We start from the raw sequence: 55454 nt of genomic DNA on the forward strand, positions 1-55454 counted from the left end.
AGGACGCCGAGGCCGCCGCCGCCCAGGTGCAGGCCGAGGCGGACCGCGTCGCGGCCGAGGCGGCCGCGGCGGCCGCCGCCGAGGCGGCCCGGCCCAAGGCCGTGCTGCCCGTGCAGGGGCGGCTCACCAGCCAGTTCGGTTCGCGCTGGGGCACGCTGCACGCGGGCATCGACTTCGCCGCGCCGTTGGGCACCCCCGAGTACGCGGTGATGGACGGCGTCGTCCTCCGCGCCGGCGCGGCCAGTGGCTTCGGGCTGGCGGTCTACGTCCAGCACGCGAACGGCGACGTCTCTGTCTACGGCCACATGCAGGAGATCCTGGTCGAGGAGGGGCAGACCGTGCGGGCGGGCGACACCATCGCGCTGCTCGGCAACGAGGGGCAGTCCACCGGTCCGCACCTGCACTTCGAGGTGCACGCCGGCGGCCTCGACGGGCCCCGGATCGACCCCCTCCCGTGGCTGCGCGAGCGCGGCGTCGCGCTCTGATCGAGGACCTCGTCGTCCTCCCGCCCCTGCGAGGGGGCCGGCCTGGCGTTCCTGGCTGACATGCGGCATCGTGCATGTCAGAACGCGAGGCGACGGAGGGGACGGCGATGGGTCACGACCACGGTGCGGGGCACGGCTCCGGCACCACGGCCGCCGGGCACCGCGGCCGGCTGGCCGTCGTCCTGGTCCTCACCGGCTCGGTCTTCGTCCTGGAGCTGGTCGGCGCGCTGATCTCGGGCTCACTGGCCCTCCTCGCCGACGCCGCCCACATGGCCACCGACGCGCTCGGCATCGGCATGGCCCTCGGTGCGGTCACCCTCGCCCAGCGCCCCGCCCGTGGTCGGCGGACCTTCGGCTGGCAGCGCATGGAGGTCCTCGCCGCCGTCGGCAACGGTCTGCTCCTGCTCGTCGTCGGCGGGTACGTGCTGGTCGAGGCGATCCGCCGGATCGGCGACCCACCCGACATCGACTCCGGCTGGATGCTCGGCGTCGCCCTGGTCGGGCTGGCGGTCAACGTCGGCTCGCTCGCCCTGCTCCGCTCCGGCCAGCGCGAGTCGCTGAACACCCGGGGCGCCTACCTCGAGGTGGTCGGTGACGCGCTGGGCTCCGTCGCCGTGATCGTCGCCGCCGTCGTCATCGCCACGACCGGCTGGACCGGGGCCGACGTCGTCGCCTCCCTCGCGGTCGGCGCGCTGGTCCTGCCCCGCGCCTGGTCGCTGCTGCGGGAGGCGCTGGACGTGCTGCTCGAGGCGGCCCCCAAGGGAGTCGACCTGGAGCAGGTGCGCGACCACGTGCTCGGCGTCCACGGCGTCCTGGGCGTGCACGACCTGCACGCCTGGACCATCACCTCGGGTCTGCCGGTGCTCTCCGCGCACGTCGTCGTCAGTGACGAGGCGCTGGCCGACGGGCACGGCGGCCGCGTGCTCGATGCACTCTGCAGCTGCCTGGGCGACCACTTCGACCTGGAGCACTGCACCTTCCAGCTCGAGTCGCCCGGGCACCGGAACCACGAAGCGCCCGTCCACGACTGAGGGAGCGGGGCGGGCTGGGACGATGCCCCCGTGTCCGTCTCCCTGGTGATCACCGCCGACACCCACGTGCCCAAGCGGGCCCGTGACCTGCCCGAACCGCTGTGGCAGCAGATCGAGGCGGCCGACGTCGTCGTCCACGCCGGCGACTGGGTGGACGTGGCCCTGCTCGACGAGCTGGAGCGGCGGTCGCGGCGGCTGGTGGGGGTGTACGGCAACAACGACCACGGGGTGCTGCGGGACCGGCTCCCGGAGGTGGTCCGGGTCGAGTTCGACGGCGTCCGGTTCGCGGTGGTGCACGAGACCGGGGACGCCAAGGGCCGGGAGCAGCGCTGCGCGGCCGCCTTCCCGGACGTCGACGTCCTGGTGTTCGGGCACAGCCACATCCCCTGGGACACGACCGCACCCACCGGGCTGCGGCTGCTCAACCCCGGGTCGCCCACCGACCGGCGCCGCCAGCCGTTCGCCACGTTCCTCACGGCCACGGCCGATGCCGGGCAGCTGCGGGACGTGGTGCTGCACCGGCTGCCCGTGCGACCGCCGCGCCGGTGAGCCCGCCCCCGCTCCCACCGGCCGCGGTCGCCCTGCTCGCGTGCCCGGTCTGCGGCCAGCAGCTCGCCGCTGACCGGGATGGTCTCCGGTGCACCGCCGGGCACGCCTTCGACCGGGCGCGGCAGGGCCACGTCACGCTCCTCCCACCGGGCGGCAGCCCGCACGAGGGTGACTCCGCGGCCATGGTGGGGGACCGGGCGGACTTCCTGGCCGCCGGCCACTACGCCGGCATCACCGCGGCGCTGGCCGACGCCGCCCTCGCCGGGCCGCCGCCGCGGACGCTGCTCGACTCGGGCGGCGGCACCGGAGCGCACCTCGCCGGCGTGCTGGACCGGGCGCCCGCCGCCGTCGGGGTGGTGCTCGACGCCTCCCGCTACGCCGCCCGCCGGGCCGCCCGTGCCCACCCCCGCGCGATGGCCGTGGTGGCCGACTCCTGGGCGCGCTGGCCGGTCCGGGCCGGGTCCGTCGACCGGGTGCTCGTCGTGTTCGCCCCGCGCAACGGCGCGGAGACCGCCCGGGTGCTGACCCCGGACGGCCGGTTGGTCGTCGTCACCCCGGCCGCGGACCACCTGGCCGAGCTCGTCGGCCCGCTGGGGCTGCTGCACGTCGACCCGGCCAAGGCCGACCGGCTGGCCGCCACGCTCGAGCCGCACCTGTGCCCGGCCGGGACGGCGGGCCATCGATCGGTGCTGGAGCTGGACCACCTCGCGGTGCGCACGCTCGTCGGGATGGGCCCGCACGCCCGGCACCTCGCGGCGGGGGAGCTGGCCGCCCGGGTGGCCACGCTGCCGGAGCCGGTCGCGGTCACGGTGGCGGTCGACGTCGGCAGCTGGACACGCGCCTGAGCGCACGCCCGGACGCGCCCAGGGCCCGGACGCGCCGGGGGCCCGGACGTGCGGCCGGGCCCTCGGGGAGCCTGCTGGTGACCGCTGCGGGGCGGGCGGGTCAGCGGGTGACGCGACGCTGCTTGCCGGTGGCGGCGACGTAGACCGCCAGGACGAGGATCGCGCCCAGGATCGACGCCCACCAGCCGCCGAGGTCGAACTCCAGGCCGTCGCCCTGGACGAGGCTGAACACAAGGTTGCCCACCACCGAGCCGATGAGGCCCAGCACGAGGGTGGCGATGAGGCCGAGGTCCTGCTTGCCCGGGACCACGGCACGGGCGATCAGACCGGCGACGAAGCCGATCAGGACGGTCAAGAGGATCCCACCGATGTCCACGGGCGACCTCCGGTGCACGACGGTCGAGCCGTCTCGCGCTGGTCCGTCCAGCGCAAGATCAACGATTCCCCGGCCCGGACGTGACCAAACTCCCGAGCCGCTGCATCGCCCGTCGGTCGTGCGCCCGGGCATGGCCCGACAGCCCCTCGTACCGCGTCCATATGCACTTCCGCCGGCGCCCGGCCAGGCCCCCGGGGGAGCGGGTCGGGACGCGCCGCACCGACTCCTGCTCCCGCCGCGTCGGCCGTGACGTGACGGTCTAAGCTCCGACCGTGACGATCGCACCCGCCCCGATCGTGAGCCGGCCGAGCCCGGCCCACGAGGCCGAGAAGGGATCGCGGCTCCTCGGTCTGCTGCGCACCACCGACCACAAGACCATCGGCCTGATGTACACGACGGTGTCGTTCATCTGGTTCTTCGTCGGTGGCTTCATGGCGCTGCTGATGCGCGGTGAGCTGGCCCGCCCCGAGCTCCAGTTCCTCTCGCCCGAGCAGTACAACCAGCTGGTCACCATGCACGGCACGGTGATGCTGCTGTTCTTCGCGACACCGATGTTCTTCGCCTTCGCGAACCTGATCATGCCGCTGCAGCTGGGCGCGCCCGACGTCGCCTTCCCGCGACTGAACGCCTTCTCCTTCTGGCTGTTCTTCTTCGGGTCCTCGATCGCCGTCTCCGGCTTCCTCACCCCGGGTGGCGCCGCCGACTTCGGCTGGTACGCCTACGTGCCGCTGTCGACCGGCGTGCACAGCCCCGGCGCCGGTGCCGACCTGTGGATCGCGGGCCTGGCGGTCAGTGGTCTCGGCACGATCCTCGGTGGCGTCAACTTCATCGCCACGATCGTCTGCCTCAGGGCGCCGGGCCTGACGATGTTCCGGATGTCCATCTTCACCTGGGCGTCGCTGGTCACCAGCATCCTGATCCTGCTCGCCTTCCCGATCCTGACCGCCGCGCTGTTCGCGCTGCTGGCCGACCGGCACCTCGGTGCGCAGGTCTACTCGCCGGAGAACGGCGGGCCGTTGCTGTGGCAGCACCTGTTCTGGTTCTTCGGGCATCCAGAGGTCTACATCATCGCGTTGCCGTTCTTCGGCATCATCAGCGAGGTCATCCCGGTCTTCAGCCGCAAGCCGCTGTTCGGCTACAAGGGCATGGTCTTCGCGCTCATCGCGATCACCGCCTTGTCGCTGGCGGTCTGGGCGCACCACATGTTCGCCACCGGCGCGGTGCTGCTGCCGTTCTTCGCCTTCCTGACGTACCTGATCGCAGTTCCGACCGGGATCAAGTTCTTCAACTGGATCGGCACGATGTGGCGCGGCCAGATCACCTTCGAGACGCCGATGCTGTTCTCGATCGGCTTCCTGATCACCTTCCTGCTCGGTGGTCTGACCGGTGTCCTGCTGGCCAGCCCGCCGCTGGACTGGCACGTCAACGACAGCTACTTCGTCGTGGCCCACTTCCACTACGTCGTCTTCGGCACCGTGGTGTTCGCCGCCTACGCCGGTCTGTACTTCTGGTTCCCGAAGATGTGCGGCCGGATGATGGACGAGAAGATCGGCAAGCTGCACTTCTGGCTGACCTTCATCGGCTTCCACGCCACGTTCCTCATCCAGCACTGGCTGGGCAACGCCGGCATGCCGCGCCGGTACGTCGACTACCTCGCGACCGACGGCGGTGGCTCCTTCACCACGATGCACACGATCTCCACCATCGGGTCGTTCATCCTCGGCGCCTCGGTGATCCCCTTCGTCTACAACGTCGTGAAGTCGTGGAAGCACGGCCGACTGGCGCTGCGCGACGACCCCTGGGGTCACGGCAACTCGCTGGAGTGGGCGACCTCGTCGCCTCCGCCGCGGCACAACTTCGTCGAGATCCCCCGGATCCGGTCGGAGCGCCCCGCGTTCGAGCTGCACTACCCGCACCTGCGGGACCGCCTGGAGATGGAGGCGCACGCCGGCAAGGGGCACCAGCCCTACGCCAGCGAGGCCGGTCTCACCGGCGGCGCCCGCCAGGGAGCCGACGACAAGGACCCGACCTGAGCAAGGCCTCCTGAGAGGGACGCGCAGACGCCCCGTCAGCCGATCGGCTGACGGGGCGTCCGTGCGTCCGGGGCCGGCGACCGTCGGGCAGGGCGCGGTCGGAGGGCGATCACCGGTCCGGCACGATGACCGCGTGACCGACCGCGCCGCCGCCCCAGCGCCGACCGACCCGACCGCTGCACCGCCGACGTCCGACGGTGCCCTGCTGACCGTGACCGGCAGCGACCGGCCGGGGGTGACCGCGGCGCTGTTCGCCGCGCTCGCCCAGGTCGGCCCGCACCCGGTCGAGGTCCTCGACGTCGAACAGGTCGTGGTGCACGGCCAGCTGGTGCTGGGCGTCGTCGTCGGGAGCCCGGAGAGCGGGTCCGTCGGGTCCCTGGCCGACCGCCTGCGCGCCGCCGTCGCCGAGGTGGCGTCCCGGACCGGCGTCGCGGTGAGCGTCCAGCCCACCGCGGCCGGCAGCGCCCGGCAGGAGCGCACCGCCCGCCACCACGTCATCGTGCTCGGCCGCCCCGTCCCGCCTGCTGCGGTCGCCGGCGCCGCACGCGCCATCGCCGGGGTGGGCGGCAACATCGAGGCGATCCGCCGGCTGTCGGACTACCCGGTCACCAGCTTCGAGCTGACCGTCTCCGGTGCCGCGTCCACCGAGCTGCGCACGGCGCTGGCCACGGTCGCCGCCGAGACCGGCACCGACATCGCCGTGGAGCAGGTCGGGCTGGCCCGGCGCGGCAAGCGGCTGATCGTGCTGGACGTCGACTCCACCCTGGTGCGCGGCGAGGTGATCGACGAGCTGGCCGCCCGGGCCGGCCGGGCCGCCGAGGTCGCCCGGATCACCGCGGCGGCGATGAACGGCGAACTCGACTTCGAGGAGTCCCTCCGGGCGCGGGTGGCGGTGCTGGCCGGGCTGCCGGTGGACGTGCTGGACGAGGTCCGCGCGCACCTGGTCCTCACCCCGGGCGCCCGCACCCTGATCCGCACGCTGCAGCGGCTGGGGTTCCGTTGCGGCATCGTCAGCGGCGGGTTCACCCAGATCACCGACCCGCTCGCCGCGGAGCTCGGGCTGGACTTCGCCGCCGCGAACACCCTCGAGGTGGCCGACGGCCGGCTCACCGGTGGGCTCGTCGGCGAGGTCGTCGACCGGGCGGGCAAGGCGCGGGCGCTGGCCCGCTTCGCGGCGCAGCACGGCGTCCCGCTGGACCAGACCGTCGCGGTGGGCGACGGCGCCAACGACCTCGACATGCTCAACGCCGCCGGGCTGGGCATCGCCTTCAACGCCAAGCCGTTCGTGCGCGACCAGGCGCACGCCGCGTTGAACCAGCCCTACCTCGACGCCGTCCTCCAGGTCCTCGGCTTCACCCGCGACGAGGTGCTGGACGCCAGCTGAACGGAAGGCAGCTCAGCGGCTCCGCGCGAGTCGGGCACGGCTGCTGACCGCGGTGTCGTCCGTCAGGACGACGATGTGCTGAGCTCCACGCCGGCGGTGCGGAGCTGCTCCAGGGCCGCCTCGGTGGTGGCCGGTGAGACGCCGGCGGTGAGGTGCAGCAGCACCCGGGTGGCGAACCCGGCGCCGACCCCGTCCAGCGCGGTGGCCCGGACGCAGTGGTCGGTGGCGATGCCGACGACGTCGATCGCGTCGACACCGTGGGCCCGCAGCCAGTCGGCCAGCGGCTGCCCGTCGAAGGAGCCCTCGAAGCCGGAGTAGGCGGCTTCGTACTCGCCCTTGTCGAAGACCGCCTCGATCGGCCGCCGGTCCAGGTCGGAGTGCAGCTCGACCCCGGACGTGCCGACGACGCAGTGCGCGGGCCAGGTCTCCAGGTAGTCGGGCTGCTCGGCGAAGTGACCGCCCGGGTCGACGTGGTGGTCCCGGGTGGCGACGACGTGCGCGTAGTCGGTCGCGGCGGCGTGGGCGCTGATCGCCCGGGCGACGGCGGTGCCGCCGTCGACGGCGAGGCTCCCGCCCTCGCAGAAGTCGTTCTGCACGTCCACGATCACCAGGGCACGGGTCATGACCCCATCCTGCCCCGGCGACGACCTCCGCCGGGGCGGGGCCCTCGGCTACCCGGTGACGGTGTCGATCGCCGGCTCGCCCCGGGACAGCGACCACGCCTCGGTCGGCAGGGCGCCGCGCGCCTGGACGTGCAGGTCCCGGGCAGCGGCCAGCGAGCCGGCGGGGGATCGGGGATCGACGAGCTCGCCGCCGCGGACCAGCGGCCGGATCAGGTCGCGGTCGTGCTCCTGGGCGGGGACCGGTGCCGCGCTGACCACCTCGGCGGTCGCCGTCCCGGCGGCGTCGTGCCGCCGGACGGCGTGCTTGCGGCCGCCCACCGAGCGCTTGCCCACGGAGTTCTTGGCCACCGGCACCCCGTCCCGGGCCACGAGCTTGTAGACCATCCCGACGGTGGGCGAGCCGGAGCCGGTCACCAGTGAGGTGCCCACCCCGTAGCCGTCGACCGGGGCGGCCGCCAGGGCGGCGATCGCGTACTCGTCGAGGTCGCTGGTGACGATGACCCGGGTGGCCGTCGCGCCCAGGGAGTCCAGCAGCTCGCGGGCGCGGGTCGCCTCGATGGCGAGGTCACCGGAGTCCAGGCGGACGGCGCCGAGCTCCGGGCCGGCCACCTCGACCGCCGTCCGGATGCCCTGCTCGGTGTCGTAGGTGTCGACCAGCAGCGTCGTCCCGACGCCCAGGGTGTCCAGCTGCGCGCGGAACGCCGCCGCCTCGTCGTCGTGCAGCAGGGTGAACGCGTGGGCGCTGGTGCCGGTCGTGGGGATGCCGTAGCGGGCGCCGGCGGCCAGGTTCGACGTGGCCGAGAAGCCGACCAGGGCCGCGGCCCGCGCCGCGGCGACGGCGGCCTCCTCGTGTGTGCGCCGGGAGCCCATCTCGATGCACGGGCGGCCACAGGCGGCGCCGACCATCCGAGCACCGGCGGCGGCGATGGCGCTGTCGTGGTTGAGCATCGACAGGACCAGGGTCTCCAGCAGCACGGCCTGGCCGAACGGGGCCCGCACGGTGAGCACCGGCGAGCCGGGGAAGTAGAGGTCGCCCTCGGCGTAGCCGTCGACGTCCCCGGTGAACCGGAAGCCGGCCAGGTGCTCCAGCAGTCGTGGGTCGTCCACGCCCTGCTGCCGGAGCGCGTCCAGCTCGGCGTCCCCGAAGCGGAAGTCGGTCAGCGCCTCCAGGAACCGGCCGGTCCCGGCGAGCACCCCGTACCGCCGGCCGTGCGGCAGCCGGCGGGCGAAGACCTCGAAGACGCAGTCCCGGTCGGCGGTGCCGTCGGCCAGGGCGGCGGCCAGCATGGTCAGCTCGTAGCGGTCGGTGAGCATCGCGGGGCTGAGCGGCGGGCTCTGCGGCATGGAGCAGCACGATAGGTGCCCACCGACTGCGTCGCTGGAGGCGGTCGTCCTAGAGTGCTCACGTGGCCGGACCGCTCGCGCCCGAACGGGTGTCGGAGACGTCGACGGGGGAGGAGTCCGCCCTCGACCGCCCCTGGGTCACCGTCGTCTGGGACGACCCGGTCAACCTGATGACCTACGTGACGTTCGTGCTCCAGGAGCTGTTCGGGTACGACGAGGCGACCGCGACGGAGCTCATGCTGCAGGTGCACAACGAGGGCAAGGCGATCGTCAGCTCCGGTCCGCGGGAGCGGATGGAGCACGACACCAACCGGCTGCACGCCTACGGGCTGTGGGCCACGTACCAGCGGGACGCATGAAGCCGTTCCGCCGCAAGGGCGACGAGCTGGTGGCACGGCTGGTCGACGCCGAGGCCGACATCGTGGGCCTGCTGCTGGACCAGCTGGAGCAGCTGCTGTCCGCCGACCCGGCCGACTCCGGTGGCGACCCGGTGCTGGAGCGCCTGCTGCCCAGCGGTCACGCCAGCGACCCGCAGCTGGCCGCCGAGTACCGCGACCTGACCGAGGCCGGGCTGCGCAGCGGCAAGGCCGACGACCTGGCGATGGTCCGGGCCACCGTGCCGCCCGGCGGTGGCGAGGTGCGGCTGGACGCCGAGCAGGCGCGCGCCTGGCTGCGCACGACCAACGACCTCCGGCTGGCGATGGGCACCCGGCTGGGCATCACCGCGGAGACCGAGCCCCCGGAGATCGACGCCACGGGCGAGGGGGCCGACGACGAGAACTCGCAGCTGGCCGTCTACTACTGGCTCACCGCCGTGCAGGGGTCGTTGATCGACGCCTTGGCCGCTGGTCGAGGCGACCGACGGTGAGCAGCACCAGGATGGCGACGAGCAGGTCGGCGACGAAGAACACGTAGACCAGGCTGTGCACGTCGACGTCCTGCACGAGCGCCCCGATGCAGGACAGCAGGGTGATGCCGGACAGGGCGGCCAGCAGCACCAGCCCGATGAGCCGGCCGAGCACCACGAGCACCAGCTCCACCCGGTCGGTCCGCTGGTCGGTGGCGCGGCCACTGCGGTGGAGCAGCCGGGCCGAGCCGATGGCCAGGGCCGGCAGCGCGACCAGGACGACGCCGATCACCATGAGAACCTCGATCACCACGGTCGGCGACGTTATCGGTCGGACACGTCCGCGACGCAATCCGTTCCCGCGGCGGTCACCCGTTCCGGCGCCCGTCCGGGGCGGGGAGGACGCCGGCCGGTGGCGCTGCCTAGACTGGCCCTGTGCTGCGCATCGACCGCGCGACCTACGACGCCATCGTGGCCCACGCCCGGGAAGACCACCCGGACGAGGCCTGTGGCGTCGTCGCCGGCCCCGAGGACAGTGACCGGCCCGAGCGCTTCATCCCGATGCTCAACGCGGCCCGCTCGCCGACGTTCTACGAGTTCGACAGCGCCGACCTGCTGAAGCTGTACCGCGACATGGACGACCGGGACGAGGTGCCCGTGGTCATCTACCACTCGCACACCGCCACCGAGGCCCGCCCCTCGCGCACCGACATCAGCTACGCCTCCGAGCCCGAGGCGCACTACGTGCTGGTCTCCACCCGCGAGCACGGTGCCCGCACCGGCCTGGCCGGTGACGAGGTCGAGTTCCGCAGCTTCCGGATCGTCGACGGCGAGGTGCGCGAGGAGGACGTCGAGGTCGTCGAGTCCTACCTGTTCGGCCACTCGCCGACCACCGTCGTCTACGACTGAGCCGCAGCTCACCCCGCGGCCGGCGGAATCGCCGGCCGCACACCGGCGTTCCCCCGAGCAGTCGTTCCTGCGCGCCCTGCGCGACCCCTGTCACCCCGCGAGAAGGAGTTCCCCCATGGCCATCGAGGTCCGCATCCCGACCATCCTGCGCACCCACACCGGCGGCAACAAGACCGTCCAGGGCAACGGGGACACGCTCGGCGCGCTGGTCGACGACATCGACAGCCAGCACCCCGGCATCAAGGGCCGTCTGGTCACCGACGAGGGCAAGCTGCACCGCTTCGTGAACGTCTACGTCAACGACGAGGACGTGCGCTTCACCGGTGCGCTCGACACCTCCGTCAAGGACGGCGACTCGGTCACGATCCTCCCCGCCGTCGCCGGCGGCTGCTGACCCGGAGCCTCCCCGCCCGGTACCGCCACTCCAGGAGACCCGCCATGGCCCGCTTCGCCTCCCTCGTCGACTCGCTCGGCAACACCCCGCTGGTGGGGCTGCCGGCGCTGTCGCCCACCCCGGACGTCCGGCTGTGGGCAAAGCTCGAGGACCACAACCCCACCGGTTCGATCAAGGACCGGGCCGCCATCGCCATGATCGAGGCGGCGGAGAAGGAGGGCCGGCTGCAGCCGGGCAGCACGATCTTGGAGCCCACCAGCGGCAACACCGGCATCTCGCTGGCCATGGTCGCCCGGCAGCGCGGCTACCAGCTGATCTGCGTGATGCCGGAGAACACCTCGATCGAGCGGCGTCAGCTGCTGGAGATGTACGGCGCGCGGATCATCAGCTCCCCGGCCGCCGGGGGCAGCAACCAGGCCGTCGCCGTGGCCAAGGGGCTGGCCGCCGAGCACGACGACTGGGTGATGCTCTACCAGTACGGCAACCCGGCCAACGCCGAGGCGCACTACACCGGCACCGGTCCGGAGATCCTGGCCGACATGCCCTCGATCACCCACTTCGTGGCGGGGCTGGGCACCACCGGCACGCTGATGGGCGTCTCCCGGTACCTGCGGGAGAAGAAGCCCGACGTCCAGGTGATCGCCGCCGAGCCGCGCTACGGCGAGCTGGTCTACGGCCTGCGCAACATCGACGAGGGGTTCATCCCCGAGCTCTACGACGCCGACCTGCTGGACTCCCGGTTCTCCGTCGGGCCGGACGACGCGATCCACCGCACCCGGCAGCTCGTCGAGCGCGAGGGCATCTTCGCCGGCATCTCGACCGGGGCGATCCTGCACGCAGCACTCGGGGTCGCCGACAAGGAGGTCGCGGCCGGTCGCAAGGCCGACATCGTCTTCATCGTCTGCGACGGCGGGTGGAAGTACCTGTCGACCGGGGCCTACGCCGGCACGCTCGAGGAGGCCAGCGCCGCGCTCGAAGGGCAGCTCTGGGCATGAGCGGGCTGCTGCTCCCGGCGCGGGGGCTGTTGTTCGACAACGACGGGGTGCTGGTCGACTCCGAGCCCAGCGTGGTGCGCTCCTGGTCCCGCTGGGCGGTCGACTCCGGGCTGGACACGGCCGAGGTGCTGGCCGCGGTGCCCGGCCGGCGGGCTGCCGACACGGTGGCGGTGTTCGTCAAGCCCGAGGACGTCGAGCGGTCGACCGCCCTGATCACCCGCTACGAGCTGGAGGACGTCGCCGGCACGCTCGCCGTCCCCGGCGTCGTGGACCTCATCGCGCAGCTCGACGACGTCCCCTGGGCCGTGGTGACCTCCGGCGTGCGTGAGCTGGCCACCGCGCGGCTGCGGGCCGCCGGTGTCCCGGTGCCCGAGGTCGTGGTGACCGCCGAGGACGTCGTGGCGGGCAAGCCCCACCCCGAGCCGTACCTGACCGGGGCGAGCCGGCTCGGCGTCCCCCCGGGCGAGGTGATCGTGCTCGAGGACAGCCCGAGCGGGGTCAGCGCGGGGCTGGCGGCCGGCGCCACCGTGCTGGGCATCGGTCGGACGGCGCTGGCCAGCGATGCGCCCGCCGTCGTCGGGGACCTGACCGGCGCCCGCTGGACCGGGGACGGGCTGCTGGTCCCGGACGCGGCGCTGCTGCGTCGACGCTGACCGGGGCCCGGGTCGTGACCGCCGTCTCGGCCCGGCCGCGAGGGGATGTCCGACCGGGCCGTTAGCCTGGCTGCCGACATGAGCACTGCGACATCGGGAGCCGACGCCCCCATCGGGATCTTCGACTCCGGGGTCGGTGGGCTCACCGTGGCCCGCGCCGTCCTCGACCAGCTGCCGCACGAGGCGATCCGCTACCTCGGCGACACCGCGCACAGCCCGTACGGCCCCCGGCCGATCGCCGACGTCCGACGGCACTCGCTCGCGGCCATGGACCAGCTGGTCGCCGACGGCGTCAAGATGCTCGTCATCGCCTGCAACTCCGCCAGCGCCGCCTGCCTGGGCGACGCACGGGAGCGCTACGACGTCCCGGTGGTGGAGGTGGTGCTCCCTGCGGTCCGCCGGGCGACCGCCGCGACGCGGAACGGGCGGGTGGGCGTCATCGCCACCCAGGCCACCGTCCGGAGCGGCGCGTACGAGGACGCCTTCGCCGCCGCCCCCCAGCTGAGCGTCACCAGCGCCGCCTGCCCCAGCTTCGTCGACTTCGTCGAGCGCGGGATCACCAGCGGCCGGCAGCTCGTCGGGCTGGCGCAGTCCTACCTGGACCCGCTGCTGGGGGCCGGGGTCGACACCGTCGTGCTCGGCTGCACGCACTATCCGTTGCTCACCGGCGTGCTGTCGCTGGTGCTGGGCGAGGAGGTCACGCTGGTGTCCAGCGCGGAGGAGACGGCCAAGGACGTGTACCGGGTGCTGACCCGGACCGACCTGCTGCGCGACCCCGAGGGCCCGCCGCCGGTGCACCGGTTCCTCGCCACCGGCGACCCCGAGCCCTTCGCCCGGCTCGGCCGACGGTTCCTGGGCCCCGAGGTCGACGCCGTCCTGCGTGCGGGTGCGGAGGCCGGGGCATGAGGCTGACCGTCGTCGGCTGCTCCGGCAGCGCACCGGGCCCGTCCTCGCCCGCCTCGTGCTACCTGGTGGAGCACGAGGAGTTCGCGTTGCTGCTGGACCTGGGCAACGGGTCCTTCGGCGCCCTGCAGGGGCTCATCGACCCCGGTCGGGTCGACGCCGTCTACCTCAGCCATCTGCACGCCGACCACTGCCTGGACGCGGCGCCCTTCATCGTGTGGCACCGCTACTCGGGCCGCTCCGACGGCCGTGCCGTGCCGCTGTACGCACCGGTCGGCGCCGACCGCCGGCTCGCGGCCGCCTACGACGCCGACGGCGGGCCGATCGACGACGTCTTCGACGTCACCCCGGTCGGCCCGGGCAGCTGGTCGATCGGGCCGTTCCAGGTGCGGACGGTGCGGACGGCCCACCCGGTCGAGTGCTACGCCGTGCGGTTGACCGCCGGTGGCCGGTCGCTGGTCTACACCGGTGACACCGGCCCGTCGGACGCCGTCGTCGAGCTGGCCCGGGGGGCGGACGTGCTGCTGGCCGAGGCCGCCTACCCCGACGTCCCCGACCTGCCTCCCGGGCTGCACCTGACCGGCCGGCAGGCCGGCGAGCACGCCGCCGCCGCCGGGGTCGGCCGGCTGCTCGTCACGCACGTGCCCGCCTGGGTGGACGCCGAGGCGCAGTTGGCCGACGCGCGATCGGTCTTCCCGGCCGCCGAGCTCGCCCGGCACGCCGCCGTCCACGACATCTAAGCGGGGGGTCCGTCCTCCGTTCGCGTCGTGCCCGGAACGGGGACCAGCTCCAGGACCGGGTCAGGAGAGCGCGGCGCCGTCGCGGGACTGCACCAGGGCCACGACCTCGGCGGCGGTCATGCCGCTGGGCAGCAGCGACCCGGTCATCGCATGGGCGCCCATCGCGCTGACCCGGGCGAGCACGTCCAGCGAGGTGACGTCGGCGACGATCGTGTGCACCCGCACCTCCTGGGTTGCACGGGCGATGCCAGCGAGCACCTGCAGTGCCCGGTCCAGGCCCGTCGTGGCGGCGAGCGAGCCGAGCGACACGACGACGGCGTCGAGCGGCACCCGCGCCAGCAGCCCCCACAGGGACGAGCCCATGCCGTAGTCGGTCAGCGCGAGCCGCACACCCGTGTCGTGCACGGCACGCAGGGCCGGCAACACGTCGGCGGAGGCGCTCTGCAGCAGTTCCTCGGTGAAGGTCAGCGTCAGCCGGTGCGCCGGCAGTCCGGCCGCGGTGAGGGCGTCGGCGACGTCCTCGCCGAGTGTGGACGCGTCCCCGATGTCCGCGGTCAGGGGGATGCCGACGTTCAGGTCCACCCCGGTCGCCGCCACCCGGCAGCCCTGTTCGAGCACCCACCGACGCAGCGGGCGCTGGGCACCCTGCCGTCCGGCGGCGGCCAACACCTCGGCCGCGGCCAGCGTGCCGAGTGCGGGGTGCTCCCAGCGCAGCTGCGCCTGCACACCGAGGGGCCGACCGCTGACGACGTGGCTGAGGGCGTCGAAGCGCACCTGCACCTGCCCCTCGGCCACGCCCTGCAGCACGTCGCCGGGGCCCGTCGCCGGTCCGTCGGCACTGGCGGACCGCCAGCAGCCCTTGCCCGCGGCCTTGGCGGCCCGAAGGGCGTCGTCCGCCTCGCGCAGCGCGATCGGCCCGGAGCCCGGGGTCAGCCGGGCGATCCCGACGCTGGTGCCCAGCAGCAGGGTCTGCTGGCCGACCCGGTAGGGCTGGGACAGTGCCGTGACGAGCCGCTGTGCCGTCTCCGCACCGGCGTGCAGGTCGCCGGTGAGGACGAGGGCGAACTCGTCGCCACCGAGTCGGGCTGCCAGGTCGCCGGCCCGGACCAGGCGTTGCAGTCGGCGGGCGACCTCGACGAGCACGAGGTCACCCGCCTCGTGGCCGGAGCCGTCGTTGACCGCCTTGAAGCCGTCGAGGTCCAGCAGGAGCAGGCAACGCGCGCCGTCCGCACCGGCGTCCAGGGCACTGGCCAGCTGCGCGCGGTTGGGCAGGCCGGTGAGGTGGTCGGTGAACGCCAGCCGCTCGAGCTCACGCTCCCGGACGTGGTGGTCGGTCGCGTCACGCAGGTGCAGGACCTGGCGGTCTGCCTGCGGGCGGCGCAGCACGGTGGCCTCCACCTGTGCCGTGGGCCGTTCGGGGACCGGGCGCAGGGCGAACCGGATGACCCGCGGTGCGTCGTCGCCGTCCCGGAGCAGCGTCTCGACCCGCGGCCGGTCGGCCGGGTCGACCAGCTCCAGCAGGTCGACGTCGTCGTCACTGCCGGTCGGCAGGCCGAGCAGCGCACGTGCGGCGCGGGAGGCCACGACCAGTCGCAGGTCGGCGTCGAGGATGGCCACCTCGTCGGAGACCACGGACACGAGCTCGCGGACGTCGGCGTCGCGTCGGATGAGGTCGGCGTCGAGGTTCTCGCGCTCCTGGTAGCGCCAGATGGTGCGCGCCAGCATCAGCAGGACGACCACCGCCGTCGCCCCGATCGACCAGGTGGTGGGTGCCCGGCCCAGGAGGAGGCCGACCAGCAGGGACACCGGCAGCGCGGTCAGCGCGGCCACCGTGAGCACCGCGCCGGGCAGGAACACCTGAGGCGTGCGGTCGCGGGGATGGACCAGCGGTCCGTCCGGGGACCTGGTGGTCGTCAGGACGGCCACCAGCACGGCTGCCAGCGTGGCGGCGTCGGCGACGAGCTCCCACCACCGGGTCCGGGACACCAGGGCGAGGGCGAGCGAGCTCGCGCTGAGTGCGAACAGCGACGTGGTCAGCAACTGGGCCGCGACCGCCCGGCGCAGTGCGGTCGCCGCGACGGTGCACAGACCTGCAGCCCCGCCCACGGCGAGGGCGGCGTAGAAGGCGAAGCCGGCGATCACGTCGGGCACGACTCCGGTGAGCGAGGTGCTCTCCTGCGCCGGCCGGCTGACGAACTCGGCGGCGGGCACGGACAGGCTCAGCGCGGCCGCAGCGGCGGTCACCAGGCTCATCGACCAACGTGTGCGGCTGGCTTGACTGGCCAGCAGGGCGCACACGACGAGCGGCACCCCGGCAGCCAGTGCGACCAGCAGGTCGGCCGCGCCCCGACGGCCGTAGCCCTCTCCCACGGACAGGCCGGTGAGCAGGTTGGCCACGAGGAGGAGGAGACCGCCGAGGCCGGCGATCCGGGCGGTCAGCAGTGCTCGACCGGACTTGGCGTGGGCTGCGGGCGTGCCGCACCACAGCGCCAGGCCGGTGACCAGGGCGAGCACCAGGTTGTCCCACTGACGGCCGGTGCCCTCCATGCCGGAGAGCGGCACGGTGACGGCGAGCCCGACGAGACCGACGGCGCCGATGGCGACCAGCTGTCGGCGCACGGCAGTCGGGGCGCGACGGCCGTCGAGCGACCGGTCGACGGAGTCGTGCAGAGGGGAGCCCACCAGGAGGACGTCGGCACGGGTGCGGTGCGGGGCGAGGTCGGGAACGTGCGAGCTCATCCGGTCGAGGCAGACGGCGCGACCGCTTGCCCGCGCGGCCGGGGACGGGCACGGTGACCCGGTGGCCAGCAGCGACGAGGAACGGGACGGCGTCCGGCTGAGCAGCCTGGACTCCCCGCTGGGCGACGGGCTCGAGGTGACCAAGCGCGACCTGGTCGACCACCTCGACGCCTTCGCCGACCGGCTCGTCCCGCTGCTCGCCGGGCGGCCGCTGACCGTCAAGCGGGTGCGGCCCGGAGCAGCTCCGTTCATCCAGCGGGACGTGCCCAAGGGCGCGCCGGAGTGGGTGCGGACGGTGGCCACCTGGTCCGACCGCGCTCACCGCGAGGTGCACCAGGTGCTGGTCGAGGACCGCCGCACCCTGCTGTGGCTGGCCAACCAGCGCGCCGTGGAGTACCACGTGCCGTTCAGCCGGGTGGGGGAGGAGCAGCCGACCGGGCTGGTGCTCGACCTCGACCCGCCCGACGGCGCGCCGTTCGACGTGGTCGTGCGCACGGCCCGGCTGTGCCGCCGCGCGCTCGCCGAGGCCGGCCTGACGGCGGCGGTGAAGACGAGCGGGTCGACGGGGGTGCACGTCGTCGTCCCGGTGCACGGCTCACCGGCCGAGGACGTCGCCGCTGCCACCCGCGCCCTGGCGGCCCGGGCCGAGCGCCTCGACCCCGAGCTGGCGACCACCGCCTACGTGGTGGCCGAGCGGGGTGGCCGGGTGTTCGTCGACTCGACCCGCTCGGGCCGGGGCACGGTGGCGGCGGCCTACAGCCCGCGGGTGCGGCCCGGTCTGCCGGTCTCGGCGCCGGTGGGCTGGGACGAGCTGGACGACGTCCGGCCGGGGGACGTCACCGTGCGCACCGCGCGGGAGCGGGTCGGGGACGGCGACCCGTGGGCGGCGGCGCTGCCGGAGCCGCAGCAGTTGCCCGCCGACCTGGTCGCCGAGGGGCACACCATCCCGGTCGCCCGGGTGGCCGCGATGCACGAGGGCAAGCGGCGCGCCCGCGCGAAGGCGGCCGAGGCCGAGCAGTGAACGCCGGGCTCGCGGGGCAGGTGCCGGGCTCGCCCTGCAGGACGAGCCCGGCGACCGGGGCGCGAGCCCGGCGGTCATGCGCGGATCAGCTGGTCTGCACCTCGCGGCCGTCCTCGCCCCACATGGTGTGGAAGTTGCCCTCGCGGTCGGTGCGCCGGTAGGTGTGGGCGCCGAAGAGGTCGCGCAGGCCCTGGATCAGCGCGGCGGGCAGCCGCTCGGCGCGCAGCCCGTCGTAGTAGGCCAGCGCGCTGGCGAAGCCGGGCACCGGCACCCCGTGCCGGGCCGCCCCCGCCACGATCTGCCGCCAGCTCTCCTGACCCTCGCTGACCGCGCCGCGGAAGTAGTCGTTGGTCAGCAGCGTGGTGACGTCGGGCTCGTCGGTGAAGACCTGGCTGATCCGGTCCAGGAAGCGCGCCCGGATGATGCAGCCCCCGCGCCAGATCTTGGCCAGTGCGGCCCGGTCGATGTCCCAGCCGTGCTGGTCGGCGCCCTGGGTGATCTGGTCGAACCCCTGGGCGTAGGCCACCACCTTCGAGGCGTACAGCGCCTGGCGCACCGACTCGATGAAGGCGTCCTTGTCGGCGACCTGCTCGTCCCACTCGCGGTCGGGCCCCGGCAGCACCCGCTGCGCGGCCTGCCGCTGCTCGCGGTGCCCGGACAGCGCCCGGGCGAAGACCGCCTCCGCGATGCCGCTGACCGGCACCCCCAGGTCCAGCGCCGACTGCACCGTCCAGCGACCGGTGCCCTTCTGCTCGGCCTCGTCCAGCACGATGTCGACGAACGGCCCACCGGTCTCGGCGTCGGTGTGCCGCAGCACCTGCGCGGTGATCTCGATCAGGTAGCTCTCGAGGTCGCCCTCGTTCCAGCTGGCGAAGACGTCACCGATCTCGGCCGGCGTCAGCTCCAGCCCCTGGCGCAGCAGGTCGTAGGCCTCGGCGATGAGCTGCATGTCGGCGTACTCGATGCCGTTGTGCACCATCTTCACGAAGTGGCCGGCGCCGCTGGCCCCGATGTGCGTGCAGCACGGCTCGCCGTCGACGACGGCGGCGATCGACTCCAGCAGCGGGCCGACCAGCGCGTAGGCCTCCTTCGAGCCGCCGGGCATGATGCTCGGCCCGTTGAGCGCACCCTCCTCACCACCGCTGATGCCGGTGCCCATGAAGTGCAGGCCCCGGGCGGTGAGCGCCTCGGTGCGGCGGATCGTGTCGGTGAACAGGGCGTTGCCGCCGTCCATCAGCACGTCGCCCTCGTCCAGCAGCGGGGCGATCTCCTCGATGACGCCGTCGGTGGCCGCGCCCGCCTGCACCATGACGATGATCTTGCGCGGGCGCTGCAGCGCGCCGACGAACTCCGCCATCGACCCGGTCGGCACGAAGTCGCCCTCGCTGCCGTACTGCTCGACGAGGGCGTCGGTGCGCCCCCTGCTGCGGTTGTGCAGCACCACCTGGTGGCCGTGCCGGGCGAGGTTGCGGGCGAGGTTGGCGCCCATGACCGCGAGCCCGGTGACGCCGATCTGATCACTCATGCCACGACCCTGCCCGAGCGGAGCCCGGCTGACCAGCGCCGTCCCAGCCCCTGGACAACCGACCCGGAGCAGGTGAGGCGGGCTCAGGCGATGCCGAGGTCCCGCATCAGCTTCGCCACGTGCCCGGTGGCCTTCACGTTGTAGGCGGCCTTCTCGATCCGGCCGTCCGCGTCGACGACGAAGGTCGACCGGATGACCCCGACGACCTCCTTGCCGTACAGCTTCTTCGGGCCGTAGGCGCCGTAGGCCGTCAGCACCTGCTTCTCCGGGTCGGAGACCAGCGTGATCGACAGCTCCTCCTGCTCCCGGAACCGGCTCAGCTTCTCCGGGACGTCGGGGGAGACGCCGATGATGTCGAGCCCGGCCTCGGCCAGGTCCCCGGCCGCGGCGGTGAAGTCGACGGCCTGGGTGGTGCAGCCCGGGGTGAGGGCGGCCGGGTAGCAGTACACGATGACCCGCCGACCCCGGAAGGACGACAGCGCGACGGGTGTGCCGTCGGCGTCCGGGAGGGTGAACTCCGGCGCCGGGTCACCGGGCGCGAGGCGGACGGGGGCCGTGTCGATGCCGGGCTCGGTCATGGGGGGATCGTGCCGCACCCGACCGGCGGTGCCCAACCCGGCTTGCCCTCAGCCGGCCAGGAAGCTGAACCGCACGTGCCGTGAGGGGTTGTCGACGTTGGTGTCGACGAAGCAGATGCGCTGCCAGGTGCCCAAGGTCATCCGCCCCTCGAGCACCGGCACGGTGGCGTGCGGGGGGACGAATGCCGGCAGCACGTGGTCACGGCCGTGCCCGGGAGCGCCGTGCCGGTGCCGCCAGCGGTCGTCGCGGGGGAGCAGCTCGTCGAGCTGGGCGAGCAGGTCGTCGTCGCTGCCGGCGCCGGTCTCGATGATCGCGATCCCCGCCGTGGCGTGCGGCACGAAGACCTGCAGCAGGCCGTCGCCCTCGCCGCGGACGAACTCGGCGCACTCGTCGGTGAGGTCGACGACGGACGGGACACCTCCGGTGCGCACCGCGCGCAGCTCTGATCGCATGCGCACACGATGACATCGGCCGGCTCGGCCCGGCGACCGGGCGCCGGGCCGAGCCGGGACGCTCAGTCCGCGTCGACCTCGCGGAAGAAGTCCAGCAGCACGGTGGCCAGCGGGTCCGGCGCCTCCAGGGCCACGTGGTGGCCGACGCCGTCCAGCACGACGGAGCGGACGTCGCCGGCGACGACCTGGGCCAGGGTGGTCGCGGTGAACTCGCCCGCCCCGGCGCCCACGGCGAGAGCGGGGACGTCGAGCGGGTGGGCGGCGGCCAGCGCGGCGATCTCCGCGCCCTCACGCAGCATCGACCGGTAGAGGCCGCTGGCACCGCGGAAGCCGCCGGGCTGGGCGTAGGTGCGCACGAACTCGTCGAGGTCGGCGTCGGTGACCGCGCCCGGCGTCGCGGTCAGCGCCGCGAAGAACCCGCCGATGACCTCGCGTTCCCGGCCGGTCAGCAGCAGCTCGGGCACCCCGGGTGCGGCCAGGACGCCGATGTGCCAGCTGCCCCCGCGCGTCACGTCGGCGAACGCCTCCAGGCCGAAGCCCGGCAGCCCCATCTCGATGGCGGTGAGGCTGCGCACGTCCGCCGGGTGGGTGGCCGCGAGCCGGAGGACGGTCGCCCCGCTGATGTCCTGCCCCACCAGGTGCACCGGCCCGACGCCGAGCTGGGCGATGAGCTGGTGCAGGTCCTCGGCGGCGGTGGCGCTGTCGGGCTCGCCCGGCCCGTGGGCGGACTCACCGAAGCCGCGCAGGTCGACCGCGAGCACGCGGTGCCCGGCCGCCAGCGGAGGGATGACCCGGGAGAAGGCCCACCAGCTCTCGGGGAAGCCGTGGACCAGCAGGACGGGGGACCCGTCGGCGCCGGCCTGGACGTGGTGCAGCCGGGTGCCGTTGACGGCCGAGTGGTGGTGGGTGACGCCGGGAGGGTGGCGGGCGCTGTGGTCATGACGGGCTCCTTGATGGCCAACCAGGTTGTCGGTCAGCGTAGACAACATGGTTGTCCATGTCCACCGGCTGGCTACCATCGCCGGGTGTCCCGATCCGGTGCCGACCTGGCGCTCCTGCTGCTGGGTGGCTTCCGTGCGCTGGTCGACGAGGCGCAGGCCGAGCTGGGCCGGCGCGGCTACGAGGACGTGCGACCGGTGCACGACTTCGCCATCCGGGCCATCGCCGCAGGCGCGGACAGCGCGTCCGAGCTGGGCCGGCGCCTGTCGGTGTCGAAGCAGGCGGCGGCGAAGACGATCGCGGTGCTGCAGGAGCGCGGGTACGTCGGCCGGGACGTCGACCCCGACGACGCGCGCCGCAAACGGCTGCAGGTGACCGAGCGCGGGTTCACGATGCTGCGCGAGGGCGAGGAGGTCTTCGACGAGCTCCGGGACCGCTGGGCTCGGCAGATCGGCGCCGAGCAGCTCGCCGAGCTCGAGCGCCGGCTGACCGACCTGGTCGGGCCCGCTCCGGTGCGGCTGGACGCCCCGGGCTGGATCGCCACCCAGGACCTGGCGGAGCCGGACCGCGGGTAGGTCGCGCCGCCGCCCTCACTACCCTCGGTGCCCGTGACCCGCCCCGACGGCCGCGCGGCCGACCAGCTCCGCCCGGTGACCATCACCCGCAACTGGCTCGACCACGCCGAGGGCTCGGTGCTCGTCGAGTTCGGGCGCACGCGCGTGCTCTGCGCGGCCAGCGTCACCGAGGGCGTGCCCCGCTGGCGCCGCGGCTCGGGGCTGGGCTGGGTCACCGCCGAGTACTCGATGCTCCCGCGGGCCACCCACACCCGCAGCGACCGCGAGTCGGTCAAGGGCAAGGTCGGCGGCCGCACCCACGAGATCAGCCGGCTCATCGGCCGCTCCCTGCGGGCCAGCATCGACCTGGCCGCGCTGGGGGAGAACAGCATCGCGCTGGACTGCGACGTCCTGCAGGCCGACGGCGGCACCCGCACCGCAGCGATCACCGGCGCCTACGTGGCCCTCGCCGACGCGGTGAGCTGGCTCGGGGAGCGCGGCAAGCTGGCCAGCGCGACCCCGCTGCCGAACTCGGTGGCCGCGGTCAGCGTGGGCGTCATCGACGGCGAGCCGCGGCTCGACCTCGCCTACGAGGAGGACGTCACCGCCGGCACCGACATGAACGTCGTGTGCACCGGCACCGGCGGCTTCGTCGAGGTGCAGGGGACGGCGGAGGGCGCCGTCTTCGACCGGGCCACCCTCGACGAGCTGCTCGACCTGGCCGTCGCCGGCTGCGCGGAGCTGACCCTGGCCCAGCGGGTGGCGTTGTCGGCGTGACCCAGCTGCTGCTCGCCACCCGCAACGCCGGCAAGCTCGCCGAGCTGCAGCGGCTGCTGGCCACCGCCGTCCCCGGGGTCGAGGTGCTCGGCCTGCGCGACGTCGAGGAGTACCCCGAGGCGCCGGAGACCGGGGCGACGTTCGAGGAGAACGCGCTGCTCAAGGCGCGGGAGGCGGTCCGGTACACCGGGCTGCCCGCGGTCGCCGACGACTCCGGGCTGACCGTCGACGCGCTCAACGGGATGCCGGGGATCCTGTCCGCCCGGTGGTCCGGCCGGCACGGGGACGACCCGGCCAACACCGCCCTGCTCCTCGGGCAGCTGGCCGACGTGCCGGACGAGCGGCGCGGCGCGGCGTTCGTCTGCGCCGCCGCGCTGGTCACGCCCGACGGCGGCGAGCACGTGCTGGAGCGGCGCTGGCGGGGCACGGTCGTCCGGGAGCCGCGGGGCGGCAACGGGTTCGGCTACGACCCGGTGTTCGTGCCGGCGGGCCTGACGGTCACGTCGGCGGAGCTGGAGCCGGCGGAGAAGGACGCGATCAGCCACCGGGGGCAGGCGTTCGCCGCGCTGCTGCCGGTCATCGGCGAGGTGCTCGGCGGCCGCTGACCGGTCAGCGGCGCTGCATCCAGTCGATGAACCACAGCGAGAACGCCGCCAGCAGCGGGTGGAACGCCAGCACCAGGAACGCTGCGAGCACCCGGTCGGTGCGCCAGTAGTTGCGCAGCCGCACGCCACGGCTCCAGCCGCGGCTGCGGTCGACGCTCAGCGCCCGCTGGGCGACCGCGGCCTCCTCCTCCGCGGTGAGCGGGCGGGAGTGTGCCGCCTGCCAGGCCTCGACCCGGGCCCAGCCGGGGGCGACCCCGCACCCCAGGGCCAGCAGGGCTGCGCCGCCGAGCAGTGGCAGCAGGGCGTCCGGTTCCAGCACGACCAGGCCGGCGGCGGCCGCTCCGGCGGCGAAGCCGGCGACGGTGACGGCGCCGAGGCAGAAGACCAGCCCGAACGCGACGATCAGGACCAGGTAGCCGGGCAGCAGCACGTCGTGCAGTGACCGGTCGGTGGCGAGCAGGACGACCGCCTCGACCCCGAGCACGAGCGCGCAGGTCAGCAGCACCCGGCGCATCGGCACCCGGGGCGGTCCGGCTGCGGTGGCCAGCCGCATCCGCGACTCGGCGTGGCTCTCCGCCTCGGCGGGTGAGGCGTCCGGGCGCAGGACGGCCAGCGGGTCGGCGGCGGTCATGCCCGGTCCTCCGGCGAGGTGTCCGGTGCGGGGGGTGGCACAGGGACGGCGTGCGGGTCCATCAGCCGGACGACGTCCCGTGCGGCCTGGGTCGTCGCCGTGACCTGCATCGTCGTCGTGGTCTGGGCCGGCGCGGGGCGCTCCGTGGCCGGGCCGTCGTCCATGCTCGGCACGTCCTCGACCTGCAGGTGGCTGGACAGTCCGTGGTTCGTCTTCTCCCAGTAGAACGGGTTGACCAGGAGCTGCCACAGCGCCTTGTACGAGGCGATCGAGTGCAGCAGCCAGTAGAGCGGGGAGAGCAGCGCGAACGGCACCAGGCCGTACGTGCGCCGCTTGAAGCCGGCCAGCAGCGACAGGTAGATGATCACGCCGTTGCCGAACAGCAGGTTGGCGAGACTGACCTGGACCAGCCACTCGGGCAGGGCAGGGGTGAGGGCCCCGGGCCACAGCAGCTCGACCGCCAGCATCGCGTAGAGCCACGGGGCGGCCAGGAACATCAGCGGGGTGCCGCCGATGAGCAGCGCGAAGCCCGCCGTCTGCCGCGGGCCGACGCTGCGCAGCAGCCGCCACGGGTGCCGGGTGTGCACCAGGACCGTCTGCATGTAGCCCTTGATCCAGCGGCTGCGCTGCCGGATCCAGTTGCCGACGGCCATGTTGGCCTCCTCGTACGTCGTGGAGTTGACGACGGCGACGCGGTGGCCGCGGGCGGAGGCGCGGATGCCGAGATCGGCGTCCTCGGTGACGTTGTAGGGATCCCAGCCACCGAGGTCGCGCAGCATGTCGGTGCGGAAGTGGTTGCTGGTGCCGCCCAGCGGGATGGGCAGGCGCAGCTTGTCCAGGCCGGCCAGGGTGTAGTCGAACCAGGAGGAGTACTCCAGGGTGAACATGCGGGTGAGCAGGTTCTCCCGGGCGTTGAAGTAGTTCAGCGCCGCCTGCACGCAGACCAGGTCGTCGCCGCCCTTGCGGAAGGCGATGAGCGACTTCTTCAGCTGGTCGGCGTCGGGGCGGTCCTCGGCGTCGTAGATGACCACGTACTCGCCGCGGGCGAAGGCCAGCCCGACGTTGCAGGCGCGCGGTTTGGTCTTCGGCAGCGAGTGCGGGACGACGACGATGCGGACGATGTCCGGCGGTGCGGCGGCCAGCGCGGCCGCCAGCGTCTCCGGGTCGTCTTCCTCCAGCAGGAGCAGGATCTCCAGCTTCTCCCGGGGCCAGTCCAGGTCGGCCAGGTTGCGCATCAGCAGCCCGACGATCCCCGCCTCCTTGTAGACCGGGACCAGGATCGTGTAGACGGGCAGCTCGGCGTCCTGCAGCGCGGCGACCTCGGCGGCGGTGACCTGCTCGACGGTCTCCCAGGCGGTGCCCACCGTGCTGATCAGGGCCTTGGTGCCGACGGCGAGGGCGACGGCGGCGTTCACCGTGCCGACCAGCACCAGCATGGTCAGCGAGGGGTCGAGCACCAGCCCGGTCACGGTGGCGAGGAACAGCGCAACGGCTGCGGCGACCTGCGGCCAGACGAACACCGTGGACGCCGACTCGTCGGGGCGGCGCTCGGCCAGCGCGTTCACCGCGTCGTGGACCAGCTCGTCCCGCCACACGGTGCGCAGCGCCCGCTGCACGTCCCAGTCGGTGGTGACCACCTGGCGCACCCGCGGGATGCCGGTGCGCTGCACGACCACCTCGGCGATGTGCGCCGACGGGCGGCCGGCGGTGGCGACGACGACCTGGGGCAGACCGTCGCCGTCCTCCTCGACGCGCAGCGGCACCCAGGTCTCGCGGGCGAGCATCGCGGCGGGGAAGCGCCGGGCCAGCTCCTCGTCGACATCGACCGGGTCGACGAACGCCAGGTCGGCGCCCCACACCGCGGCCAGGCCGACGTAGAGCTCGCGCCGGGTCACCCAGCCCCTGGCCAGGACGACGGAGCCCAGCGGCGCGCCCACCCGTTCGTGCTGCGCCAGGGCCTCGGCCAACTGCTCCTCGGTGAGCACGCCTTGCTCGACCAGGACGGTGCCGAGCCGCTCCGGCGCGGCGTGCCGGCCACCGGCACGGCTCGATGCCGGGCTGGGAGTGGCGCCACGGGGCGCGGAGACCTTCACCCCGTGGTGGTCGGCACCTGCGCCGTCCAGCTGTGCCCGGCCGGGGGAGGGGTCACCCGACCGGGTGAGCCGGCGACCCGGCTCGCCGACGCCCGCGGGTCACCAGGGTTGCTCGGCCAGCACGGCATCGCCCCGTCCGACCAGGGCGAACGGGTGCGCGGCCCGCTCGGTGGCCCAGGCGTCCTGCCAGCCGCTCCCCTCGGTGTCGCCGTGGTAGAGGCCCACGGGGGAGTGCTCGACGTCGTCGAGTGATCTCGAGGGCGGTTCGACCGGCTCGGTGGCCGACCGGAAGGCGAGGTCGAGGTGTGCACCCGAGTCGCCGCTGTGGTCCCACAGCCGCACCCCGATGACGTCGCTGGCCGGTCGCCCGTACGTCCGCAGGTGGTCCGGGGTGACCCCGGTGCCCCACGGGTTGCCGGCCAGGAACCAGTCCGCGCCGCCCCAGCCCACGGCGAGCATCCGTTCCTCGAACAGCTCGAGCCCGTCGACCCCGCCGAGCGCCTCCGCCGGGGCGGCGTCCAGCACGAACCCCATCGAGATCGAGACGTCGCAGGTCGAACGGTGGGTGTCGTGGGTCTTCCAGTCGTCCGTACCGGCGGAGCAGCGGGTGTCCACCCGGGTGCCGAGCGGCCCGCCCGCACCGAGCTGGTCGGCGGCCACCGTCATGCCCTCGGTGACCCGGGCGACGATGCGCTCGCGGTCGCCGGCGAGCGGCTCCTCGGTGGGGTCCAGCAGCTCGGGGTCACCGCACCCGGTCAGCAGGGCCAGCACCGCCAGCGCCGCGGCTCGCGTCCGCCCCCGGTGCCGCATCGCCGGCCTCCGCTCCGGCGCGCCCCCGCGGCGCGCCTCACCGGGCATCCTGCCGGTCTCCGGCGCGGTGTGGCGGGACGTCGTTACGGTCGTGCCCCAGCGGCCGCGCCGGGCGACCGGAGGAGTGGGGGAGGGCCCGATGGCGGACCTGGAGGCGCTGCGCCGGTTCGGGTTGGTGCTGGAGATGGCCGAGGCGGCCGGGGACGGCGACTGGCGGGCCTGGACGGCGGTGCTGGGCGGCCTGGACGAGGACACCCGCGCGGACGTCGTCCGGCAGTCGTCGCTGGTGATCGCCATGCTCTGCGAGCGGGAGGCCGAGCGGCGTGGCGTCACCCGAGACCAGTTCCTGGCCCAGTTCCGCGCCGAGGTGATGGACTCCCTCGGCTGATCGCAGGCGTGCCACGCCGTGCGGGCGGGCACGGCAGGTGCATGCGGATCACGGTGGACGACGTCCGGACGCTGACCTTCGACGACGGGACGCCGGTGACGGCCGCATCCGCGATCGCGCCGCTGGGCGAGGGCTGGCTGGTCGCCCCGGACGACTCGACGATCGCCGCCTGGGTGCGGCCGGGCGGGGTGACCCCGGTGCGCGTGCTGCCGCCGGTCGAGGGGCTGGACCACTTCAGCGAGCCGGCGGGCACCAAGCACCTCAAGCCCGACCTGGAGGTGGCCTGCCCGGCCGAGGTGGACGGGGAGCCGGCCGTCCTGCTGCTGGGGTCGGGGTCGACGCCCCGGCGGATGCGCGGGGTGCTCGTGCGGCTGGTGGACGGCGAACCGGTCGTGCAGGCCGGCGAGCTCGGTCCGCTCTACGCCGCGGTCGGGCGGCTGCTGGCGGTGCCGGCGGAGCAGCTGAACCTGGAGGGGGCCAGCCGGCACGGCGACACCGTCCGCTGGTTCCACCGGGGCAACCTCGCCGCCGGGGCGGGGCCGGCCAGCGTCGACGTGCCGCTGGCCGACCTGGTCGCCGCCGTGCTGGGCCGGGCCGGCGCCGATGAGGTAGCGGTGTCGGCGCCCCGGTCCTACGACCTGGGCCGGGTGGCCGGTGTGGGGCTGGCGGTCACCGACGCGATCGCGCTGCCCGACGGGCGGACCCTGCTCTCCGCGGCCGCGGAGGACACCCCGAACGCGGTCGACGACGGGCCGGTCGTCGCCGCGGCCCTCGCGCTGGTCGACGGCGAGACGGTGCTCGACATCGCGGCGGTGCCCGAGGTCGAGGGCCGCGTGCACAAGGTGGAGGGGCTGGCGCTGCGCGAGGTGGAGGACGCCCGGGTGCACGTGCTGGCCGTGGTGGACGACGACGTCCCGGGTGCGCCGTCGGTGCAGCTGGAGCTGCGGGTCGAGTTCAGCTGAGCCCTCCCGGCCCGGGCGCGGCCGGGTCGGCTCCCTCCGCGCGGCGTCCCTCCAGGAAGTAGGCGCCCAGCGCCCCGGCCAGGGTCGCGAACACGGCGACGGAGTAGACGGCCAGGGCCACCTCCAGGAAACGGGCGAGACCGTGGTCGGTGTCCAGCAACGCACCGGTGATGGTGGCCATGGCCGCGTCGTGCAGTGCGGGGCCGTAGGTGTCGTAGGCCCCCACGACGTAGAGCAGCTGGCTGCTGCCGAGGACGACGACGCCGGTCACCGCGGCGAGCCACCCGATCCGGTTGGTGAGCAGCCGGCCGGCCGACCGGGAGCCGCGGATGGCGGCGGACAGCACGCCGCCGACGCGGGCGGTCCGCAGCAGGGTGAGGGCGCGGGCGAAGCGGAGGAACGGCAGCGCCAGGAAGATCAGCTGCCACCAGTTGCGCAGCCAGAAGCGGCGCTGGCTGGGCGCCCGGACCGCGCGGAAGACGAACTCGCTGACGAAGACCGCCCAGCAGATCCAGCCGAGGACGCTCAGCGTCGTCACCAGCCAGGGTTCCCGGGCCAGGGCCTGCCCCAGGACGATGAGCACGAACACCAGGCCGAGCACGCCCATCGGCCGGTCGAGCTTCGTGGCCAGCCCCTCCGTCTCGACCGAGGGGTCGGCGGGGGGCCGGCGGATCGTGCCCGTGTGGCGCATGGAACAGCCCCTACCCACCTGCTGCCGGGGGTCGCACCTCGGTGTCCGGCACCCCGACGGCTCGCGGGGAACGAGGCCGCTCGGCCCTCCCGACGTGGGGGCGTTCAGCTGAGCGTCGGCGGCGCGCTCACCGGACCGGATCGAGCATGCGATCGAAGACGGCGCCAGTGCCCTGAGCCTGTACGTACTTGCCTGCCACGTCGACGGCCCAGTCCTGCCGTGACCACGTCGTCGGGCGGTAGAGGCCCAGCGCGGTGTTGAGGAGGACGTCACCCACGTAGACGAGAGCGAACACGGAGTTGACGGCCTTCTGGCCGCGCAGCCCCCGGAAGGCGGCGACGCCGTAGGCCGCGCCCCACATGGTCCCGAGCGCGAAGTGCGTGACGTGGTTCAGGCGTCGGCGGCCTCTCCGTGTCGTGGGACGGGCCGGGGTGACCTTCTCGGCGAAGTCAGCCGGGGCATGGCTCTCGTCCCGCTTGGTGAGGGGCATCTCCACGAACTCCTGGAAGGCCGTCATCACGACGGTCCCGCCCACGCCCGCGACGACGCCGCGTCCGATCATGCTCGGCATCGAAGGCCGTTGTGTCCGCATGCACGGCGCGTACCCGGCTGAGCCCCAGACACACGGACTGTCATCGGGAGCGGGGGAGCCCCGGACACCGTCCGGGTGATCCGCGTGCTCGCACGGCCCGTCCGGGCCAGGAGGCGTCCCTGTGCGGGAGAGGGGAGTCGAACCCCTACGCCCGAAGGCACCAGATCCTAAGTCTGGCGTGGCTGCCGTTACACCACTCCCGCGTTGGGGGCAGTGTAGGAGCCTCCCGTTCGGCCGCGGTCGGACCGATCTGGCAGGCTGTCGCCGTGCCGAGGACCCCCGAGCAGATCCAGCAGGAGATCGACGCCGCCCGCGAGTCCCTGGGGGCGACCCTGGACGAACTGGCGTTCCGCACGAACCCGCAGCGCCTGGCCGACCAGGGGAAGGCGAAGGTGCAGGAGTTCCTGCAGAGCCCGCCCGGGATCGCGATCGTCAGCGTGGTCGGCCTGACCGTGACCTTCGTCGTGACCCGGAAGATCGTCCGTCGCGTCCGGCACACCGACCGCCGGCGCAAGGTCGACGTCACCTACCGCCGGGTGCGCTGACCCGGGCGTCGCGACCGGCTGGTCGCCGCGCAGGCGCACACTCGGCGGCGTGTACCCACCGCCCCGTGACCCCGTCGGACCCGGCCAGGAGTCGGTCTGGAGCTACCCGCGCCCGCCGTCGGCCGAGGTGACCGGACGACGCCTCGAGCTCACCCTCGGTGGTCAGGTGATCGCCCGCACCGACCGGGCCGTGCGGGTCTGCGAGACCAGCCACCCGCCGGTCTTCTACGTCCCCCGGGACGACGTGGCGGCCGGCGTCCTGGAGCGGGGCGCCGGCTCGTCGTGGTGCGAGTTCAAGGGCATGGCCACCTACTGGGACGCCGTCGTCGACGGTGTGCGCCACCCGTCGATCGCCTGGTCCTACGAACAGCCGACGGCCGGCTACGAGCAGCTGCGCGGCGCGCTCGCCTTCTACCCCAGCCGGCTGGACGCCGCGACCGTCGACGGCGAGCCGGTGCGCGCCCAGGCCGGTGACTTCTACGGCGGCTGGGTCACCGACGAGGTGGTCGGCCCGTTCAAGGGGGAGCCCGGCACGCGCGGGTGGTGAAGGGGTACCCCCTGGGGGTATGCTGAACGGCATGACGGGCTACGCCGGCGACAAGGACCAGGTGCTCGCGCGCCTCAAGCGGGTCGAGGGCCAGGTCCGCGGCATCGCGCGGATGGTCGAGGACGACACGTACTGCATCGACGTCCTCACCCAGGTCTCCGCGGCCACCAAGGCACTCCAGGCGGTCGCGCTCGGCCTGCTCGACGACCACCTGGGCCACTGCGTCCGTGACGCGGTGGCCAGCAGCGCCGACGACGACGGTGCCGCCGCCGACGCGAAGATCGCCGAGGCCTCGGCCGCCATCGCCCGGCTCGTCCGTTCCTGATCAGCTCCCTGACCCCGCTCCCGAGGAGAGAACCACCGTGCAGACCCTGGACTTCACCGTCACCGGCATGACCTGCCAGCACTGCGTCGCCTCCGTCACCGAGGAGGTCAACGAGCTCTCCGGCGTGCAGGAGGTCGTCGTCGACCTGGCCACCGGCCGGCTGCGCGTCGTCGGCGACGTCACCACCGACCAGGTGCAGGCCGCCGTGTCCGAGGCCGGCGACTACACCGCCCAGCCGGCATGAGCGCGGGGCCCCAGGCGGAGCCGTCTGCAGCCGGGGGCCCGGCCGGCGAGGGCCCGGTTGCTGAGGACGAAGTCCGCCTCGACATCACCGGCATGACCTGCGCGAGCTGTGCGAACCGGATCGAGCGCAAGCTCAACAAGCTCGACGGCGTGCAGGCCAGCGTCAACTACGCCACCGAGGCCGCGACCGTCCGGTTCGACCCGGCCCGGGTCGACCCCGACCAGCTGGTGGCCACCGTCGCGGCCGCCGGCTACTCCGCCGCGCTGCCGGCGCCGCCGGTCACCGAGGACGACGCCGGGGCCCCGGACGAGGTGGCCCGGACGCCGGAGGCCGCGCTGCGGCAGCGGCTGCTGGTCAGTGCCGCGCTCACGCTGCCGGTGCTGGTGCTGTCCATGGTCCCGGCGCTGCAGTTCGACAACTGGCAGTGGCTCGCGCTCACCCTGGCCAGCCCGGTCGCGGTCTGGGGTGCGTGGCCGTTCCACCGCGCCGCGGTGGTCAACGCCCGGCACGGGGCCAGCACCATGGACACCCTGGTCTCGATCGGGATCAGCGCCGCGTACCTCTGGTCGCTGTGGGCGCTGTTCCTCGGCGACGCGGGGATGCCCGGCATGCGCATGGAGTTCACGCTCCTCCCCGAACGGGGCGCCGGCACGCACGAGATCTACCTGGAGGTCGCGGCGGCGGTCACGGTCTTCCTGCTGGCCGGCCGCTGGGCGGAGGCGCGGGCCAAGCGCCGCTCCGGTGCCGCGCTGACCGCGCTGCTCGAGCTGGGGGCCAAGGACGCCGCCGTGCTGCGGGACGGGCGCGAGGTGCGGGTACCGATCGGCCAGCTCGTCGTCGGCGACCGGTTCGTCGTCCGGCCGGGGGAGAAGGTCGCCACCGACGGTGTCGTCGTCAGCGGCAGCTCCGCGGTCGACCTGTCGATGCTGACCGGCGAGAGCGTGCCGGTCGAGGTCTCCGCCGAAGACCGGGTCACCGGTGCGACGGTCAACGTCGGCGGCCGGCTGGTCGTCGAGGCGACCCGCGTGGGCACCGACACGACGCTGGCCCAGCTCGGCCGGCTGGTCACCCAGGCGCAGAGCGGCAAGGCGCCGGTGCAGCGGCTGGCCGACCGGGTCTCGGCGGTCTTCGTCCCCGTCGTCCTGGTCATCGCGGTGGCCACGCTGGTCACCTGGCTGCTCGTGACCGGCGACGTCACGGCGGCCTTCACGGCCGCGGTCGCCGTGCTCGTCATCGCCTGCCCGTGCGCGCTGGGCCTCGCCACGCCGACCGCCCTGCTGGTCGGCACCGGTCGTGGCGCCCAGCTCGGCGTGCTGATCAAGGGTCCCGAGGTGCTGGAGAGCACCCGCCGGGTGGACACCGTGCTGCTGGACAAGACCGGCACCGTCACCACCGGGCAGATGAGCCTGGTGGAGGTGGCCGGGCACCCGGAGACGCTGCGGCTGGCGGCCGCGGTGGAGGCCGGCTCCGAGCACCCGATCGCCCGGGCGATCGTCGCCGCCGCCGGTGAGCTCCCCGAGGTCGAGGGCTTCGCCAGTCAGCAGGGGATCGGCGTGCAGGGGCGGGTGGACGGTCGGGACGTCGTCGTCGGGCGGGCATCGGCGATGCCCGGCCCGGTACCGGCCGACCTGGCCGCGGTGGTCGAGCGGGCCCAGCAGGCCGGGCAGACCGCCGTCCTGGTCGCCGTGGACGGCGCGGTCACCGGGGTCTGCGTCGTCGCCGACACCGTGAAGCCCACCAGTGCGGCGGCGATCGCACGGCTGCGGGAGCTGGGGCTCGCGCCGGTGCTGCTCACCGGTGACAACGCCGGTGCCGCCGCCGCGGTGGCCCGCTCGGTCGGGCTGGACCCCGACCGGGGCGAGGTCGTCGCCGGGGTGTTGCCCGCGGGCAAGGTCGATGTCGTCCGGGAACTGCAGGCCCAGGGCCGGGTGGTCGCCATGGTCGGCGACGGCGTCAACGACGCACCCGCGCTGGCCCAGGCCGACCTCGGGCTGGCGATGGGCTCGGGCACCGACGTCGCCATCGAGGCCAGCGACCTGACCCTGGTGCGGGCCGACCTGGACGCCGCGGTCGACGCCGTCCGGCTGTCCCGACGGACCCTCGCGGTGATCAAGGGCAACCTGTTCTGGGCCTTCGCCTACAACGTCGCGCTGGTGCCGCTGGCCGCCCTGGGGTTCCTCAACCCGCTGCTGGCCGGGTTGGCGATGGCGGCGTCCTCGGTGCTGGTGGTCACCAACAGCCTGCGGCTGCGGGCCTTCCGGTCCAGCGCGCCGGCGGCCTGAGGCTGCCGGCGCGGCTCAGGCGGCGCGGCGGGCGGAGACCAGCGGCAGGACGACGTCGGTCAGCACCTCGTCGGCGAAGTCGGTCGACACCGGCTCCCCGCCGAAGAGCCAGCGCTGCAGGATCGGCGAGCTCGCCGTCGTGGCCACGGCGGTGCCCAGCGCCGCCGGCTGGACCTCGCCGCGGGCCTCGGCACGCTCCCAGACCTGGCGGAACGTCGAGCTCCAGACCTCCATCGGGCCGCTGTGGAAGGCCTCGCGCAGCTCCGGCTCGTGCGGCAGCGCCGACAGCAGCGACAGCGTGGCCGCACCGAGCGGTCCGTTGACCGCATCGACCAGCCAGTGCAGCAGGAGCCGGAGGTCGCCCTCGAGCGAACCGGTGTCGGGCGGCTCGATCGACTTCTCGCTCAGCTCGGCGACGGCGTCGGCGACCAGCTCGGACTTGGTCCGCCAGCGGCGGTAGATCGTGGCCTTGCCGACACCGGCGGCCGAGGCGACGGCGTCCATCGTCAGGGCCGCATAGCCCGACTCGGCCAGCACCCGCAGGATCGCTTGCCGGATGGCCCCGTCGCGGGAGGGATCACGCGGCCTCCCGCCGCGACTGGGGCGTGCACCATCGGCGGGAGACAGGGGAGGCACACCTGGGACACTAGTCGAGTTGATCTTCCGCGGCGTGTGACCTCCCCCGTGCTGGGGACGGGCAGGACCCGGCCCGCGCGCCTGCGTGTTCGAGGGGTCACCGTCGGTCATCCTGCAGCGGTGAACGAGCCTGTGGACGTCGTTCGTCCCTCCTGGGAGACCCCCCAGCGTGCCCGCCGGCTGCAGCTGGCCAGCACGCTCAGCCACGTGCTGCCCAGCATCTCCCGGATCGCCGGGGCGATGGGGCTGCGGATCGGCACCGCCCCCGGACTCCTGGACATCGTGGACGACGAGGGCGGCCGGCGGATCGACCGGCTCTTCCAGCGGCTGGCCCGGGAGCTCACCGCTGCCGAGACCGAAGCGGTCCGGGTGACCACCGACCCACCCAGCGACGGCGTCGCCCTGGCCACCCGGCTGCTCACCGCACCCACGCTCGCCGTCGAGCTGGCCCGCCGCGGGGTGACCGTGGAGATGGCGCTGCTCACCGACGCCGAGCTCTGGCCGGTCTACCAGCCGATCATGTCCCTGGCGACCGGCGGCATGGTCGGCCACGAGGCGCTGCTGCGCGGCCGGGTCGACGGGCGCGAGGTCGGCGGCGGCGACCTGTTCTTCCTCGCCGAGCGGGCCGGCTGGCTGCGTCGGCTGGACCGGGTGGCCCGGGAGGCCGCCATCCGCGGCGCGGCCGGGTGGCTGGGCAGCGCGGACCTCTACGTGAACTCCGACCCGGCGGCGGTGCACCGGCCCTCGGTGTGTCTGGCCAGCACCGAGCGGGCGGTGCACGACAGCGGCATCGACCTCCGGCAGCTGGTGTTCGAGGTCGTCGCCTCGCACGCGGTGATCGACCACGAGCACCTGCTCTCGGTGCTCGAACACCACCGGTCGCTGGGCTGGCGGGTGGCGCTGGACGACGTCGGCGTCGGCTGGTCCAGCCTGGCGCTGGTGAGCGTGGTGCGCCCCGACGTCGTCAAGCTCAGCAAGACCCTCGTCTCCCGGCTGCAGGAACCCGGTGCCCAGGCCATCGCCCGGGCGCTCACCGAGCTGACCCACCTGCAGGGCGGGGTCGTGGTGGCCGAGGGCATCGAGTCCGAGCGGATCGCCGACCAGGCACGGGCCGTGGGGGCCGACCTGGGTCAGGGCTGGCTGTTCGGCCGCCCGGTGCGCCCCGAGCCCGAGGCCGAACCGGAGCTCGCCTTCGCCTAGGGGCAGCCGGTGTTCCAGCCGGTCAGTGCCTGCCACTCGTGGTCGAACCCGAGCGTGCCGTACCGGCCCGTGGCGAGGGGGAGCAGTGCGCCCTGCTCCGGGCCGAAGCCGATCCAGCGGGCGGCCAGGACCCGCAGCACGTGGCCGTGCGCCACGAGGGCGACGTCCCCGTCGGCCAGCAGCGGGCGGGCCTTCTCCAGTACCCGGTCGACCCGTTCGGCCACCTGCGCCAGCGTCTCGCCCGGGGTCTCGCCGGGGACCGTGCCGTCGTGCCACAGCGACCAGGAGTGGCCGACGCGCTCGCTGATCTCCGGCGTCGTCAGCCCCTCCCAGCCGCCGTAGTCGACCTCGACGAGGTCCGGCTCCAGCTGGGCGTCGATGCCGCCCTCGAACAGCCCGGCGAGCTCGGCGGTGTGCCGGGCCCGGACCAGCGGGCTGACGAAGGCGTGCGTGATCTCCCGCTGACCGAGCACCGGGCGCAGCCGTCGGCCGTCGTCCTCGCCGTGCGGCAACAGCGGCAGGTCGGTCAGGCCGGTGTGCTGCCCGCTCGCGCTCCACTCGGTCTGCCCGTGCCGGACGACCACCAGCTCACCCACGACGTTCCTCCCCTGCGGGGACCGGTACCGGTCCCGCCTCGGTTGCTGCCTCGGTCCGGCCACCGGCGGACGCCGTGCCGGCCACGGCCATGACGACCACTGACCCCAGGATGACCAGCAGCGGCGCGCTCCAACCACTGCTCGCCTCGTGCACGGTGCCGATCACCAGGGGGCCGGTCGCGGCCACGACGTAACCGCCACCCTGCACCATCGCCGAGAGACGGCGGTTCTCGGTCAGGTCCCGGGACCGGCGGACGATCGCGATGAAGACGACGGTGATGCCGCCGCCCTGGGCGATCCCGGCCAGCGAGCACCACAGGGCCCACAGCGACGGGGCGGTCAGCAGCCCCAGCGGCAGCGCCGCCCAGACGACGGTGACCGCCAGCAGCACCATGGACGGGCGCTTCCACCAGGCCACCAGTGCCGGGACGGCGAAGGCGCCGACCACGGCGAACACCTGGAACAACGCGGAGCTGGCCCCGGCCGCCGCCCGGGTCATCCCGTTCACGTCGGCCAGCAGGGTGGGCAGCCACGCGGTCGCCCCGTAGTAGCTGAACGCCTGGCCGGCGAAGGCCAGCGTGAGGCCCCAGGCCGCCGGCTGCCGCCAGACCGAGCGGCCGGGCGCGACCGGTGCCGGCGGAGGCGGCGCGGTGCCCGCCGCCTCGGCCGCGGCGGCGCGGGCGACCTGCTGGCGCAGTGCGGCGGTCCAGACGGTGGCGGCGACGACGACCAGGAGCCCCCAGGCGGCCAGCGCGACCTGCCAGCCGACCAGGTCGGCGAGTGGGGCGGTGAGGGCGGAGGTGAGCGTGGAGCCGATGTTGAGCGCCGCCGTGTAGGCGGCGGTGACCACGTTGGTGGCGCCGGGGAAGTCGCGGCCGATGACGACCGGGACGACGACGTTGCCGACGGTGATGGCCAGGCCGATGACGACGGTGCCCGCGATCGCAGCGGTGGGGCTGCCCAGCGAGCGCAGCAGCGTGCCGGCGAGCACCCCGGCCATCGAGACGACGACCGCGCGGTGGACCCCGGTGCGGGCGATGAGCAGCGACGCCAGCGGAGCGGCCAGCCCGAAGCAGAGCACCGGGATGCTGGTCAGCAGCCCGATCGTGCCGGTGGAGACCCCCAGGTCGGCCCGCATGGCGTCGACCACGGGGGCGATCGCCACCAGCGGCCCGCGCAGGTTCAGTGCGACCAGCACCACCCCGGCCAGCAGGAGGAGCGGCACGGCGGTCGCCCCGGCCCGCCCTCTGGGTCGCGCCAGGCCACCTCGTTGCACCGGTCCACCTTCCTCCAGCGGTCGGTGCCGGTCGACGGCGGGGGACGGCGGGTGGCGCCGGTCACAGTCCACGGAGTCGGGAAGGGGCGGCCAACGAGACACCTTGTGCACAACAGGACCCGCCGGCACGGCCGCGGGCGCCGGACACCCGATGCGCAGGAGGACCCATGACCACCGCCACCACCCCGCTCACCTTCGACCTCGGTGGGGACCTGACCGTCCACCGCCTCGGCTACGGCGCCATGCAGCTGACCGGCCCCGGCGTCTGGGACCAGCCGGCCGACCGCCCGGGCGCGATCGAGGTCGTGCGGGCCGCGATCGAGGCGGGGGTCGACTTCATCGACACCGCCGACTCCTACGGTCCGCAGGTCAGCGAGCAGATCATCGCCGAGGCCGCGTTCCCGTACCCCGACGGGCTGGTCATCGGCACCAAGGCGGGCCTGACCCGCACCGGCCCCGGCGTGTGGCCGGTCTGTGGTCGCCCCGAGTACCTCACCCAGCAGGTCGAGCTCTCGCTGCGCAACCTCAAGGTCGACCGGATCGACCTCATCCAGCTGCACCGGATCGACCCGCAGGTGCCGCTGGCCGACCAGCTCGGCGCCTTCGCCGACCTCAAGGAGCGGGGCAAGGTGCGCCACATCGGCGTCTCCGAGGTCTCCGTCGACGAGCTGGAGCAGGCTCGCGAGATCACCGAGATCGTCAGCGTGCAGAACCTGTACAACCTGACCAACCGGCAGTCCCAGGACGTGCTGGAGTACGCCGAGGCCGAGGGCATCGCCTTCATCCCGTGGTTCCCGATCGCCACCGGTGACCTGGCCAAGCCCGACAGCCCGGTCGCGGCGGTGGCGGAGGAGCTCGGCGCCACCCCGTCGCAGGTCGCGCTGGCCTGGCTGCTGCAGAAGTCCCCGGTGATCCTGCCGATCCCGGGCACCAAGTCGGTCGACCACCTGACCGAGAACCTCGGCGCGGCCCAGCTCACCCTCTCCGCCGACGAGATGGCCCGCCTGGACGCCCTGGCCTGACGAAGGACCCCCGGTCGCGCTGTGCGCGGCCGGGGGTTCAGCATGTCCGGCATGGACGCCGATGTCTTCCGCCAGGTCAAGGACGCCGTTCGCCAGCTGGTGCGGGAGGTGGTGGTGCCCCGCGAGGAGGAGATCGACCTCGACGACCGGATCCCCGACGAGCTGCGCAGCGCCGCCGGGGAGATGGGGCTCTTCGGCTACGCGTTGCCCGAGGAGCACGGCGGCCTCGGCGTCACCATGAGCGAGGACGTCCAGCTGGCCTTCGAGTTCGGCTACACGACCCCGGCGTTCCGGTCGCTGTTCGGCACGAACAACGGCATCGCCGGACAGGTGATCGCCAAGTTCGGCAACGACGAGCAGCAGAAGGCGTACCTGCCCCGGCTGGCGGCCGGTGAGCTGATCGGCTCCTTCGCGCTCACCGAGGCCGAGGCCGGCTCCGACCCGGCCGGGCTGCGCACCACCGCCCGCCGGGACGGCGACGGGTGGGTGATCAGCGGCGGGAAGCGCTACATCACCAACGCGCCGATCGCCGACCTCTTCGTCGTCTTCGCGCGCACCGATCCGGCCGAGCGCGGTGGCCGGGGGATCTCCACCTTCGTCGTGGACGCGACCGCCCCCGGGGTCACCGTCGGCCCGAAGGACAAGAAGATGGGCCAGTCCGGCGCGTGGACCGCCGAGGTGTTCTTCGACGACGCCCGGATCGACGCCGGTGCGCTGATCGGCGAGGAGGGCCGCGGCTACGCCAAGGCGCTGACCGTGCTCTCCCGCGGCCGGCTGCACATCGCCGCGCTGTGCGTGGGGATGGCGCAGCGGGTGCTCGACGAGTCGGTCGCCTACGCCGCCACCGCGAAACAGGGCGGGGCGCCGATCGGCCGGTTCCAGCTGGTGCAGGCGATGCTCGCCGACATGCACACCGAGCTGCTGGCCGCCCGCAGCATGGTCGTCGACGTCGCCGCGCGGTACGACTCGGGCGAGGACACCTCCGTCGGGCCCTCGGCGGCGAAGCTCTTCTGCAGCGAGATGGTCGGCCGGGCCACCGACCGCGCCGTGCAGGTGCACGGCGGGCTGGGCTACCTGCGGACGACACCGGTCGAGCGCTTCTACCGGGACGCCCGGCTGTACCGGCTCTACGAGGGCACCAGCGAGGTGCAGAAGGTGATCATCGGCAACGCGCTGCTCCGCGCCGCCGGCATGCCCCGCAGCTGACGGAGGACGTCCAGCTAGGCGGGCGTGTGCTCGGTGCCGGGGTGCAGCAGCGGGCCGGCGTGACCCTGCCCGCTGCTCAGCGCGGCCACGAACTCGCGCAGCAGGTCGCCGCCGTTGTGCCTGGCCCGCCAGTCCAGCTCGATGCGGGCCCTGGTGGTGTCCAACGGTGGCACCCCCATCCCCAGGTCCAGCCAGCCGGGCTCGATCTGCAGCAGGCGGGCGAGGAACGCCGCCTGCATGCCGGTGCGGAGCACGACCGCCGGCACCGGCACCCGCCGCGCGCCCAGCGCGCCGGCCAGCCCGTCGGCGTCGAAGTTGGGCGGGGCCGTGAGGTTGAACGCGCCCGGTGCCCGGCGGTCGATGATCCGGGAGATCGCGTCGGCGACGTCGTCGGCGTGCACGAACCCGAGGTGCAGGGAGCTGGGCAGCGGCAGGGGGAGCAGCTTGGCCACCGCGCCCGGCAGGGCCCGCGCGGCCGGGAAGAAGACCGGGCCGAGGAAGTACCGGCCGATCTCGCTGGCCGCGTCGGGTTGCAGCACCAGCGTCGGGCGGGTCACCGAGACGGTGACGTCGGGGTGCGCTGCGTCGAAGTCCCGCACGAACTGCTCGCACTGCACCTTCTGCCGGCTGTACTGGGAGCTGGGGACGCCAGTGGCGGGCCAGTCCTCGCCGACCGGGTGGGTCTGCGGGCCGGCGGCGTACGTGCCGATCGAGGACATGTGCACCACGTGCCGGACGCCGGCGGCACCGGCGGCGGCGAGCACCCGGCGGGTGCCCTCGATGTTGACGGCGTGCAGCACGTCGGGCTCCCGGTCCGGGGTCAGCGCCCAGGCCAGGTGCACGACGACGTCGACGCCGTCGAGGAACTCGGCCAGCACCGGCTCGCTGTCCGGGGAGCCCAGGTCGGCGCGGAACCACCGCACTCCTGCGTAGGGCTCGGTCTCCGGTGGGCGGCGGCGGGCCAGCCCGCGCACCTCGGCCACGCCGGTGTCGGCGAGGGCGCGCAGCAGCGCCGTCCCCACGTTGCCGCTCGCGCCGGTGATCGCGACGGTCATGCCCGGGAGGAGTCCGCTGTTCAGCTCAGCCATGCCCCGGGCGCTACCCGCGCGACCCCGTCGTCACCCGTCGCCGGTCGAGCGGGCCCGGGAGGGCGCGGTCGGTCCTCCGGGTGGAGCCGCACCGCGATCAGGGCGACGTCGTCGGTGACGTTCGCGGGCACGAGCCGGGCCAGCAGGGTGTCGCACAGCTCGTCCACCGGCCGCTGACCCAGGTCGGCGACCGCCGCCTGCAGCTCGGCCAGCCCCTCGTCGAGGTCCGCGCCGCGCCGTTCGATGAGGCCGTCGGTGTACAGCAGCAGGGTGGCGTCGTCCGGGAGCGCCGCCTCGTGACCGGCGCGGACGACGTCGGCCGAGACGCCGAGCATCAGGTCGGGCCGGGTGTTGAGCACCGTGCTCGTGCCGTCGGGGGCCAGCAGCAGCGGCGGGGGGTGGCCGGCGCTGGCCCAGCGCAGCAGGCGGGTCGCACTGCCCGGCAGGTCGGGCCGCCGCTCGATCCGGGCCAGCAGCGCGGTGGCGAGGGTGCTCACGTCCAGGCCGAGCGCGGTCCGCTCGGCCCGGCGCAGGACCGCGGGGAGGTCACCGCCGTCGTCGTAGGCCAGGGCGCGCATCAGCCCGCGCCACTGGCCCATCGCCGCGGCCGCGCGGCTGTCGTGCCCGACGACGTCGCCGATCACCAGGACCGTGGACCCGTCGTGCTGCAGGAACGCGTCGTACCAGTCGCCGCCGACCTGGGCGCCGTGCTCGGCCGGCTGGTACCGGACGACGACGTGCAGGTGGTCCGGCTCCGGTGGCGGGGTGAGCAGCGCCTGCTGGAGCCGGTCGGACAGCGCCCGCTCCTGGGCCGCCTGCTCCTCGAGCCGGCGCAGCTCGGCGGCCTGTTCGGCGGCGGCCCGCCGGTCGGTGAGGTCGCGGAAGGAGACCACCACACCGGTGACGGCGCCGTCCTCGATCGTGGGGACGGCGACCAGCTCGACCGGCACCGGGGTGCCGTCACTGCGCCAGAACACCTCGTCGTCGGCGACCACGGGGACGCCGGTGCGCAGCGCCTGCCAGGTGGGGCACTCCTCGCGGGGGTAGGGGGAGCCGTCGCGGCGGTGGCGGTGGATCAGCGCGTGCTGCTCACCGCCGAGCTGCTCCTCCCGGCTGTGGCCGGTGATCCGGATGGCCGCGGGGTTGACGAACTCGACCCGGCCCTCGGTGTCCAGCCCGTAGATGCCGTCGGCGGTGTTGGCCAGCACCTTCTCCGACAGCTCGAGCGCCCGGGACAGCTGCGCCTCCACCGTGCGGAGGTGGGCGAGGTCGGCCGAGCGGGCCGCGTCCAGCCGGCGCAGCGCCTCGGCCTCCTCCTGCGCGGCGGTGGCCTGAGCGGCGGTGCGGGCGGCGGCCAGCCGGTCGGTGACGTCCGTGCCGTTGGGCAGGAGGTAGGCGGTCCCGGTGGCCTGGTCCTGGACCAGCTGCAGGGTCAGGTCCAGCGTCCGCTCGCTGCCGTCGGCCTGGAACCAGGGGGTCTGCGCGCGCACCGGGGCGCCGCCGGCCGCCACCTCGGCGCACCAGGCGCGGACCCGGTCGGCCACCGCGACGCTCCCGCTCCACCAGCCGGTGGCCCAGAACGGCCGGCCGATCTCCTCGGCCGGGGTCAGCCCACTGCCCTCGAACGCCTGCCGGTTGGCGGCGAGCAGGGTGCCGTCGGTGCGGCAGATCGCGAGCAGGGCGAGGCTCGTGTCGTCCAGGGCGTGGAACCAGGCCGGCGCGCCGCCCACGGCGACAGCGCCGTCGGCCGGTGGGCTGGGCTGGGGGATGTCGATCTCGGGCTCCTGGCTCGGGTGCGGGGTGCGGCTGTCGGCTGCTGCTCGGGACGAGCATGCCGGGGCCCACCGACGAACGGTGCGGACGGGGCCGGTCAGCGGCGCGGCGCCCCGGCCGTGCGCACGTGTGCGGTGACGAGCTCCGCGGTCCGCTCGGCGGCGAGTTCGGGGATCCAGTGGCCGACGTCCTCGAGCACCTCCAGCGCGTACGGGGCGGCGACGAACTCCGCGGTCGCCTCGGTCGCGGTCCGGCCCAGGAAGGGGTCCCGGGCGCCCCAGAGGTGCAGGGTGGGCACGCGCACCGTGCCCACCGGGGCGCCGCCGGCCAGTGGCAGCGCCCGGTACCAGTTCAACGCGGCGGTGAGCGCGCCCGGCTCGCGCATCCGCTCGACGTACCGGTCCACCAGCTCGGCCGGCAGCCCGCCCTGGCCGAGCGTCCGGCGCAGCACCGCGCCGCGGCCGGCCAGCAGCACCGCCTCCGGGACGGCGGGCAGCTGGAAGAACCCGACGTAGGCCGACCGCACCCCCTGGTCGCTGTGGCCCAGCGCCTGGCTCATCGCCGCGGGATGTGGCACCGACAGGGCGGTCAGCGTGCGCACCCGCCAGGGGTGCCAGGCCGCCAGCGCCCAGGCCGCGATCCCGCCCCAGTCGTGGCCGACGACGTGCGCGCTGGTCAGGCCGGCGGCGTCCAGCATCGCCAGGACGTCATCGACGACCGTCCGCAGCCGGTAGGCCGAACGCCCGCTCGGCCGGGCACCGGGGGAGTACCCGCGCTGGTCCGGGGCGAGCGTGCGCAGTCCGGCCGAGTGCAGGGCCGGGCTCAGCCGGTCGAAGGCGCCGGCGTCCTGCGGGAACCCGTGCAGCAGCACGACGGGCTCGCCGTCGGTCGGCCCGGAGTCGCGGACGTCGAAGACGAGGTCGCCGTTCCGGAAGGTGTCCATGCCCGACTCACTGCCCGCTCCGCCCGCGGCTCACGCGGGAACCGTCTCAGGAGGCGTCCGGGTCGATCAGCGCCAGACCGGAGGCCGGGTCGTGCCGGCGCTGCAGGTGGCTCGCGCCGGTGGTGACCACCACCTTGAGGGTCGGGCGGGTCACGGCACGGAGCAGGTGCCCGCCGACGGTCGACCCGTCCCGCCGGCCGCACACCACGTGCGTGTGCACCTGCCAGCCGCCCTCGCCGTCCCGGGTGATGTCGCCTGCCAGGGTCAGCACCTCCACCTGGTCGGGCACCGGGATCTCGGCGTACTCCTGCTCGTCGAGGTCGTAGTACCCGACCGTCGCCGAGGAGAAGGCGCCGATGCCGGTGAAGGAGCTGCCCGGCAGGTCCTGCTGCTCGGCCCAGCCGGTGAGCCCGTCCACGACCTCGTCGCCGGTGTCGAAGACGACGGCGTGCTGTCGGGGCGGGCCGTCGGTGAGCAGCGTCGTCCGCATCCGGGTCAGCTGCCCAGGCGGGCCTTGAGCATGACCTTGCCCTGCTCACCGCCCTTGCGGCTCTCGTGCTGCGCCTTGCGGAAGAACTCCGCCAGCTCGGAGTCGCCCGCGCGCTCGGCGTCCTGGACGTAGGTCTCCAGGCGGAGCGCGTTGTCCAGGCTGGCCTGGGTGAACCAGAGGAGGTTGTAGTCCTTGTCAGCGGTGCCGGTGACGTCGCCGGCTTCGTGGGTGCTCATGGCGTGGTCCTCCGTTCCGTGTGCGATCTGGACCACTTTCCCCTACCCCACGACTCCCGCCCAAACATCCGGACGGGCTCCGTGGCAGCCGGCCCGATCCCGGGCCGGCCGTCGTTTTCGTGCCCGGGTCAGGGGTAGCCGATCAGGGGACGATGAAGTCGACGCGAGGGGATCTCGCCATGAGTCGCACTGTCGCTGACGTCCTGCTGGAACGACTGCACGAGTGGGACGTGGAGAAGGTCTTCGCCTATCCGGGGGACGGGATCAACGGGATCCTGGCGTCCTTCGGCAAGCAGGACCACCTGCAGTTCATCCAGTCCCGGCACGAGGAGATGTCCGCCTTCGAGGCGGTCGGCTACGCCAAGTTCACCGGCCGCGTCGGGGTCTGCCTGGCCACCTCCGGCCCGGGCGCCATCCACCTGTTGAACGGCCTGTACGACGCGAAGCTCGACCACGTGCCGGTCGTCGCGATCGTCGGGCAGACCGACCGCAGCGCCATGGGCGGGTCCTACCAGCAGGAGGTGGACCTGCTGTCGCTGTTCAAGGACGTCGCCCACCACTACGTGCACGTGGTGAACGTGCCCGAGCAGCTGCCCAACGTCCTGGACCGGGCCATGCGGACAGCGGCGGCCGAGCACGCGCCGACGGCGATCATCATCCCGGCCGACGTCCAGGAGCTGGACTACAGCCCACCGACGCACGAGCACAAGATGGTGCCCTCGGGCGGGGTGCACACCTCCATGCCGCAGGTGACCCCGGACGACCCCTCGATCCGCGCCGCCGCCGACCTGCTCAACGCAGGGGACAAGGTGGCGATGCTCGTCGGGCAGGGTGCCCGGGGTGCCCGCGCCGAGGTGGTCGAGGTCGCCGACCTGCTCGGTGCCGGGGTGGCCAAGGCGCTGCTGGGGAAGGACGTGCTCCCCGACGACCTGCCGTTCGTCACCGGGTCGATCGGGCTGCTGGGCACGCGCCCCACCTGGGACATGATGAAGGACTGCGACACCCTGCTGACCGTGGGGTCGAACCTGCCCTACAGCGAGTTCTTCCCCGAGTACGACCAGGCCCGCGCCGTGCAGATCGACCACGACGCGAAGTACATCGGGATGCGCTACCCCTACGAGCTCAACCTCGTCGGCGACGCGGCGGCCACGCTGCGCGCGCTGGTCCCGCTGCTGGAGCGCAAGCAGGACCGGTCCTGGCGGGAGGGCATCGAGGACGACGTCCGGCGGTGGTGGGAGACCATCCACATGCGGGCGATGACCGACGCCGACCCGGTCAACCCGATGCGGCTGTTCTGGGAGCTCAACGACCGCTTGCCCGGCAACGCGATCCTCACCGCGGACTCCGGGTCGGCGGCGAACTGGTACGCCCGGCACCTCCGGTTCGGCCCGGGCAACCGCGGCTCGCTGTCGGGCACCCTGGCCACCATGGGCCCGGCCGTGCCCTACGGGATCGGCGCCAAGTTCGGCCACCCCGACCGGCCGGTCATCGCCTTCGCCGGGGACGGCGCGATGCAGATGAACGGCCTGGCCGAGCTGATCACCATCTCCCGCTACTGGCAGGAGTGGACCGACCCGCGGCTGGTCGTGGCGGTGCTGCACAACAACGACCTCAACCAGGTGACCTGGGAGATGCGGGCCATGGGCGGGGAGCCCAAGCTGGCGGAGTCGCAGACCCTCCCGGACATCTCCTACGCGGCCTTCGCCGCCGGGCTGGGGTTCGAGGCGATCACGGTCGACGACCCCGAGCAGGTCGGCCCGGCCTGGGACCGCGCGCTGGCAGCCGGGAAGCCGGCGGTCATCGACGTGCTGTGCGACGCGGACGTCCCGCCGATCCCGCCGCACGCCACGCTCGACCAGATGACCGAGACGGCCAAGTCGCTGTTCAAGGGTGACGAGAACGCCTGGGGAGTGGTCAAGCAGGGCGCCAAGACCAAGATCCAGGAGTTCCTGCCGCACCGGAGCTGAGCCGTGGCCACCACCGATCTCCCCGATCCGCGCACCCTGTGGCCGAGGCCCGCCGGGAGCACGGCGCCCGGTTGCCGGACTTCGCGGCGATGTGCGGCGCCGGGCGGTTCGAGCGCCGGCTCTTCGACGGCGTCGTCGAGCCGGTGCACGGTCGTGTCCGGCCGCCGGGTGACGCGCCCGGTCTCGGGCTGACGGTGCGCACCGAGGACGTCGAGGACCTCCGCATCGGCTGACCGAGGTCACCGGTGCGGTCCGGCGCCCGCGGTCCGCGGGCGCCGTCACCAGAGGAACGAGGAGGAACGATGCAGGAACACGAGTTCGTGTCCGCCGTGCAGCAGTCCGCCCGCATCCCCGACCACGAGCACGCCGTGCAGGCGATCCGGGCGACCCTCATGGTGCTGGGCCAGCGGTTGTCCACCGAGGCGGCCGACCTGGCGGCGCAGTTGCCGGGTGAGCTGGCCGACGCAGTCCCGACGGACGGGTCGGTCGAGCGGTTCGACCTGGCGGAGTTCTACCGCCGGGTGGCCGAAGCGGAGGGCCAGGGCTGTACCCCCGAGCAGGCGCGTCAGCACGCCCGCGCGGTCACCGCAGCGCTGCGGGAGGCGGTGGGGGCGGAGTACCTGCGCGTGCTCGACCAGCTGCCCGCCGACTACGGCGACCTGACGCACACGGAGAACGCCCAGCACTGACCGGGCAGCCCCCGTCGGCGGCCTGGCTCACCGCCCGCTGCGGGCTCGGTTCACGCAGCGGGGACGATGGCCGGCGCCGACTCGGGCAGCACGTGGGAGAAGACCGACGTCGGTTCCCCGGCCTGGTCCCGGACCACCGAGACGCGCACCAGCACCGGCACCTCGGTGCCGTCGGCGTGCCGAAAGCGGGTGGAGAGCTCGGTGACGCCGATGAACTCGGTGAACAGCGCACCGACCGCCGCCTGGCCGTCGCCCGGGGTCAGGTCCTGGACGCGGCGGGCGGCGAGCGCCTCGGTCGTGCTCCCGAGCAGCGCCGCGAACGCCTTGTTCACCCGTACCAGCGAGCCGTCCATCCGGGTCAGGGTCATGCCGATCGGGGCGTCGTCGAAGGCGTGCCGGAACATCAGCTCGCTGTCGGCCAGGTCGCGCCGCGCCTCGACCGTGGCGGTCACGTCCCGGGAGACCGAGAGCACCTCGCGCACGGTGCCGTCGTCGGCGGCCAGCCGCCGGGTGTCGCTCTCCAGCCAGCGGACGCTGCCGTCCCGGTGCAGCACCCGGTGCACCCCGAGGCCGACGCTGTACCGGGCGGCGAGCTCCCGGTCCGTGCGGACCCGTGCGAGGTCGTCGGGGTGGAAGAAGTCGGCGACGGACCTGCCGACCAGCTCCTGCGGCAGCCAGCCGAGGATCGGCCCGCTGCTGGCCGAGGCGTAGGTGATGACCCGCTCCGGGGTGGTCACCAGGACCAGTTCGTCGTTGCCGCCCAGCGGCAGCACGGCGTCGCTGGCCAGCGGTTCGGCCAGGGTGCGGGAGGTGAGCAGTCCGGCGAGCCGGGGCGAGGCCGGCTCAGGGCGGCCGAACAGCCAGCCCTGCGCCGAGTCGCAGCCCATCGAGACCAGCTGCTGGGCCTGCTCGGCGGTCTCGACGCCCTCGGCGCAGACCCGGCGGCCCAGGCTGTGCGCCGCCTCGATGACCAGCCGGACCAGCACCGCGTCGGCGGTGTCACTGGCCACCCGCTCGATGAACGAGCGGTCGATCTTGACCAGGTGGACCGGCAGGGCGCGCAGCAGCGTCAGCGCGGAGTGCCCGGCGCCGAAGTCGTCCAGGGCCAGCCGCACGCCCAGGTCGCGCACCTGGCTCAGCCGCGCCGCGGTGGCGGTCAGGTCGGTGATCGCCGCGGTCTCGGTGATCTCCAGGCACAGCCGGTCCGGGGCCAGCCCGCTGTCGGCCAGCGCCCGGGTCACGTCGTCGATGAAGCCCCGCTGGGCCAGTTGCACCGGGGAGACGTTGACGGCGACGGTCGGGGGCACCCCGGAGGGGCCGGCCGGCCACGAAGCGGCCTCCCGGCAGGCGGTCTGCAGCACCCAGCGCCCCAGGTCGACGACCAGGCCGGTCCGCTCGGCGAGCGGGATGAACTGGTCGGGGGCCACCCGGCCCAGCTCGTCGTCCTCCCAGCGGGCCAGCGCCTCCACCCCGGTCACCTGGCCGGAGGGCAGCGTGACGACCGGCTGGTAGTGCAGGGACAGCGAGCGCGACTCGATGGCCAGCCGCAGCCGCCGCTCCATCCGGTGCCGGGCGCGCACCGCGTCGGTGATCTCGGCGTCCTCCAACAGCGCGGTGTCGAAGTGGGCCACCCGGCCCCGGCCCAGCGACTTGGCCCGGAACATCGCCAGGTCGGCCCGGTGCAGCAGCTCGTCCGGCGAGCGCACCTCCATCGAGCAGCTGGCCACCCCGACGCTCGCCCCGAGGCTGGCCAGCTGTTCGGCGTCCCGGTGGGCGCCGCGCGGGAGGACGACGAACGGCGCCGCCGCGGTCAGCACGATCCGCTCCGCCAGCGCGGTGCTCTGCGCGGTGGTCAGCGCCGGCGTCAGCAGGGCGAACTCGTCGCCGCTGAGCCGGACCACCAGGTCCTCGCTGCGGGCGACGGTGCGCAGCCGATGCGCGAACTCGGTCAGCACGTCGTCACCGGCCGCGTGGCCGAGATGGTCGTTGACGTCCTTGAACCGGTCCAGGTCGATGACGAACAGCACGGCGGAGGACCCCGGGCAGACGGCCTGCCGCAGCCGCTCGAGCAGGAACAGCCGGTTCGGCAGCCCGGTGAGAGGGTCGTGCAGGGCCTGGTGGGCGTACTCCTGGGCGAGCTGTTCGAAGACGGCGGTCACCGGGGCGACGCCCAGCCGGCCGTCGGGCCAGGAGACCAGCACGCCGTCGAGCAGGTCCTCGCCGCCGGAGCGCCGGTGGATGACGGCCGCGGCCGCGCGGGCGACGGGGCAGTCGGCGGGATACCGCAGCGTCTCCGGTGGTGCGGCGTCCCGCACCCGGCGGCGCTGCTGCAACAGCCGGCCGTAGCCCAACCGGCCGGTCATGGACAGCTCGAACCACGATCGGCTGACCAGCACCGGGTCACCGGGCCCGTCGACGACGACCCAGCGGAGGGAGGCATCGCGCCGGAACAGCGCGTCGACCGAGGCCATCGTCGCGCCCCCGGGCACCCGGTGGACGGGCTGCGCGAGCTCACGGAGGGTGCCGCCGGCGTCGGTGCGGGCCAGGTCGGCGGAGAGCGCGACCTGGAGGGCTCCGTCGGGGAGGGCGACGGTCGCCGTCGTGGTGCTGCTCATCCGTGCTGGTCCTCTCGGGTCGCCGGCCATGGTGACGCCCAAGAGTCTGCAGACGATCGCTGTGCGTGACGACGCCCTCTCACCCATCCGAGTCGATCTTGATCGTCGGTCCTCTGCGCGCGATGGGCCCGCGTCGGGGATCATGGGGGCGTGGTGGCATCCCCGACGGCAGAGCTGATCGTGCTGGTCGACGAGGACGGGGCGGCGATCGGCACCATGCCGAAGCCGTTGGTGCACACAGGCGAGACGCCGTTGCACCGCGCGTTCTCCGCCTACCTCTTCGCCGACGACGGCCGGCTGCTGGTCACCCGCAGAGCGGCGGAGAAGGCCACCTTCCCGGGGATGTGGACCAACACGGTCTGCGGGCACCCGGGGCCGGGTGAGGACGACCTGCAGGCGATCGCCCGACGCGCCCGGTACGAGCTCGGGCTCGACGTGGCCGATCTGCGCCCGGCGCTGCCCTCCTACCGCTACCGGGCCGAGTTCCGGGGTGTCGTGGAGAACGAGATCTGTCCGGTCTACGTCGGCCGGTTCACCGGCACGCCGGCACCCGAGCCCAGCGAGGTGGGGGAGTGGGAGGTGCTGGACTGGCACACCTTCCGCGCCCGGCAGGAGACCCAGCAGTACGACGCCTGGTCGCCCTGGTGTCGCGAGCAGGCGCGCCTCATCGAGGCCGCCGGACTGCTCCCCGTCGCCGGGTGACCGCGACGCCCACGCTGCGCAGCCCCTCTCCGGAGACCCGGCCCGTGCGAGCGGGGGTGAGCCTCCGGAGAGGGGCTGTCAGCAGGCGTTGACGACCAGGCGGACGGTGCAGCCGTCGCCGGAGTCGTCGGCCGGCGACGCGGTCAGGCTGTCGACCGAGCGGCGGGCCAGCCACAGGCCCATCCCGCCGACCCCCATGTCCCCGTGCGCCGGCCCGTAGCCCACCAGCGGGTCGTCGAAGGCCGTGCCCCGGTCGGTGACCGCGCACAGCAGCCGCTCGGGCGTGCACCACAGCCGCACGTCGACCGGGGGCACGCCGTGCTCGGAGGCGTTCGCGGTGACCTCGTCGATGGCCAGCACGAAGTCCTGCGCGGCGTCCGCGGACAGGGCGCTGTCGGCCAGCACCCGGTTCAGTGCCCGGCGCAGCGCCCGCATGTCCTCGAGGTCGACCATGGCCAGCGTGGGCTCGGTCTCCTCCAGCGGGTCGGGGACGGTGGCGCGCAGCACCTCGCGGAGGAGCTCGTCGGGCGCCCGGAAGTCCGGGCTGCGGACCACGCCCTCCTCGGTCAACAGCCATGGGTGGGTGGCCCGGGCGATGGCGTCGACGTCCGGGCCGCCCTCGACCGGCGGACCGAGCAGGCAGATGTGGTCGACCGGGCGCTCGGCGAGCACGTGGTTCACCAGGGCCTCGGTCTGCAGCCACACCGCCGGATCGGCGTCCGGTCCGCCGGGCCCGGTCACCAGGTGCAGGCGGCGGCCCGCCCCCGGGGCGCACTCGTCGACCAGCCCGGCGATCGCCGCGAGGACGGCCGGTGGCCGGCCGTCGACCGGCTGGGTCGGGGCGACGTGCACGTCCCCGGCCTCCCGCAGTGCGGTCACCAGCGCACTCGCCACCTTCTCGGGGCAGGCGATCACCACCGGCTCCCCGGCGGCCAGGGCCTGCCGGAGCACCGGGGCCACCACCCGGGTCAGGTCCTCGCCCGGCTGGAGCACGTGCCCCACGTGCCGGTACCCCTGGTGTTCGACTCCCTGGTGTTCGACTCCCTGGTGTTCGACCCGCTGGTGCTGGGACGTCTGGTGCTCTTCGTCGCGCTGCGTCACGGGTCACCTCCTCGTCGTCTTCTCCGACTCAGCCCCCAGTGCCCGGAGACGGTGATCGGGACACATCGATGCCTGCGGGACACACAGCGGCCGCTCAGGGTTTCGACCGGTGTGCGTCGGGTCAGCGACCAGGAGTGGGCGCAGAGGAGCAGGGGAGCCCCATCCAGGCCGAGGAACGCCCCGGTTGCCCCAAGCGGATGGTCTTCGGGCCCTGCGGCGGGGTGCGCGGCGACGGCGGCTGTGAGCTGGCGCCGCATCCCTGCGTCTTCCTGGCCCCGCCCTTGCCACGCTGGACCGACCCGACCCCGTCGGCGCCGCTGCCTCCGCCGGGCGGCTTGCTGGACCGGGCGCGGACCGGCCCGGTCGTCCTCACCGACCTCACGGTGCGCCCGTTCGACCCGGCCTCGGTGCGGGCCGTCGTGGCCGCGCTGGCGCCGGTCAGCGACGGACTGCTGGTCGGGGAGCACCAGAACCGGCCCGACCTCCCGCCCACGCTGATGGCCCAGGAGGTGCTGGCCGCCGGCGGCCGGCCGTGGACGACGCTGGCCTGCCGGGACCGCAACCGCGTGGTGCTGGAGCAGGAGCTCGCGGGCCTGGCCGCGGTGGGGGTCGACGGGGTGCTCTGCGTGACCGGCGACGGCCGCGGTCCGGGCGTGCGGCCCGGCGTCAGCTCGGTGTTCGACCTCGACGGCACCCGGCTTGCCGCGCTGGCTGCTGCGGCCGGGCTGACCGCGGCGGTGCCGGAGTCCCCGGACGCGCCGCCGGTGCCGCTGCGCCCGCAGCGAGTGGCCGAGAAGGAGCGCGCCGGCGCCCGGCTGTGCGTGCTCAACCACGTGGCCGGCCCGGCCCGGCTCGCCGCCTTCACCGCCGCCGCCCGGGCGGCGGGGGCGACCCTGCCGTTCCTCGCCTCGGTCGCCGTCTACACCGACGAGCGCTCGGCGCGGGTGCTCCAGGCCTTCCCCGGCCTGCACCTCGACGACGCGGCCGTCGAGCGGGTGCTCGCCGCCCCCGACCCGGTGGCCGCCGGCATCGAGGCCGCGGTCGGGGAGGCCCGGGCCCTGCTCGCCGTGCCGGGCGTGGTGGGGGTCAACCTGTCCGGGCTGGCGTCGGCCGGCGGACCGGCCGCGGCCGCAGCAGTCAAGGCCGAGGTGGCCACCAGGATCCGGGAGGGCACGTGAGCGAGATCGCCAGCGAGGCGATGGAGTCGGAGTTCGGCACGGTGGCCGGCTGGACCGAGGAGGCGGTGCGCGCGCTCGGGCCGGAGCACGCCGTGCCGGCCGGCTGTCGGGGCAGCGGCAGTGAAGGTGCGCTGCGCTGGCTCGCCGACACGCTGGCCCTCCGCGCCGGGGACCGGGTGCTCGACGCCGGTGCCGGGGTCGGCGGGCCGGCCGGCTGGCTGGCCGCCGACCGGGGGGTGCGAGCGGTCTGCGTCGAGCCGATGGCCGAGGCGGTGCACGCCAGCCGCGCGCTGTTCGGGCTGCCGTCGGTGGTGGCGCTGTCCCAGGCGCTGCCGCTCGCCGACGCCTCCTTCGACGCCGCCTGGACCCTCGGCGTGCTCTGCACCACCGAGGAGAAGCCGGCGATGCTCGCCGAGCTGGCCCGCGTGCTGGTGCCCGGCGGCCGGCTCGGACTGCTGGTGTTCGTGGCCGAGGCGCCGCTGCCGCCGCCGCTGCCGGAGGGCAACAGCTTCCCGAGCCCCGCGGAGGTCGACGCCCTGCTGGCCCAGGCAGGCTTCGCGGTCACCGGCACCGCGGATGCCGATCTCGGCGACAGCCCGCCGGAGTGGCAGCGGCGGGCCGACGCGGTCGAGGCCGAGGTCCGGCGCCGGCACGGGGACCACCCGGCGTGGGCGCAGGCGGAGGAACAGTCCGGCCGGGTCGGCCGGCTGCTGGGCTCCGGCGCGTTGCGGCCCCGGCTGCTCACCGCCGTCCGCAGCGGACCGACCGCCAGCGTCGATCAGGTGACCTGATCGATGACTGTCCCCCCGCACCAACGCTGGTGCGGGGGGACAGCCGGTGATCAGGTCACCTGATCACTGCTGGGCACATGCGCGGGGCCCGCGGTGTTCACCAGGGCGTGCACGCAGACGTGGTGGTGATCGGGGCCGGCCAGGCCGGGTTGGCGGCGGGGCATGCGCTGCGGCGGGCCGGTGCGGACTTCGCCGTCCTCGACGGGAACGCCGGGCCGGGCGGCGCCTGGCAGCACCGCTGGCCCTCCCTGCGGCTGGGCGCGGCCCACCGGATCCACCCGCTGCCCGGCCTGCCCCTGCCCGCTGCCGACCCCGCGGCACCGGCCAGCGAGGTGGTCGCCGACTACTTCGCCGACTACGAGCAGCGCTTCGACCTGCCAGTCCACCGGCCGGTCGCCGTCCGGTCGGTGCGGCGCACCGCCGAGGGGTTCGCGCTGGACACCAGCGCAGGCGAGTGGACGGCGCAGGGGCTGGTCAACGCCACCGGCACCTGGACCCGGCCGTTCTGGCCGGCCTATCCCGGGCGTGAGCTGTTCGGGGGTCGCCAGCTGCACGCCGCCGACTACCGCGGTGCCGAGGAGTTCCGCGGCCGGCACGTGGTCGTCGTCGGCGGCGGGACGTCGGCGGTGCAGCAGCTGATCGAGATCAGCGCGGTCGCCGACACCACCTGGGTCACCCGGCGCGAGCCGGTCTGGCGCAGCGGCGGGTTCGACGAGGACGCCGGCCGGGCCGCGGTGGCGCTGGTCGATCAGCGCGTGCGCGCCGGGCTGCCCCCGGGCAGCGTCGTCGGCGTGACCGGGCTGGTCGAGACCGACGCGGTGCTCGCCGCCCGGGCCCGGGGTGTGCTGGACCGGCTGCCGGTCTTCGACCGGCTCACCGCCGACGGGGTGGTCTGGGACGGAGACCCGGGTCGCTTCGTGCCGGCGGACGTCGTCCTGTGGGCCACCGGCTTCCGGCCGGCGCTGGAGCACCTGGCGCCGCTGCACCTGCGGGGCCCCGGCGGGGGCTCCGCGATGGACGGCACCCGGGTGGTCGCCGAACCCCGGCTGCACCTGGTCGGCTACGGGCCCTCGGCGAGCACGATCGGGGCCAACCGGTCCGGCCCGAGCGCGGTGCGGGAGCTGCTCCGCACGTTGGGGGGCGATGTCGCGGCCTGAACAGATCTTGCCGAAGAGAGCAGGGCGGTCCGTCACCCATTGGGACTACAGATAGTCATTGCACGACTACGCTTCCGTACTGTTCGGGGCGAGGGCACCTCGAGCACCGGCATCCACGCCGATGACGTCCCCAGCGCACCGCGAGTCCGACCCCCGCGTCGGAGACAGGAGCGCCGACGTGGCGTCGGTCCCCAGCACACTCCCCAGCCCCACCCGCCGGACACGTCGTGACCCGTTCCGGTCGGTCGGCGTGCGGCGCACCACCCTCTGCGGCGTCGCGATGGTGGCCGCCTCGTCCCTCGTCCTCGTCAGTGCAGGCAGCGCCCAGGCAGCGCCAGCGGCGACCGCGGTGCCGCTGGGCACCGCCGAGCCGTTCGCCGTGCTGTCCGGATCGTCGTTCTCGAACACCGGGCCCACCGTGATCGCCGGGGACATCGGCGCGTCCGACCCCTCGATGGTCGGCACCGCCTCGATCACCCTCACCGGCACCAACCACGGCAACGACAGCGTCACCGCCAGCGCGAACGCCGCCCTGACCAACGCCCTGGTGTCGGCCGCCGGCCAGGGGCCCGGTGACACCATCTCGGCCGACCTGGCCGGACAGACGCTCACCCCCGGCATCTACACCTCGGCGTCGGCGCTCAGCATCGCCGGCCCCACGCCGCTGGTCCTGGACGGCCAGGGCGACCCGAACGCTGTCTTCCTCTTCCAGGCCGGTTCCACTCTCATCACCCAGCCGGGCACGTCGGTCAGCCTCATCAACGGGGCGACCGCGTGCAACGTGTTCTGGCAGGTCGGCAGCTCGACCACGCTGGGCGTCAACTCGGTCTTCCGCGGCGTCGTCCTGACGCTCACGGACACCACGATGAACACCGGCGCGACGCTGGAGGGCTCGGTGCTCTCCAGCGGCGCGGTGAGCCTGGACAGCAACACGATCATCCGGCCGGCCTGTGCGACGCCCCCCACGACGCCGCCCACGACAACGCCGCCCACCGCGACACCGACCGCCACACCGACCGACACCCCCGAACCCACCGCGACGCCGACCGGCACCCCGGCCGCCGCGACCCCGACCGGCACCCCGGACCGGCCCACCACCTACGGCCAGGTCGGCCGGGTGCCGGTCGGCTCGGTGGACACCGGTGACGGCAGCAACCCCCGGGAGTCGACGTCGACCACGCCGTGACCTCCGGCCGCGCGGCCGGAGTACGCCGGCGACCGGTTCAGCTCCGCCTGGTCGGCCTGGCCGCGCTGTTCGCCCTCGGGGCGACCGGTTGCGCCGATGGGACGCCGACCGCGCCCGCAGCCGGGTCGTCGGTCACCTCGACGCCGACCGCTGCCGCTCCGGTTCAGCCCGCCGTGCTGGCGGCGTCCGT

At 74.2% G+C, this 55454-nt stretch carries 61 protein-coding genes and 1 tRNA gene (1 of these 62 running past the window's edge); 37 read left to right on the forward strand and 25 right to left on the reverse strand.

Annotated elements, in window-relative coordinates; all coding sequences use genetic code 11:
* The 4 genes from IN07_RS02840 to IN07_RS02855 all read left to right on the forward strand — a co-directional run.
* Nucleotides 1-485: M23 family metallopeptidase (locus IN07_RS02840; protein ID WP_036333423.1), on the forward strand; the 485-nt coding region annotated here is incomplete at its 5' end.
* Nucleotides 486-559: 74 nt separating this feature from the next.
* Entirely contained in the window at nt 560-1516 is a 957-nt protein-coding gene (locus IN07_RS02845) for a cation diffusion facilitator family transporter (RefSeq protein ID WP_231557966.1), read from the forward strand.
* Nucleotides 1517-1546: 30 nt separating this feature from the next.
* Nucleotides 1547-2065, forward strand: a complete 519-nt coding sequence (locus IN07_RS02850; RefSeq protein WP_036333427.1) for a metallophosphoesterase family protein — start codon at nt 1547-1549, stop codon at nt 2063-2065.
* Nucleotides 2062-2910: a putative RNA methyltransferase gene (locus IN07_RS02855; RefSeq protein WP_036333429.1), complete on the forward strand. Its 849-nt coding sequence runs from the start codon at nt 2062-2064 to the stop codon at nt 2908-2910. The genes IN07_RS02850 and IN07_RS02855 overlap by 4 nt, the downstream gene beginning before the upstream one ends.
* Nucleotides 2911-3010: 100 nt before the next feature.
* On the opposite strand, the gene IN07_RS02860 is transcribed toward IN07_RS02855, so the two are convergent.
* Entirely contained in the window at nt 3011-3286 is a 276-nt protein-coding gene (locus IN07_RS02860) for a GlsB/YeaQ/YmgE family stress response membrane protein (RefSeq protein ID WP_052090629.1), read from the reverse strand.
* 272 nt (nt 3287-3558) lie between these two features.
* Between IN07_RS02860 and ctaD the strand changes: the two genes are divergently transcribed.
* Nucleotides 3559-5319 (forward strand): aa3-type cytochrome oxidase subunit I, encoded by a 1761-nt coding sequence (gene ctaD / locus IN07_RS02865; protein ID WP_036333431.1) that lies wholly within the window; start codon nt 3559-3561, stop codon nt 5317-5319.
* 133 nt (nt 5320-5452) lie between these two features.
* On the forward strand, nt 5453-6703 hold the full coding sequence (gene serB / locus IN07_RS02870) for a phosphoserine phosphatase SerB (protein WP_081975136.1): 1251 nt from the start codon (nt 5453-5455) through the stop codon (nt 6701-6703).
* A gap of 62 nt (nt 6704-6765) precedes the next feature.
* On the opposite strand, the gene IN07_RS02875 is transcribed toward serB, so the two are convergent.
* The gene (locus IN07_RS02875; protein WP_036333433.1) at nt 6766-7326 is read right to left on the reverse strand and encodes an isochorismatase family protein; all 561 of its coding nucleotides are present in this window, start codon (nt 7324-7326) and stop codon (nt 6766-6768) included.
* 48 nt (nt 7327-7374) lie between these two features.
* Complete coding sequence (locus IN07_RS02880; RefSeq protein WP_036333435.1) at nt 7375-8670, reverse strand: nicotinate phosphoribosyltransferase; 1296 nt, start codon at nt 8668-8670, stop codon at nt 7375-7377.
* Between the two features lie 62 nt (nt 8671-8732).
* On the opposite strand from IN07_RS02880, the gene clpS reads away from it, so the two are divergent.
* The gene (clpS, locus tag IN07_RS02885) at nt 8733-9029 is read left to right on the forward strand and encodes an ATP-dependent Clp protease adapter ClpS (RefSeq protein ID WP_036333437.1); all 297 of its coding nucleotides are present in this window, start codon (nt 8733-8735) and stop codon (nt 9027-9029) included.
* Nucleotides 9026-9538 (forward strand): DUF2017 family protein, encoded by a 513-nt coding sequence (locus IN07_RS02890; protein WP_036333439.1) that lies wholly within the window; start codon nt 9026-9028, stop codon nt 9536-9538. The genes clpS and IN07_RS02890 overlap by 4 nt, the downstream gene beginning before the upstream one ends.
* Here the strand turns inward: IN07_RS02890 and IN07_RS02895 are convergent.
* Entirely contained in the window at nt 9477-9830 is a 354-nt protein-coding gene (locus tag IN07_RS02895) for a hypothetical protein (protein WP_036333441.1), read from the reverse strand. The two genes, IN07_RS02890 and IN07_RS02895, sit on opposite strands and share 62 nt — an antisense overlap.
* Before the next feature lie 122 nt (nt 9831-9952).
* On the opposite strand from IN07_RS02895, the gene IN07_RS02900 reads away from it, so the two are divergent.
* The 6 genes from IN07_RS02900 to IN07_RS02925 all read left to right on the forward strand — a co-directional run bounded on the left by IN07_RS02900 (nt 9953) and on the right by IN07_RS02925 (nt 14111).
* The gene (locus tag IN07_RS02900) at nt 9953-10426 is read left to right on the forward strand and encodes a Mov34/MPN/PAD-1 family protein (protein WP_036333443.1); all 474 of its coding nucleotides are present in this window, start codon (nt 9953-9955) and stop codon (nt 10424-10426) included.
* 115 nt (nt 10427-10541) lie between these two features.
* Nucleotides 10542-10820, forward strand: a complete 279-nt coding sequence (locus IN07_RS02905) for a MoaD/ThiS family protein (RefSeq protein WP_036333445.1) — start codon at nt 10542-10544, stop codon at nt 10818-10820.
* A 44-nt stretch (nt 10821-10864) separates the two neighbouring features.
* Nucleotides 10865-11815, forward strand: coding sequence for a PLP-dependent cysteine synthase family protein (locus tag IN07_RS02910; RefSeq protein ID WP_036333447.1), 951 nt, complete (start codon nt 10865-10867; stop codon nt 11813-11815).
* A complete protein-coding gene (locus IN07_RS02915) occupies nt 11812-12468 on the forward strand; it encodes an HAD-IA family hydrolase (RefSeq protein ID WP_036333449.1) in 657 nt (218 codons plus the stop codon). Before IN07_RS02910 ends, IN07_RS02915 begins: the two co-directional genes overlap by 4 nt.
* A 78-nt stretch (nt 12469-12546) precedes the next feature.
* Complete coding sequence (murI, locus tag IN07_RS02920) at nt 12547-13374, forward strand: glutamate racemase (protein WP_036333451.1); 828 nt, start codon at nt 12547-12549, stop codon at nt 13372-13374.
* Complete coding sequence (locus IN07_RS02925) at nt 13371-14111, forward strand: MBL fold metallo-hydrolase (RefSeq protein WP_036333453.1); 741 nt, start codon at nt 13371-13373, stop codon at nt 14109-14111. The genes murI and IN07_RS02925 overlap by 4 nt, the downstream gene beginning before the upstream one ends.
* A gap of 60 nt (nt 14112-14171) precedes the next feature.
* On the opposite strand, the gene IN07_RS26610 is transcribed toward IN07_RS02925, so the two are convergent.
* Nucleotides 14172-16850 carry a diguanylate cyclase domain-containing protein gene (locus tag IN07_RS26610; RefSeq protein ID WP_036333455.1) on the reverse strand — a complete coding sequence of 893 codons (2679 nt, stop codon included), beginning with the start codon at nt 16848-16850 and terminating at the stop codon, nt 14172-14174.
* A 61-nt stretch (nt 16851-16911) separates the two neighbouring features.
* Between IN07_RS26610 and IN07_RS02935 the strand changes: the two genes are divergently transcribed.
* Nucleotides 16912-17871: a DNA polymerase domain-containing protein gene (locus IN07_RS02935; RefSeq protein ID WP_036333457.1), complete on the forward strand. Its 960-nt coding sequence runs from the start codon at nt 16912-16914 to the stop codon at nt 17869-17871.
* An 85-nt stretch (nt 17872-17956) separates the two neighbouring features.
* Here IN07_RS02935 and gndA read toward each other — a convergent pair whose 3' ends face one another.
* From gndA to IN07_RS02955, 4 genes are all read right to left on the reverse strand, one after another.
* On the reverse strand, nt 17957-19396 hold the full coding sequence (gndA, locus tag IN07_RS02940; protein ID WP_036333459.1) for an NADP-dependent phosphogluconate dehydrogenase: 1440 nt from the start codon (nt 19394-19396) through the stop codon (nt 17957-17959).
* Nucleotides 19397-19479: 83 nt separating this feature from the next.
* Nucleotides 19480-19974 carry a thioredoxin-dependent thiol peroxidase gene (gene bcp / locus IN07_RS02945; RefSeq protein ID WP_036333461.1) on the reverse strand — a complete coding sequence of 165 codons (495 nt, stop codon included), beginning with the start codon at nt 19972-19974 and terminating at the stop codon, nt 19480-19482.
* Between the two features lie 48 nt (nt 19975-20022).
* Nucleotides 20023-20427, reverse strand: a complete 405-nt coding sequence (locus IN07_RS02950) for a YjbQ family protein (protein WP_036333582.1) — start codon at nt 20425-20427, stop codon at nt 20023-20025.
* 62 nt (nt 20428-20489) lie between these two features.
* Entirely contained in the window at nt 20490-21416 is a 927-nt protein-coding gene (locus IN07_RS02955) for an alpha/beta fold hydrolase (RefSeq protein WP_081975137.1), read from the reverse strand.
* 36 nt (nt 21417-21452) lie between these two features.
* Here IN07_RS02955 and IN07_RS02960 point away from each other — a divergent pair, with 36 nt between their 5' ends.
* Genes IN07_RS02960 through rdgB form a run of 3 tightly spaced genes read left to right on the forward strand, consistent with a single transcriptional unit; the run spans nt 21453 to nt 23302 of the window.
* Nucleotides 21453-21941 (forward strand): MarR family winged helix-turn-helix transcriptional regulator, encoded by a 489-nt coding sequence (locus IN07_RS02960; protein WP_036333463.1) that lies wholly within the window; start codon nt 21453-21455, stop codon nt 21939-21941.
* Nucleotides 21942-21974: 33 nt separating this feature from the next.
* Nucleotides 21975-22697 (forward strand): ribonuclease PH, encoded by a 723-nt coding sequence (rph, locus tag IN07_RS02965; RefSeq protein ID WP_036333465.1) that lies wholly within the window; start codon nt 21975-21977, stop codon nt 22695-22697.
* Nucleotides 22694-23302, forward strand: coding sequence for an RdgB/HAM1 family non-canonical purine NTP pyrophosphatase (gene rdgB, locus IN07_RS02970; RefSeq protein ID WP_036333467.1), 609 nt, complete (start codon nt 22694-22696; stop codon nt 23300-23302). The genes rph and rdgB overlap by 4 nt, the downstream gene beginning before the upstream one ends.
* 4 nt (nt 23303-23306) lie before the next feature.
* Here rdgB and IN07_RS02975 read toward each other — a convergent pair whose 3' ends face one another.
* The 3 genes from IN07_RS02975 to IN07_RS02985 all read right to left on the reverse strand — a co-directional run bounded on the left by IN07_RS02975 (nt 23307) and on the right by IN07_RS02985 (nt 26836).
* Complete coding sequence (locus IN07_RS02975; protein WP_036333469.1) at nt 23307-23933, reverse strand: hypothetical protein; 627 nt, start codon at nt 23931-23933, stop codon at nt 23307-23309.
* On the reverse strand, nt 23930-26026 hold the full coding sequence (locus IN07_RS02980; protein ID WP_064972350.1) for a glycosyltransferase: 2097 nt from the start codon (nt 26024-26026) through the stop codon (nt 23930-23932). Before IN07_RS02980 ends, IN07_RS02975 begins: the two co-directional genes overlap by 4 nt.
* A 99-nt stretch (nt 26027-26125) precedes the next feature.
* On the reverse strand, nt 26126-26836 hold the full coding sequence (locus IN07_RS02985; RefSeq protein WP_036333471.1) for a hypothetical protein: 711 nt from the start codon (nt 26834-26836) through the stop codon (nt 26126-26128).
* A gap of 139 nt (nt 26837-26975) precedes the next feature.
* On the opposite strand from IN07_RS02985, the gene IN07_RS02990 reads away from it, so the two are divergent.
* A complete protein-coding gene (locus IN07_RS02990) occupies nt 26976-27224 on the forward strand; it encodes a hypothetical protein (RefSeq protein ID WP_036333473.1) in 249 nt (82 codons plus the stop codon).
* 41 nt (nt 27225-27265) lie between these two features.
* A complete protein-coding gene (locus IN07_RS02995) occupies nt 27266-28186 on the forward strand; it encodes a DUF6910 family protein (protein WP_036333475.1) in 921 nt (306 codons plus the stop codon).
* On the opposite strand, the gene IN07_RS03000 is transcribed toward IN07_RS02995, so the two are convergent.
* From IN07_RS03000 to IN07_RS03010, 3 genes are all read right to left on the reverse strand, one after another.
* A complete protein-coding gene (locus tag IN07_RS03000) occupies nt 28179-28877 on the reverse strand; it encodes a hypothetical protein (RefSeq protein ID WP_052090631.1) in 699 nt (232 codons plus the stop codon). The genes IN07_RS02995 and IN07_RS03000 overlap by 8 nt on opposite strands.
* 127 nt (nt 28878-29004) lie before the next feature.
* Nucleotides 29005-29439, reverse strand: coding sequence for a hypothetical protein (locus tag IN07_RS03005; RefSeq protein WP_231557967.1), 435 nt, complete (start codon nt 29437-29439; stop codon nt 29005-29007).
* Nucleotides 29440-29591: 152 nt separating this feature from the next.
* A tRNA-Leu gene (locus IN07_RS03010) sits at nt 29592-29672 on the reverse strand.
* Between the two features lie 63 nt (nt 29673-29735).
* On the opposite strand from IN07_RS03010, the gene IN07_RS03015 reads away from it, so the two are divergent.
* From IN07_RS03015 to IN07_RS03035, 5 genes are all read left to right on the forward strand, one after another.
* Complete coding sequence (locus IN07_RS03015; protein ID WP_052090633.1) at nt 29736-30014, forward strand: DUF3618 domain-containing protein; 279 nt, start codon at nt 29736-29738, stop codon at nt 30012-30014.
* A gap of 49 nt (nt 30015-30063) precedes the next feature.
* On the forward strand, nt 30064-30561 hold the full coding sequence (locus IN07_RS03020) for a DUF427 domain-containing protein (protein WP_036333479.1): 498 nt from the start codon (nt 30064-30066) through the stop codon (nt 30559-30561).
* Between the two features lie 31 nt (nt 30562-30592).
* The gene (locus tag IN07_RS03025; RefSeq protein ID WP_036333592.1) at nt 30593-30886 is read left to right on the forward strand and encodes a metal-sensitive transcriptional regulator; all 294 of its coding nucleotides are present in this window, start codon (nt 30593-30595) and stop codon (nt 30884-30886) included.
* 37 nt (nt 30887-30923) lie between these two features.
* On the forward strand, nt 30924-31130 hold the full coding sequence (locus tag IN07_RS03030) for a heavy-metal-associated domain-containing protein (RefSeq protein WP_197058330.1): 207 nt from the start codon (nt 30924-30926) through the stop codon (nt 31128-31130).
* Between the two features lie 92 nt (nt 31131-31222).
* Nucleotides 31223-33412 (forward strand): heavy metal translocating P-type ATPase, encoded by a 2190-nt coding sequence (locus tag IN07_RS03035; protein ID WP_036333481.1) that lies wholly within the window; start codon nt 31223-31225, stop codon nt 33410-33412.
* Nucleotides 33413-33427: 15 nt separating this feature from the next.
* Here the strand turns inward: IN07_RS03035 and IN07_RS03040 are convergent, their stop codons facing one another.
* Nucleotides 33428-34048, reverse strand: coding sequence for a TetR/AcrR family transcriptional regulator (locus IN07_RS03040; protein WP_156119007.1), 621 nt, complete (start codon nt 34046-34048; stop codon nt 33428-33430).
* Nucleotides 34049-34168: 120 nt separating this feature from the next.
* Here IN07_RS03040 and IN07_RS03045 point away from each other — a divergent pair, with 120 nt between their 5' ends.
* Nucleotides 34169-35248 (forward strand): EAL domain-containing protein, encoded by a 1080-nt coding sequence (locus IN07_RS03045; protein WP_052090637.1) that lies wholly within the window; start codon nt 34169-34171, stop codon nt 35246-35248.
* Here IN07_RS03045 and IN07_RS03050 read toward each other — a convergent pair.
* Together IN07_RS03050 and IN07_RS03055 are read right to left on the reverse strand one after the other, a co-directional pair.
* Nucleotides 35245-35844 carry a histidine phosphatase family protein gene (locus tag IN07_RS03050; RefSeq protein ID WP_036333485.1) on the reverse strand — a complete coding sequence of 200 codons (600 nt, stop codon included), beginning with the start codon at nt 35842-35844 and terminating at the stop codon, nt 35245-35247. The two genes, IN07_RS03045 and IN07_RS03050, sit on opposite strands and share 4 nt — an antisense overlap.
* The gene (locus tag IN07_RS03055) at nt 35837-37069 is read right to left on the reverse strand and encodes an MFS transporter (RefSeq protein ID WP_064972351.1); all 1233 of its coding nucleotides are present in this window, start codon (nt 37067-37069) and stop codon (nt 35837-35839) included. The genes IN07_RS03050 and IN07_RS03055 overlap by 8 nt, the downstream gene beginning before the upstream one ends.
* A 218-nt stretch (nt 37070-37287) precedes the next feature.
* Here IN07_RS03055 and IN07_RS03060 point away from each other — a divergent pair, with 218 nt between their 5' ends.
* Nucleotides 37288-38142, forward strand: a complete 855-nt coding sequence (locus IN07_RS03060) for an aldo/keto reductase (protein ID WP_036333487.1) — start codon at nt 37288-37290, stop codon at nt 38140-38142.
* Nucleotides 38143-38193: 51 nt separating this feature from the next.
* Complete coding sequence (locus IN07_RS03065; RefSeq protein ID WP_036333600.1) at nt 38194-39348, forward strand: acyl-CoA dehydrogenase family protein; 1155 nt, start codon at nt 38194-38196, stop codon at nt 39346-39348.
* 14 nt (nt 39349-39362) lie between these two features.
* Here the strand turns inward: IN07_RS03065 and IN07_RS03070 are convergent, their stop codons facing one another.
* The 5 genes from IN07_RS03070 to IN07_RS03090 form a co-directional block, all read right to left on the reverse strand.
* Nucleotides 39363-40436 (reverse strand): NAD-dependent epimerase/dehydratase family protein, encoded by a 1074-nt coding sequence (locus IN07_RS03070; protein ID WP_081975139.1) that lies wholly within the window; start codon nt 40434-40436, stop codon nt 39363-39365.
* Complete coding sequence (locus IN07_RS03075) at nt 40424-42166, reverse strand: PP2C family protein-serine/threonine phosphatase (protein ID WP_231557968.1); 1743 nt, start codon at nt 42164-42166, stop codon at nt 40424-40426. Before IN07_RS03075 ends, IN07_RS03070 begins: the two co-directional genes overlap by 13 nt.
* 140 nt (nt 42167-42306) lie before the next feature.
* Nucleotides 42307-43152, reverse strand: coding sequence for an alpha/beta fold hydrolase (locus IN07_RS03080; protein WP_036333490.1), 846 nt, complete (start codon nt 43150-43152; stop codon nt 42307-42309).
* Nucleotides 43153-43198: 46 nt separating this feature from the next.
* The gene (locus IN07_RS03085) at nt 43199-43642 is read right to left on the reverse strand and encodes a PPC domain-containing DNA-binding protein (RefSeq protein ID WP_036333492.1); all 444 of its coding nucleotides are present in this window, start codon (nt 43640-43642) and stop codon (nt 43199-43201) included.
* 5 nt (nt 43643-43647) lie between these two features.
* On the reverse strand, nt 43648-43878 hold the full coding sequence (locus tag IN07_RS03090; protein ID WP_036333494.1) for a hypothetical protein: 231 nt from the start codon (nt 43876-43878) through the stop codon (nt 43648-43650).
* A 179-nt stretch (nt 43879-44057) separates the two neighbouring features.
* On the opposite strand from IN07_RS03090, the gene IN07_RS03095 reads away from it, so the two are divergent.
* From IN07_RS03095 to IN07_RS03105, 3 genes are all read left to right on the forward strand, one after another.
* Nucleotides 44058-45845, forward strand: coding sequence for a thiamine pyrophosphate-requiring protein (locus IN07_RS03095; RefSeq protein WP_036333495.1), 1788 nt, complete (start codon nt 44058-44060; stop codon nt 45843-45845).
* Nucleotides 45846-45883: 38 nt separating this feature from the next.
* Nucleotides 45884-46078 (forward strand): hypothetical protein, encoded by a 195-nt coding sequence (locus tag IN07_RS03100; RefSeq protein ID WP_036333497.1) that lies wholly within the window; start codon nt 45884-45886, stop codon nt 46076-46078.
* 69 nt (nt 46079-46147) lie between these two features.
* Complete coding sequence (locus tag IN07_RS03105; RefSeq protein WP_036333499.1) at nt 46148-46534, forward strand: DUF2267 domain-containing protein; 387 nt, start codon at nt 46148-46150, stop codon at nt 46532-46534.
* Between the two features lie 50 nt (nt 46535-46584).
* On the opposite strand, the gene IN07_RS23745 is transcribed toward IN07_RS03105, so the two are convergent.
* Nucleotides 46585-49149: an EAL domain-containing protein gene (locus tag IN07_RS23745; protein WP_052090639.1), complete on the reverse strand. Its 2565-nt coding sequence runs from the start codon at nt 49147-49149 to the stop codon at nt 46585-46587.
* 150 nt (nt 49150-49299) lie between these two features.
* On the opposite strand from IN07_RS23745, the gene idi reads away from it, so the two are divergent.
* Nucleotides 49300-49851 (forward strand): isopentenyl-diphosphate Delta-isomerase, encoded by a 552-nt coding sequence (gene idi, locus IN07_RS03115; RefSeq protein ID WP_036333501.1) that lies wholly within the window; start codon nt 49300-49302, stop codon nt 49849-49851.
* Nucleotides 49852-49929: 78 nt separating this feature from the next.
* Here the strand turns inward: idi and IN07_RS03120 are convergent, their stop codons facing one another.
* Nucleotides 49930-50952 (reverse strand): ATP-binding protein, encoded by a 1023-nt coding sequence (locus tag IN07_RS03120; protein ID WP_052090641.1) that lies wholly within the window; start codon nt 50950-50952, stop codon nt 49930-49932.
* A gap of 134 nt (nt 50953-51086) precedes the next feature.
* Here IN07_RS03120 and IN07_RS03125 point away from each other — a divergent pair, with 134 nt between their 5' ends.
* The 5 genes from IN07_RS03125 to IN07_RS03145 all read left to right on the forward strand — a co-directional run.
* A complete protein-coding gene (locus tag IN07_RS03125) occupies nt 51087-52130 on the forward strand; it encodes a methylenetetrahydrofolate reductase C-terminal domain-containing protein (RefSeq protein WP_036333503.1) in 1044 nt (347 codons plus the stop codon).
* The gene (locus tag IN07_RS03130; RefSeq protein ID WP_231557969.1) at nt 52127-52921 is read left to right on the forward strand and encodes a class I SAM-dependent methyltransferase; all 795 of its coding nucleotides are present in this window, start codon (nt 52127-52129) and stop codon (nt 52919-52921) included. Before IN07_RS03125 ends, IN07_RS03130 begins: the two co-directional genes overlap by 4 nt.
* A gap of 107 nt (nt 52922-53028) precedes the next feature.
* On the forward strand, nt 53029-54078 hold the full coding sequence (locus tag IN07_RS03135) for an NAD(P)-binding domain-containing protein (protein WP_036333505.1): 1050 nt from the start codon (nt 53029-53031) through the stop codon (nt 54076-54078).
* A 250-nt stretch (nt 54079-54328) separates the two neighbouring features.
* Nucleotides 54329-55264, forward strand: a complete 936-nt coding sequence (locus IN07_RS03140) for an ice-binding family protein (RefSeq protein ID WP_164702561.1) — start codon at nt 54329-54331, stop codon at nt 55262-55264.
* Nucleotides 55265-55437: 173 nt separating this feature from the next.
* Nucleotides 55438-55454, forward strand: partial view of a class F sortase gene (locus tag IN07_RS03145; RefSeq protein WP_231557970.1) — the start only. The gene runs 442 nt beyond the window's last position; the window shows 17 of its 459 coding nt (coding positions 1-17); the start codon lies at nt 55438-55440; the stop codon falls past the right edge of the window.

It is taken from the genome of Modestobacter caceresii (genome assembly GCF_000761485.1).
In the GTDB taxonomy this organism is placed as follows: Bacteria; Actinomycetota; Actinomycetes; order Mycobacteriales; family Geodermatophilaceae; genus Modestobacter; species Modestobacter caceresii.

Excerpts from the sequence above, each read along its gene's own strand:
- IN07_RS02915 (WP_036333449.1), top strand. The coding sequence starts at position 11,812 with ATGAGCGGGCTGCTGCTCCCGGCGCGGGGGCTGTTGTTCGACAACGAC.
- IN07_RS03060 (WP_036333487.1), top strand. The coding sequence starts at position 37,288 with ATGACCACCGCCACCACCCCGCTCACCTTCGACCTCGGTGGGGACCTG.
- bcp (WP_036333461.1), bottom strand. The coding sequence starts at position 19,974 with ATGACCGAGCCCGGCATCGACACGGCCCCCGTCCGCCTCGCGCCCGGT.
- IN07_RS03080 (WP_036333490.1), bottom strand. The coding sequence starts at position 43,152 with ATGGACACCTTCCGGAACGGCGACCTCGTCTTCGACGTCCGCGACTCC.
- IN07_RS02910 (WP_036333447.1), top strand. The coding sequence starts at position 10,865 with ATGGCCCGCTTCGCCTCCCTCGTCGACTCGCTCGGCAACACCCCGCTG.
- IN07_RS02975 (WP_036333469.1), bottom strand. The coding sequence starts at position 23,933 with ATGACCGCCGCCGACCCGCTGGCCGTCCTGCGCCCGGACGCCTCACCC.
- IN07_RS02875 (WP_036333433.1), bottom strand. The coding sequence starts at position 7,326 with ATGACCCGTGCCCTGGTGATCGTGGACGTGCAGAACGACTTCTGCGAG.
- IN07_RS02950 (WP_036333582.1), bottom strand. The coding sequence starts at position 20,427 with ATGCGATCAGAGCTGCGCGCGGTGCGCACCGGAGGTGTCCCGTCCGTC.
- IN07_RS03070 (WP_081975139.1), bottom strand. The coding sequence starts at position 40,436 with ATGGCTGAGCTGAACAGCGGACTCCTCCCGGGCATGACCGTCGCGATC.
- IN07_RS23745 (WP_052090639.1), bottom strand. The coding sequence starts at position 49,149 with ATGAGCAGCACCACGACGGCGACCGTCGCCCTCCCCGACGGAGCCCTC.
- IN07_RS03095 (WP_036333495.1), top strand. The coding sequence starts at position 44,058 with ATGAGTCGCACTGTCGCTGACGTCCTGCTGGAACGACTGCACGAGTGG.
- IN07_RS02890 (WP_036333439.1), top strand. The coding sequence starts at position 9,026 with ATGAAGCCGTTCCGCCGCAAGGGCGACGAGCTGGTGGCACGGCTGGTC.
- IN07_RS02995 (WP_036333475.1), top strand. The coding sequence starts at position 27,266 with ATGCGGATCACGGTGGACGACGTCCGGACGCTGACCTTCGACGACGGG.
- IN07_RS03085 (WP_036333492.1), bottom strand. The coding sequence starts at position 43,642 with ATGCGGACGACGCTGCTCACCGACGGCCCGCCCCGACAGCACGCCGTC.
- IN07_RS02990 (WP_036333473.1), top strand. The coding sequence starts at position 26,976 with ATGGCGGACCTGGAGGCGCTGCGCCGGTTCGGGTTGGTGCTGGAGATG.
- IN07_RS03090 (WP_036333494.1), bottom strand. The coding sequence starts at position 43,878 with ATGAGCACCCACGAAGCCGGCGACGTCACCGGCACCGCTGACAAGGAC.
- IN07_RS03065 (WP_036333600.1), top strand. The coding sequence starts at position 38,194 with ATGGACGCCGATGTCTTCCGCCAGGTCAAGGACGCCGTTCGCCAGCTG.
- IN07_RS02925 (WP_036333453.1), top strand. The coding sequence starts at position 13,371 with ATGAGGCTGACCGTCGTCGGCTGCTCCGGCAGCGCACCGGGCCCGTCC.
- murI (WP_036333451.1), top strand. The coding sequence starts at position 12,547 with ATGAGCACTGCGACATCGGGAGCCGACGCCCCCATCGGGATCTTCGAC.
- IN07_RS03000 (WP_052090631.1), bottom strand. The coding sequence starts at position 28,877 with ATGCGCCACACGGGCACGATCCGCCGGCCCCCCGCCGACCCCTCGGTC.
- IN07_RS02880 (WP_036333435.1), bottom strand. The coding sequence starts at position 8,670 with ATGCCGCAGAGCCCGCCGCTCAGCCCCGCGATGCTCACCGACCGCTAC.
- IN07_RS03025 (WP_036333592.1), top strand. The coding sequence starts at position 30,593 with ATGACGGGCTACGCCGGCGACAAGGACCAGGTGCTCGCGCGCCTCAAG.
- IN07_RS02955 (WP_081975137.1), bottom strand. The coding sequence starts at position 21,416 with ATGTTGTCTACGCTGACCGACAACCTGGTTGGCCATCAAGGAGCCCGT.
- IN07_RS02905 (WP_036333445.1), top strand. The coding sequence starts at position 10,542 with ATGGCCATCGAGGTCCGCATCCCGACCATCCTGCGCACCCACACCGGC.
- IN07_RS02985 (WP_036333471.1), bottom strand. The coding sequence starts at position 26,836 with ATGCGGCACCGGGGGCGGACGCGAGCCGCGGCGCTGGCGGTGCTGGCC.
- IN07_RS03105 (WP_036333499.1), top strand. The coding sequence starts at position 46,148 with ATGCAGGAACACGAGTTCGTGTCCGCCGTGCAGCAGTCCGCCCGCATC.
- IN07_RS03035 (WP_036333481.1), top strand. The coding sequence starts at position 31,223 with ATGACCTGCGCGAGCTGTGCGAACCGGATCGAGCGCAAGCTCAACAAG.
- gndA (WP_036333459.1), bottom strand. The coding sequence starts at position 19,396 with ATGAGTGATCAGATCGGCGTCACCGGGCTCGCGGTCATGGGCGCCAAC.
- IN07_RS26610 (WP_036333455.1), bottom strand. The coding sequence starts at position 16,850 with ATGAGCTCGCACGTTCCCGACCTCGCCCCGCACCGCACCCGTGCCGAC.
- IN07_RS02845 (WP_231557966.1), top strand. The coding sequence starts at position 560 with ATGTCAGAACGCGAGGCGACGGAGGGGACGGCGATGGGTCACGACCAC.
- IN07_RS03005 (WP_231557967.1), bottom strand. The coding sequence starts at position 29,439 with ATGATCGGACGCGGCGTCGTCGCGGGCGTGGGCGGGACCGTCGTGATG.